Annotated in this window: 50 protein-coding genes (1 of these 50 running past the window's edge); 18 read left to right on the top strand and 32 right to left on the bottom strand. The window is 43.5% G+C overall.

Annotated features, from left to right (window positions below; translation table 11 throughout):
- The 9 genes in view from MTF70_RS16675 to MTF70_RS16635 are tightly spaced (at most 17 nt apart) and all read right to left on the bottom strand, a layout consistent with a single transcriptional unit that may run on beyond the window.
- Window positions 1-524: the 5' portion of a hypothetical protein gene (locus tag MTF70_RS16675; protein WP_239938586.1), read on the bottom strand. The gene continues 235 nt to the left of window position 1, outside the view; 524 of the gene's 759 nt are visible here — the first part of the coding sequence; its start codon is at window positions 522-524; its stop codon lies beyond the left edge, outside the window.
- A complete protein-coding gene (locus MTF70_RS16670) occupies window positions 496-951 on the bottom strand; it encodes a hypothetical protein (RefSeq protein ID WP_017634759.1) in 456 nt (151 codons plus the stop codon). Before MTF70_RS16670 ends, MTF70_RS16675 begins: the two co-directional genes overlap by 29 nt.
- Window positions 941-1,486: a hypothetical protein gene (locus MTF70_RS16665; protein WP_025998627.1), complete on the bottom strand. Its 546-nt coding sequence runs from the start codon at window positions 1,484-1,486 to the stop codon at window positions 941-943. The genes MTF70_RS16670 and MTF70_RS16665 overlap by 11 nt, the downstream gene beginning before the upstream one ends.
- Window positions 1,479-1,790 carry a hypothetical protein gene (locus MTF70_RS16660; RefSeq protein WP_248394095.1) on the bottom strand — a complete coding sequence of 104 codons (312 nt, stop codon included), beginning with the start codon at window positions 1,788-1,790 and terminating at the stop codon, window positions 1,479-1,481. Before MTF70_RS16660 ends, MTF70_RS16665 begins: the two co-directional genes overlap by 8 nt.
- A 3-nt stretch (window positions 1,791-1,793) precedes the next feature.
- Window positions 1,794-1,988 carry a hypothetical protein gene (locus tag MTF70_RS16655; RefSeq protein WP_176281229.1) on the bottom strand — a complete coding sequence of 65 codons (195 nt, stop codon included), beginning with the start codon at window positions 1,986-1,988 and terminating at the stop codon, window positions 1,794-1,796.
- A gap of 17 nt (window positions 1,989-2,005) precedes the next feature.
- A complete protein-coding gene (locus MTF70_RS16650) occupies window positions 2,006-3,823 on the bottom strand; it encodes a replication endonuclease (RefSeq protein WP_248394093.1) in 1,818 nt (605 codons plus the stop codon).
- 12 nt (window positions 3,824-3,835) lie between these two features.
- The gene (locus MTF70_RS16645; protein WP_025627687.1) at window positions 3,836-4,189 is read right to left on the bottom strand and encodes a hypothetical protein; all 354 of its coding nucleotides are present in this window, start codon (window positions 4,187-4,189) and stop codon (window positions 3,836-3,838) included.
- A gap of 2 nt (window positions 4,190-4,191) precedes the next feature.
- Window positions 4,192-4,452, bottom strand: a complete 261-nt coding sequence (locus MTF70_RS16640; protein ID WP_248394091.1) for a hypothetical protein — start codon at window positions 4,450-4,452, stop codon at window positions 4,192-4,194.
- Window positions 4,449-4,640: a hypothetical protein gene (locus MTF70_RS16635; RefSeq protein ID WP_005455288.1), complete on the bottom strand. Its 192-nt coding sequence runs from the start codon at window positions 4,638-4,640 to the stop codon at window positions 4,449-4,451. The genes MTF70_RS16640 and MTF70_RS16635 overlap by 4 nt, the downstream gene beginning before the upstream one ends.
- A gap of 147 nt (window positions 4,641-4,787) precedes the next feature.
- Here MTF70_RS16635 and MTF70_RS16630 point away from each other — a divergent pair, with 147 nt between their 5' ends.
- On the top strand, window positions 4,788-5,051 hold the full coding sequence (locus MTF70_RS16630; protein ID WP_005390085.1) for a helix-turn-helix transcriptional regulator: 264 nt from the start codon (window positions 4,788-4,790) through the stop codon (window positions 5,049-5,051).
- Window positions 5,052-5,505: 454 nt separating this feature from the next.
- On the opposite strand, the gene MTF70_RS16625 is transcribed toward MTF70_RS16630, so the two are convergent.
- The 3 genes from MTF70_RS16625 to matP all read right to left on the bottom strand — a co-directional run bounded on the left by MTF70_RS16625 (window position 5,506) and on the right by matP (window position 6,720).
- Window positions 5,506-5,829, bottom strand: a complete 324-nt coding sequence (locus tag MTF70_RS16625) for a hypothetical protein (protein WP_025766620.1) — start codon at window positions 5,827-5,829, stop codon at window positions 5,506-5,508.
- A gap of 114 nt (window positions 5,830-5,943) precedes the next feature.
- Window positions 5,944-6,255, bottom strand: coding sequence for a DUF3634 family protein (locus MTF70_RS16620; protein ID WP_005377468.1), 312 nt, complete (start codon window positions 6,253-6,255; stop codon window positions 5,944-5,946).
- 15 nt (window positions 6,256-6,270) lie between these two features.
- Entirely contained in the window at window positions 6,271-6,720 is a 450-nt protein-coding gene (matP, locus tag MTF70_RS16615; RefSeq protein ID WP_005396497.1) for a macrodomain Ter protein MatP, read from the bottom strand.
- 210 nt (window positions 6,721-6,930) lie between these two features.
- Between matP and MTF70_RS16610 the strand changes: the two genes are divergently transcribed.
- Together MTF70_RS16610 and fabA are read left to right on the top strand one after the other, a co-directional pair.
- Entirely contained in the window at window positions 6,931-8,571 is a 1,641-nt protein-coding gene (locus tag MTF70_RS16610; protein WP_005377458.1) for a Lon protease family protein, read from the top strand.
- A gap of 70 nt (window positions 8,572-8,641) precedes the next feature.
- The gene (gene fabA / locus MTF70_RS16605) at window positions 8,642-9,160 is read left to right on the top strand and encodes a bifunctional 3-hydroxydecanoyl-ACP dehydratase/trans-2-decenoyl-ACP isomerase (RefSeq protein ID WP_205460959.1); all 519 of its coding nucleotides are present in this window, start codon (window positions 8,642-8,644) and stop codon (window positions 9,158-9,160) included.
- A gap of 140 nt (window positions 9,161-9,300) precedes the next feature.
- On the opposite strand, the gene rmf is transcribed toward fabA, so the two are convergent.
- The 14 genes from rmf to MTF70_RS16535 form a co-directional block, all read right to left on the bottom strand.
- Window positions 9,301-9,474 (bottom strand): ribosome modulation factor, encoded by a 174-nt coding sequence (gene rmf / locus MTF70_RS16600; protein ID WP_005377453.1) that lies wholly within the window; start codon window positions 9,472-9,474, stop codon window positions 9,301-9,303.
- Between the two features lie 181 nt (window positions 9,475-9,655).
- Complete coding sequence (locus tag MTF70_RS16595) at window positions 9,656-11,389, bottom strand: DUF3466 family protein (protein WP_025766617.1); 1,734 nt, start codon at window positions 11,387-11,389, stop codon at window positions 9,656-9,658.
- Window positions 11,390-11,396: 7 nt separating this feature from the next.
- A complete protein-coding gene (locus tag MTF70_RS16590) occupies window positions 11,397-13,316 on the bottom strand; it encodes an ABC transporter ATP-binding protein (RefSeq protein WP_005377449.1) in 1,920 nt (639 codons plus the stop codon).
- Window positions 13,294-13,536 (bottom strand): glutaredoxin family protein, encoded by a 243-nt coding sequence (locus MTF70_RS16585; protein ID WP_017821808.1) that lies wholly within the window; start codon window positions 13,534-13,536, stop codon window positions 13,294-13,296. Before MTF70_RS16585 ends, MTF70_RS16590 begins: the two co-directional genes overlap by 23 nt.
- A 21-nt stretch (window positions 13,537-13,557) precedes the next feature.
- Window positions 13,558-15,678 carry a bifunctional 23S rRNA (guanine(2069)-N(7))-methyltransferase RlmK/23S rRNA (guanine(2445)-N(2))-methyltransferase RlmL gene (gene rlmKL, locus MTF70_RS16580; RefSeq protein WP_053350765.1) on the bottom strand — a complete coding sequence of 707 codons (2,121 nt, stop codon included), beginning with the start codon at window positions 15,676-15,678 and terminating at the stop codon, window positions 13,558-13,560.
- 486 nt (window positions 15,679-16,164) lie between these two features.
- Window positions 16,165-16,707: a cell division protein ZapC gene (locus MTF70_RS16575; protein WP_005377444.1), complete on the bottom strand. Its 543-nt coding sequence runs from the start codon at window positions 16,705-16,707 to the stop codon at window positions 16,165-16,167.
- A 168-nt stretch (window positions 16,708-16,875) separates the two neighbouring features.
- Window positions 16,876-17,886, bottom strand: coding sequence for a quinone-dependent dihydroorotate dehydrogenase (pyrD, locus tag MTF70_RS16570; protein ID WP_017634281.1), 1,011 nt, complete (start codon window positions 17,884-17,886; stop codon window positions 16,876-16,878).
- Window positions 17,887-18,197: 311 nt separating this feature from the next.
- Window positions 18,198-23,039 (bottom strand): NAD-glutamate dehydrogenase, encoded by a 4,842-nt coding sequence (locus MTF70_RS16565; RefSeq protein ID WP_042522994.1) that lies wholly within the window; start codon window positions 23,037-23,039, stop codon window positions 18,198-18,200.
- Between the two features lie 201 nt (window positions 23,040-23,240).
- The gene (locus tag MTF70_RS16560) at window positions 23,241-23,459 is read right to left on the bottom strand and encodes a DUF2835 domain-containing protein (protein WP_005377440.1); all 219 of its coding nucleotides are present in this window, start codon (window positions 23,457-23,459) and stop codon (window positions 23,241-23,243) included.
- A gap of 65 nt (window positions 23,460-23,524) precedes the next feature.
- Window positions 23,525-26,131, bottom strand: a complete 2,607-nt coding sequence (gene pepN, locus MTF70_RS16555) for an aminopeptidase N (RefSeq protein WP_025766613.1) — start codon at window positions 26,129-26,131, stop codon at window positions 23,525-23,527.
- Window positions 26,132-26,357: 226 nt separating this feature from the next.
- Complete coding sequence (locus MTF70_RS16550; RefSeq protein ID WP_005377438.1) at window positions 26,358-27,023, bottom strand: hypothetical protein; 666 nt, start codon at window positions 27,021-27,023, stop codon at window positions 26,358-26,360.
- 194 nt (window positions 27,024-27,217) lie between these two features.
- A complete protein-coding gene (gene prc, locus MTF70_RS16545) occupies window positions 27,218-29,224 on the bottom strand; it encodes a carboxy terminal-processing peptidase (protein ID WP_017634279.1) in 2,007 nt (668 codons plus the stop codon).
- 17 nt (window positions 29,225-29,241) lie between these two features.
- Entirely contained in the window at window positions 29,242-29,868 is a 627-nt protein-coding gene (gene proQ / locus MTF70_RS16540; RefSeq protein WP_005377435.1) for an RNA chaperone ProQ, read from the bottom strand.
- Window positions 29,869-29,965: 97 nt separating this feature from the next.
- Window positions 29,966-30,439: a GAF domain-containing protein gene (locus tag MTF70_RS16535; RefSeq protein WP_017634278.1), complete on the bottom strand. Its 474-nt coding sequence runs from the start codon at window positions 30,437-30,439 to the stop codon at window positions 29,966-29,968.
- A gap of 92 nt (window positions 30,440-30,531) precedes the next feature.
- On the opposite strand from MTF70_RS16535, the gene MTF70_RS16530 reads away from it, so the two are divergent.
- From MTF70_RS16530 to rsmF, 4 genes are all read left to right on the top strand, one after another.
- Complete coding sequence (locus MTF70_RS16530; protein ID WP_033905326.1) at window positions 30,532-32,328, top strand: ABC transporter ATP-binding protein; 1,797 nt, start codon at window positions 30,532-30,534, stop codon at window positions 32,326-32,328.
- Window positions 32,329-32,352: 24 nt separating this feature from the next.
- Window positions 32,353-33,603, top strand: a complete 1,251-nt coding sequence (locus MTF70_RS16525) for a paraquat-inducible protein A (RefSeq protein ID WP_005377429.1) — start codon at window positions 32,353-32,355, stop codon at window positions 33,601-33,603.
- Window positions 33,596-36,244: an MlaD family protein gene (locus tag MTF70_RS16520; protein WP_017634276.1), complete on the top strand. Its 2,649-nt coding sequence runs from the start codon at window positions 33,596-33,598 to the stop codon at window positions 36,242-36,244. The genes MTF70_RS16525 and MTF70_RS16520 overlap by 8 nt, the downstream gene beginning before the upstream one ends.
- Window positions 36,245-36,394: 150 nt before the next feature.
- Window positions 36,395-37,831, top strand: coding sequence for a 16S rRNA (cytosine(1407)-C(5))-methyltransferase RsmF (gene rsmF / locus MTF70_RS16515; protein WP_170890642.1), 1,437 nt, complete (start codon window positions 36,395-36,397; stop codon window positions 37,829-37,831).
- 285 nt (window positions 37,832-38,116) lie between these two features.
- Here the strand turns inward: rsmF and MTF70_RS16510 are convergent, their stop codons facing one another.
- On the bottom strand, window positions 38,117-38,950 hold the full coding sequence (locus MTF70_RS16510) for a S1-like domain-containing RNA-binding protein (RefSeq protein WP_205460960.1): 834 nt from the start codon (window positions 38,948-38,950) through the stop codon (window positions 38,117-38,119).
- A gap of 192 nt (window positions 38,951-39,142) precedes the next feature.
- Here MTF70_RS16510 and MTF70_RS16505 point away from each other — a divergent pair, with 192 nt between their 5' ends.
- Window positions 39,143-40,495 (top strand): hypothetical protein, encoded by a 1,353-nt coding sequence (locus MTF70_RS16505; RefSeq protein ID WP_005377421.1) that lies wholly within the window; start codon window positions 39,143-39,145, stop codon window positions 40,493-40,495.
- Window positions 40,496-40,528: 33 nt separating this feature from the next.
- On the opposite strand, the gene MTF70_RS16500 is transcribed toward MTF70_RS16505, so the two are convergent.
- Complete coding sequence (locus MTF70_RS16500; RefSeq protein ID WP_005377418.1) at window positions 40,529-41,026, bottom strand: DUF4442 domain-containing protein; 498 nt, start codon at window positions 41,024-41,026, stop codon at window positions 40,529-40,531.
- Between the two features lie 372 nt (window positions 41,027-41,398).
- Here MTF70_RS16500 and MTF70_RS16495 point away from each other — a divergent pair, with 372 nt between their 5' ends.
- Both MTF70_RS16495 and MTF70_RS16490 read left to right on the top strand, forming a co-directional pair.
- The gene (locus MTF70_RS16495; protein ID WP_005390197.1) at window positions 41,399-42,457 is read left to right on the top strand and encodes a 3-deoxy-7-phosphoheptulonate synthase; all 1,059 of its coding nucleotides are present in this window, start codon (window positions 41,399-41,401) and stop codon (window positions 42,455-42,457) included.
- Between the two features lie 21 nt (window positions 42,458-42,478).
- Window positions 42,479-42,961 (top strand): YajQ family cyclic di-GMP-binding protein, encoded by a 483-nt coding sequence (locus MTF70_RS16490; protein ID WP_005377415.1) that lies wholly within the window; start codon window positions 42,479-42,481, stop codon window positions 42,959-42,961.
- A 102-nt stretch (window positions 42,962-43,063) separates the two neighbouring features.
- Here the strand turns inward: MTF70_RS16490 and MTF70_RS16485 are convergent, their stop codons facing one another.
- On the bottom strand, window positions 43,064-43,984 hold the full coding sequence (locus MTF70_RS16485) for a bifunctional precorrin-2 dehydrogenase/sirohydrochlorin ferrochelatase (protein ID WP_033905330.1): 921 nt from the start codon (window positions 43,982-43,984) through the stop codon (window positions 43,064-43,066).
- A gap of 460 nt (window positions 43,985-44,444) precedes the next feature.
- Here MTF70_RS16485 and MTF70_RS16480 point away from each other — a divergent pair, with 460 nt between their 5' ends.
- From MTF70_RS16480 to MTF70_RS16460, 5 genes are all read left to right on the top strand, one after another.
- Window positions 44,445-45,473 carry an amino acid ABC transporter substrate-binding protein gene (locus MTF70_RS16480; RefSeq protein ID WP_005377403.1) on the top strand — a complete coding sequence of 343 codons (1,029 nt, stop codon included), beginning with the start codon at window positions 44,445-44,447 and terminating at the stop codon, window positions 45,471-45,473.
- A gap of 218 nt (window positions 45,474-45,691) precedes the next feature.
- Window positions 45,692-46,897, top strand: coding sequence for an amino acid ABC transporter permease (locus tag MTF70_RS16475; RefSeq protein ID WP_170890643.1), 1,206 nt, complete (start codon window positions 45,692-45,694; stop codon window positions 46,895-46,897).
- A gap of 1 nt (window position 46,898) precedes the next feature.
- Window positions 46,899-47,996 carry an amino acid ABC transporter permease gene (locus MTF70_RS16470; protein ID WP_005389988.1) on the top strand — a complete coding sequence of 366 codons (1,098 nt, stop codon included), beginning with the start codon at window positions 46,899-46,901 and terminating at the stop codon, window positions 47,994-47,996.
- Window positions 47,997-48,019: 23 nt separating this feature from the next.
- Window positions 48,020-48,769: an amino acid ABC transporter ATP-binding protein gene (locus MTF70_RS16465; RefSeq protein WP_005377400.1), complete on the top strand. Its 750-nt coding sequence runs from the start codon at window positions 48,020-48,022 to the stop codon at window positions 48,767-48,769.
- A 249-nt stretch (window positions 48,770-49,018) separates the two neighbouring features.
- Window positions 49,019-49,681 carry a Bax inhibitor-1/YccA family protein gene (locus MTF70_RS16460; RefSeq protein ID WP_025766607.1) on the top strand — a complete coding sequence of 221 codons (663 nt, stop codon included), beginning with the start codon at window positions 49,019-49,021 and terminating at the stop codon, window positions 49,679-49,681.
- A 76-nt stretch (window positions 49,682-49,757) separates the two neighbouring features.
- Here the strand turns inward: MTF70_RS16460 and MTF70_RS16455 are convergent, their stop codons facing one another.
- Window positions 49,758-50,132, bottom strand: coding sequence for a chromosome partitioning protein ParB (locus tag MTF70_RS16455; protein ID WP_042523006.1), 375 nt, complete (start codon window positions 50,130-50,132; stop codon window positions 49,758-49,760).
- Between the two features lie 408 nt (window positions 50,133-50,540).
- Here MTF70_RS16455 and MTF70_RS16450 point away from each other — a divergent pair, with 408 nt between their 5' ends.
- Complete coding sequence (locus tag MTF70_RS16450) at window positions 50,541-50,870, top strand: TusE/DsrC/DsvC family sulfur relay protein (RefSeq protein ID WP_005377396.1); 330 nt, start codon at window positions 50,541-50,543, stop codon at window positions 50,868-50,870.
- A gap of 2 nt (window positions 50,871-50,872) precedes the next feature.
- Here the strand turns inward: MTF70_RS16450 and yccX are convergent, their stop codons facing one another.
- Window positions 50,873-51,145, bottom strand: coding sequence for an acylphosphatase (yccX, locus tag MTF70_RS16445; protein ID WP_033905335.1), 273 nt, complete (start codon window positions 51,143-51,145; stop codon window positions 50,873-50,875).
- A 90-nt stretch (window positions 51,146-51,235) separates the two neighbouring features.
- Between yccX and MTF70_RS16440 the strand changes: the two genes are divergently transcribed.
- Together MTF70_RS16440 and MTF70_RS16435 are read left to right on the top strand one after the other, a co-directional pair.
- The gene (locus tag MTF70_RS16440; protein ID WP_053304484.1) at window positions 51,236-52,639 is read left to right on the top strand and encodes a methyl-accepting chemotaxis protein; all 1,404 of its coding nucleotides are present in this window, start codon (window positions 51,236-51,238) and stop codon (window positions 52,637-52,639) included.
- A 161-nt stretch (window positions 52,640-52,800) separates the two neighbouring features.
- Window positions 52,801-53,994 carry a class I SAM-dependent methyltransferase gene (locus tag MTF70_RS16435; protein WP_025766603.1) on the top strand — a complete coding sequence of 398 codons (1,194 nt, stop codon included), beginning with the start codon at window positions 52,801-52,803 and terminating at the stop codon, window positions 53,992-53,994.
- Window positions 53,995-54,047: 53 nt separating this feature from the next.
- Here MTF70_RS16435 and MTF70_RS16430 read toward each other — a convergent pair.
- Window positions 54,048-57,671: VWA domain-containing protein (locus MTF70_RS16430; protein ID WP_248394089.1), on the bottom strand; the 3,624-nt coding region annotated here is incomplete at its 5' end.

The raw sequence follows: 57,671 nt of genomic DNA, 5'->3' as shown, positions 1-57,671 counted from the left end.
GTCTTAGGCACTTCTTGCCCGCGTTGGAAAATCGAATGCAGCACAAGCCCATATTGACGCCCACCGCGCCATAATTCGCCCGCCTTGCCTTTGAGTTTGCCGGACGTCTCCACGCAGCTTGCAAGCTCTTCGATGATCACATGCAGTTGTTTGGCGTCGCCATTACCCACCGCCCACACTGCCGCGCTGAAGAACTCTAATTCTTCCGAGCAAGCCCCATCTTGGGGGATGTACGCCAACTTGAACGACTTGCCGCGTTTACGTGCCATCACCAAAGCTTTGACGAACGCCACGCGGGAACTGGTTTCAAGGCATTGTTGGCCGCGGAATTTCGCCCCCGCGTAGTTGCGATATGGGTCAAAAAAAACCGCTTGCGCGGCTTTTGGCACTAACCCCAAGTGCTTAACGGCGGAGGTTTTACCCCCGCCCGTGCCCGCCACATAGATGACATGCTCGGCATCGTGTGACGGATTGGAGTTGACCGGATTGGGGAATTTAAGCGGCGTCTTTTTCTTTTTGCTCACGCTGTTTTTCCTCCTCTATCGCTAACAACTCTTTTTGGTATGCCATGGTTTTCTTGGCACTGTAGACCAGCGACAACACCGCCAAGCCTAAAACGGCCTCTTGCATGTAGTCACCAAACAGCGACGACACGCTATCACTGTGTTTTTCCAACACGGGCAACGCGGCATCAATCACCGCCGCTTTGCCTTTTTCATCAAACTCAAAATCGACACCGGAAATAATCGACGTGGCTTGTTCGGCAATGGTGAACAGTACCGACAATGCGCCCTCAAACATTTCACCCGCGGGTTGGTGGTTGTCATCGTTGGCCGCTTCGGTTGGTAAGTCGGTTAACTCGCTGACTTCGGTTTGTTCCAGTCCACTGATAACCGCGGAAAAGTCGCCCCAATCATCTAACTCTGGTTGGTTTTCCATTTCATCCTGCATTGATTGGCTCCCCTTGTTCGGTATCTGGTTCGGTTGGTTTCTTGGTTGGCATCAGTTGACGAATTGCCCAAATCAGCAAGGCGACAAAGGCTATCCCCGCTAAGACTTTTTTAACCGGAAACGGCGGCTTTTTAACGGGCGTTGGTGCGGGCTCCGGTTCGGTTACTTGCTCGCTTTCAACGCTTGGCGCTTCAACTTGTTCAATTACTTCAACGCTAGGCGTATCAGTGCTTGCAACGGTTTCGGGTACTGGTTCAACCGTTGGCGATTCAGCCTCAATTGTGACAGCGTCACTCACTTCTAACTGTTCAACCGAGTCAACCATGTTGGTTTCCACAAACGCGTTAATGCTCTTGCTCATTGGACTGTTGCCACAGCTCGGACACTTGTAGTACAGCAGTCCTAAATTGCGCCCGTTTTTGGTTGGCTCGCCCTCGGCAATGAGCTTGCCCTCACCGACGCGATGCACGGTTGAGGGACTTTGGCAAACGGGGCACGATACGTGCCCGCGAATTGGGTTTGGGTGTTTACTCATCGGCGGCCGCCTCGACTGTTTCCAATTGCTGCATGTTGCCTTTGACACAACCGCGATACTTTTCACGCACCTTGTTGTTGAGCTTGGTAAGCTGCTCGATTTGGTCGAACAGCGTCGGATTCAAACCAAACGCTTCAAGCGAAAAATTACCCGTCATGAGCATCTTGCTTGCGCGCTTGATAATCGCGTTGGTGTCCATGTTTTTAAAATGGCTCAACTCCTTTTCGACACTGGCGTTGAGTTTGTCGGCCGCATCAAGCGCGGCCATTGCTTGCTGACATTCTTTAAGAGATAGCATTTCCATTGTTTAAGCCTCGGCTAGTTCTTCATCGGTGTTCGGTTTATTCTGAATCTGTTTGTTGACTTCCTTCATCCAGACCAGCAATAGACGCCAAAACACGCCGCCTTTGCTGCGCTTCACTTCGGCTTCCATTTCTTGGGTGATTTTGTCGATGTTGCTCATTGGGTTGTCCTTACCTAGTTGCTGAAATCGTTGTCGCAAGCAATATCCCAAACGGGTTAAATCAGTCGTAATGTGTTGTTTTGTAATTTGATTGAACAATATTGGTCGATGGAAACCGTCGCCCCATTCGCCAACGGCTCTAATAGGCATTTCACTCCCTCAAAGCTCCATCCGGTGAGCTTCTTCAACTCTGTAATGAGTGGGGAGTTACAGTTATTTTCAGTGCTCCAAGACGTCGCTCCGCGACTTTTTAAAAGACGCTTTACGTCTTTCGTTTGCACGAGCGAATAGCACTCGCTAGCGGTTTCGATGACTTGACCACACCATTCAAAACCAATGATTTTTTTGATTGGCTCGCCGTAGTCGTTTTTGTTTTCTTTGTAAGCCAACTTCGCGCCCTTAGCTAACTGACAAAACAGCGCCCATTTGGATGAGTCTGCCGCTTGTCTCAGTTCTTCTAGCTGATCATCTTTTTGGGTTTGTTCGGCTGTCGCTCGGCGTAAACTGCGCCACAAGGAAACAGGCTCACCACCAAATTGCTGAAACTGGCGAATGCGATGCACTGACGCCCAAGCGCGCACTTTAAATGCGCTTTCTTCGGCTTCGGTGTCTGGCATGTGTTTACCGTTGATGTTCTTCGAGACGTACTTGGCAATGTATGCCGTTGCGCCGCCCTTACTTGGGTCGGCCTCTTTTACGTCAAAGCGTGGCGTGATGTCGTCGCCCAATTCCTCACGGTCTGGTGCAATCGCCTCACCGCGTAGAATACGAATGATGTTGGCTTTGTCTTTGTGAGAACAAAACAAGAAATAGTGCGCGTGACTGGTTGCGTCTTTGTGTGGCTCGGCCACACGAAAGCCAAAGTATTCAATCTCTAACTTTGCCAACTTAGCGCGAGCAAGTGACCATTGGCGCATTAACTCGGCGTGTCCGTCTTTGACGCTTGAACCGTCCCACTTCGGTGAATTGCGGTGATAACGGCTCGGTAGTGTCCACGTAATGAAAAGCGCGGTGTATTCCAGTTCGTCGGCCAGTTCTTCAAAGCCACGTGAACGAACCATCATTTCAATGCGGCGGTTCTCAGGGTTAGCAATGGTGCGCTTTGCCACTTCCTCTAATGGAAAGTGTTCGCCTGTTTCCTCGTTGTACACGCTCATCGACTTCATGTATTTCTCAGATTCACGTTGCTTGCGCTTCCAGTTACTAAAGGAAATCTCTGACACGTATTTGCTTTGATGGCCTTTGTCACCCACACGGCTCATGGTGATTTGGGCGTACTCGATGTAGTCACCACGCAGACGCAGCAAACGACGTTCGACCCACTTTTCCGACTGCATTTTGAGTACCGCGGCTGTTAGCATTTGCTCTAACACTTCAACGTCTTTCACTTTGAAATTCACGTATGGCGGCTTGATGTGAATGGTCTTAAGTAGCGATTTTTGCTCAGAATAAACCGCGGCCAACGCCTCAACAAAAGAGGCGTAACCCTCGGCATTTAGGCTTGATAAAGTCTCGGCGCATTGGTCGGCGTACTTCTCCGCGAACTTGGTCAGCGCGTCGTCACGCATCAAGATATTGTGCGTCAATGGCTCGCTATGCGCGCCCTTTCGACTATCAACAAACGAGTAACGATTCTCGATATGGTGTGCGCACTTCAGGCCAAATTTCACCGCGTCTTTGGCTGTTTTAATCACGTTTTCACGTGTGGCGTTTTTGCGCTGTGTGCGCGCCTCTACTTTACGGCGCACATCGTTGCGAACTATCGCGGGTAAGCGTGGGAAGAATCGGCGTGAAAAGGCACTTTGATGAATAGCATCATTGGCGAACGTCTTGCCCGCCATTTTGATTTCTATGGCTTTGGTGTCGAAATCCATGCATCCCCCTGATTAAAGGGAAGAATCCGCGCCCACTTGGGGCGCTTCATCTTGCTTGCGGATACGGTCAGCAACGCGCTCATTGTTGCGCTTAATTGCCTGATATAATTTATATACCCTTGCACTCGTTGACGCGGTGGTATTGAATTCAAAATTGCATAGACTGTTTGTATTCACTTCACTATAACGGCGCAAATTGAACGAATAAAACTCAAGGCTATCAATATAAAGCGCAAGTTCGGTGGCTTCTGGTGCGCCTAATGTTTCGACCAAACGACCAAAGGCATAGTGAATAGCAGGAGTGCTATTAGAGCGACGTGCGCCCCACATGTAAGAAAAGGCTTCACGAGCGGTTAACTTTTTCATGATTACGCCCCCTCAACTTGAGCCAATGACCCACCGTTATTTTGCGCGCCAAGCGTCGCCATACGTTGAGCCGTGGTAGTGATGTCAGTTAAGGTGTTGTTTTGTGCTTTGATGCAAGCGACAAGCGTCATCCCTTGGTAAAGCCAAAGAGAGGCTTCAACGGTTTCAAGTTCGAAACTGTCGAAGTAGATATGAGTTCCATTGTCTTGTGATGCAACAAGTTGGCGCTGATTGCGGCGCGATTTCCAGATACTAAGATTCATGCTACAACCCCCTGACGAAACCGTGTAGGAATGTACGTCTGTTTCTTTTTAGGGAATTGCTCGGCGAACTTCTCGCGCAATTCTGCGATTTTACGCAGTGATTTAGCCGTTTTAATTGGGTCTGGATTTGCACACCCTGCCATATCAGGGCAAGGTAAGTGAATTGGGTTTGAGATTATACGTTCCATGTTCATAGCCTCCGCAAGCTGTCTCTTTTTTGAACATGGCAACCGTAAACGAATTATTTTAAACGTACAAACGAGTTAAACTACTGAAATAGCACGTAAGATGCTCTACAATTTAACAATCTTGTTTCTTTTTTAAACAGTTACTAAATGAACTACACAAACATACTTTTAGACAGAGTAAAAGCTAAGTACGAACTGGGCTCAGACTACAAACTAGCTCAGAAACTTGGCGTTGGTCGTAGTCGCGTAGCCCACTGGCGCGCAGGTAGCTGTTCTATGGATTGGGAAATAGCCTTTAAAATCGCTGACTTACTGGAACTAGACGATCAAAATTTGGTGTTCGGTTTGATAGATGATAAGTACAATAATCCCCGCTTAATCAATGCCTTACAAGCAGGTGCCCCCGTCTAACCTATATTAACCCTTTCACATATAATGCGCATCAAGGAGTGAGATCTCAAAGCAATAATGTCCGGTTTTAGCTACTTTAAAATGTCCTCCTAAGATTAACAACATTGTTTGCTTTTGAGGCTTTAACCGAGGCTCCTGTGAACTTGCAATCGCTAGTTTGGTTTGTGGTTATGCTTACGAAGCAAATCAAATCTCTTATTGAAAATTGATGCGCGCTTAGTCCCCGACTTACTGGCGTGTCCTTCCGTAAGCACCTGAATCAATCTATGTATGGTGATGATGGCCAACTCACTGAATTTGCCATTCAATGGCATCACGATTACTAACTTAAGCGCTACCAAACAAAAAAGCCTTTCATACTCGCCTCGTACAACAGCAAAAATCAGCTAAACGCTCTAATCGCTCCGCAACGAAATCTGCCAAAAATCACGAGCTCAGTTGCGTTCTGAAACATTTATAAGCCTGTGGTTATATGGAGGCGAATGTACTTTTCGGGGTATTTGTAACGATAGCGTTTTCCTTTCTTCAAGTTGGACTTAACGTACCTACACACTTTTTGGTCACCACTGCTGGTTACTCTTTTTATTACTGCGTTTTTACTTTTGTGCTCCATTTCTATCATGACGTCACAATAACCTTGATAGCCATCAAACTTATTGTCTACTTTCTTTTGAAGCTTAGTCTTAATCTTTTTAGCCAACAGGTTCGTTTCTGAATCGTCAGCAAAAACTGAATTACTTGCAAAGATCAATACCATTAAAGTTACAACGTATCTCATCGTTTTGGTCCGTTTATGTTGTTGATTGTTCGATGATAAGTAATTTTTCTGTAGATACGAAAATGGGACGCCACATTGCGTCCCATTTAACATGATGAAGTAACTGATATGTAATTAAGCGCGCTTCTTGCCTTTGTTTGCTTTGAAGCCCTGGTGCGGAAAAACGTTACGAATCCTCTGTTGAACTTTTTTGGGAATGCCTTTGGAAAAGCTTAAGCGCATTCCTGTTCGTTGGCTATACACCTTCATTTCACCAGTAAACGGGTTATGCTCACTAATATCCTGTAAGTTGTGTTTGAAAGAAGGAGGTAGATGCCCTTTTACGTTACTAATATGGCCATTATCGAACTTTACTTTTAACACCGGCCTATCGACTGCGATCAACCAAAAGATCACGATGGCTGCAATTAAGATTACATATAACATTTGGCACTCCCTATCCTAGCTTGATAGCAATTTACTCAAATCCTCTTTAATTGAGGTAACTTTTTGACTCGCTTTTTCACTTCTCGACGCTTCGGAAAGCAAATATTCAATTGCGTCAGATAACGTACAACCAAGTTCATTCGCTCTACTAGAAAGCTTTTCCCAAACTCGGTAATCTAAATCAATGGATTTCTTCTTTGTATGGACTTGCTCTGCATTGAAGTGACGTTTCCGTTTCGCTCGGATAGCCTGCTTGAGTTTATTATCTAACTCTTCTGACATGTGGTTTTCTATCCAAGCTAAGACAAGTGTAGGCTCGTGTTCAAGGCGTTTTAGTTCTGCGACCGCTGCATCTGCTTCGCTTGTATCAATATGTCGGGTAATCGCTTCACCATCTTTCCATTTTTTGATGAGATACTTCCATTTCCACCCACATTCTAGATTCTCAAGCTGCTGATATTTCATTTGTTCCGACCCATAAACATAACCTAGTGACAGCGTAACCCAGATGGTTTACTTGGGCAAATAAAACTCTTAGAAGTATCGATGTTGATCACTCATTTGTCTAAGTATTGTTCATTGAGAGATGAATGCCGAGAGCAAACCAAATTGGTGCTAGGGTGTTATAGTCCGTTTCGTTATAATGTCGGCAAGATTGAATTACGATGAATTTTAATGAACCAACTTAATTGGCAAGACGTAACACCTTCACTTGAGCAGTACGAAGCACTTTTAAAGTCTGCACCTTCGTTACCAAAGAAGTCTTTTACTGATCTCCAACCGAGAATGTCGGCAACGATATCTCGTTTTTCAAAAATTTCCGGATTGACGCGAGTACTACTCATTAACTGCGTAGATAATTCTGTATATAGAGAGTTCATCAGTAAAGCTCTTCAGAGCCAGTCTAACGCTGCGATAGTTTTTTCGGAATCACTTGATGCCAAACGTTTATTTGACCGTTACAGTGTTGATGTAAGTGGTGATATTGCCTTCCAACCTGGTTTAATTTCACAGGCAGATAACGGTTACTTAATTGTACCGGCTAATCTAATTTTGGCTAACCCAGGGCTTTGGCCAAATATAAAGTCTGCAATTCAACAAAACCTTATCGAGCCACTGAACCTAAGCCCTACTCGTTTACCTACTTCAGTACCGCAAGCTAAAGCTTATGATGTAAAACTGATTGTAACAGGAGAAAGAAGTCAGTTAGCAGAGCTAGAATACATCGATGAAGACTTCTGTTCTGGCTTTGCCATGTATACGGAAGTTGAAGAAGATATTCATCTGTCAGAGCAGAATTTGACAGATTACTTTGGTTTAGTGAACTGGATATGTTCTCAATATCAGCTGCCTCACTTAACTGAATGTGGTTTTAGAAGATTGTTGCTAGCCGGTATGAGATTTACTGAAGATCAACATTATCTGCCTTTAGGAGTAATGTGGCACTCTCAACTTCTAACGCTTGCCAGCCAGTTCAGTGATGGTCACGCATTAGATTACAAGTCGTTAGATAAAGCGATTGACGACAAGTATTACCGAGAATCTTACCTTCCTCAGCGTGCCGTGTACGATATTTTAGATGGACAAGTCATCATTGAGACAACTGGGGAACAAGTTGGTCAAATCAATGGCCTAACCGTTATTGATATGGCTGGGCACCCTGTCAGCTATGGTGAGCCTGCACGAATATCTTGTGTAATTCATTTTGGTGATGGCGATGTTTCCGATGTTGAGCGCAAAGCTGAGCTTGGAGGCAATCTACATGCAAAAGGCATGATGATTATGCAAGCTTTCTTGAGCTCTGCTCTGAAACTGGATGAACCACTGCCTTACTCTGCCTCCATCGTATTTGAACAGTCTTATAGTGAAGTTGATGGTGACAGCGCATCTCTTGCAGAACTTTGTTGCTTGGTGAGTGCTTTATCTGAATCTCCAATTAATCAACAAGTTGCTGTTACAGGAGCTGTTGATCAGTTTGGTCGAGTGCAAGCCGTCGGTGGCTTGAACGAAAAAATTGAAGGCTTTTATCAGGTTTGTAAACATCAAGGTTTTACAGGAAATCAAGGTGTTGTGATGCCAAAATCAAACCTTAAACACCTTGCATTACATAAAGATGTAATAGAAAGCATTAAAAATGGTGAGTTCCATATTTGGTCCGTTTCTACCGTAGATGAAGCTATTCCGATTGTAATGAATAAACCTTTTAGAGGTGAAGACGATAGCATTATTGGCAAAATAGCGGAACGTATTGAAAACTTTGAAAGACATGAGCATCCAGAAGGAATTGTGCAGCGCATCAAAAACTGGTTTGTCTAGTACTGATCGGAGTTGTTTAGCGTACACGTGTTCACTAAGATGCAGCTATCAAAAATTGGAGTAATTGATAATGCAAAACAAACGTGATTCTTATAACCGTGACGATCTACTTGCTTCTAGCCAAGGCGAACTGTTTGGGCCTGGTTACCCTCAGCTTCCTGCGCCAAACATGCTAATGATGGATCGTGTTACTAAAATGTCTGAGACTGAAGGCGATTTTGGTAAAGGTTTGATCTTGGCGGAATTGGATATTACTCCAGATTTGTGGTTCTTTGACTGCCACTTCCCTGGCGACCCAGTAATGCCGGGTTGTCTTGGCCTTGATGCGATGTGGCAACTTGTTGGTTTCTTCCTTGGCTGGGGTGGTGGCAAAGGAAAAGGTCGTGCTCTGGGTGTTGGCGAAGTGAAGTTTACAGGTCAGATCCTGCCAACAGCGAAAAAAGTGACGTACGAAATCCACATGAAACGCGTTGTAAACCGTAAACTTGTGATGGGTTTGGCCGACGGTCGTGTATGTGTGGACGGCAAAGAAATCTACGTAGCAAAAGATTTGAAAGTTGGCTTGTTCCAAGACACTTCAAGCTTCTAATCACGATTTTAATCGATTTATTAAGGCTCCTATTTAGGAGCCTTTTTGTTGTCGAGTGTTAACCTACTTCCCTATGTCCCTATAATGTAGAAAAGGCTCCGTAGAGCCCTTTCGAATCCTTCTTTTTGTATGTGGAGAGTTTATTTGTAGAGACCAGATTGTCTTTCATCTCTGGCATCACGCCAACCACCTAACCAATACGACCGAGCATCAACTTGTTGATATGGGCAAGCCTCTTGAGACCTTCCATTCAACCCAGCTTTGTAGCCTTGAGATTGAGCTCGTTCTAGGCGATCACGCTTTTGTCTCTTCATAGTTAATTCCTCATACAGGTCCATTTACTAACGTACAGCTGTTATTGTGAAACTTTGATGGAGTTTTTATGACTCCACTTATAAGAATCGATCAAAGTAGGCAATTTCTCAAGGCATAAAAAAAGCAGAGACTCAAATGTGTGAGCATCTGCTTGATTTAAAAATTACTGACGATTTTTAACTATTTTCTACGGAACCCAAACAATCCAAGCATGGTCAAAGCTAACCAACCAAGGCCTGCACCTTGACGCTCTGTCGTCGTTGAGTCAATGCTTCGAGATACGATGTCGTCCTTAGTTGCGTCAGCAATAGGTACTAGTTTGACTGCTACAATTTGCTCTTCAGAGCTACATGTCGCATTGTTTGCTGTTGTGCTATAACCACCTGCACATTTCATAGCTGTACCAGAGATCACACCTGCATCATTGATATCAGTTGCGTCGATAATACGGAACTGATTGTTTTGTTCAGAGTAATCACCGCCATTAGTCAAACTGTCTAGGAACCAAGCTTTTCCATTAAACAATGTTGCAGCACGTTCACTAGTCTCGCCACCTAGGCTATATGGATAGATAAAACCGCGCTTACGACGTGGCTTGCCATCGTCTTCACGAGTCGTTTCTGCATCAAGTTGCCCGACGATTTCATTGTAAGAGTTGATACCGCCCATCTTACCGCCCGCACCGCTAAAGAAAATGCCAGTAGTTGGGTAAAAAGCGCTAATAGAATCCTTACGAACATCATCTACGATAAAGAGACGATTCGGAGCAGAGCCCGTTGGCATTAAGTATCCGCCCGAACGTTTTGCTTCACCAATAGCAACAAAATTAGAGTTAACGTCGGTTAATCGTGAGTTTGTATGAACCGTATCATCACCCTCGCGCTGTCTAGCTCCTACAACAACTTTGTTTTTCCAAGTTGCGTTTTCAACGCTACCTTCGGCTTCTAGAGTTCCGACAAAAACAGTCGCATTCAGGTAGTTATCATCACTGTAAGTGTTGTAACCTACGCCATAGACCGTAGTTCCATCAGTGACAAGGTCACGCATGCTCCCTTGAGCTAACCTTTCTCCATCTTTAGATGTGCCACTTGGCCAAGCCAATTCACTGACGGTTCCGCTTTGATCCCAAATCGCTGCTTTTGATGTGTGGTGAGATCCATTGGTATTGCTTGCTGTTCGAGAAACACTGCCAACAGTAAAATTGCCGTCTGTGCTCCAAGCATGGCTTTGCACAACACTTGCGTCACCATCGCCAGTAAGAATATTTGGCTCTACTGGTGCAACTACGGTATTTCGTGTTTCTAATGTAGAAGTATTTTCTGTGCTAACTTTACTCTGATTACCGACAGCTGCACCATCCTCGGTAAGCTGGTTGATAACATTGTTATATTCATTTTTATAAGCAGCAGAATCTTCTTCTATGAACGCTAACGCATTAGAAGTAAAGTCTTTACTACGTTCTTTATTCCACGGCGTCCAGTTTACTGAAGCCCATGAGTCACAGGTGGAATAGCGAAGCTGGTTGTAACAGTAACGCTCAAAGTCTTTGAGTTCTTGGATGTAATAAAAGCCAGCGTCTAATCCGAATGGGATTTCTTCACGATAGCTGTTCCCATCCACGGCTTGTGTCGCTGAAATCGGTGTAGTGCGAGTTTCCATTGCAAGTTTAAACTGCTCTGGCGTGCAGTTTGCTGCTGCATCAAAGCAGCCTAGAGCGAAAGGTGAACCTGTTGAAGGATCTGTACCTGCATTGCCCTGTTGAATTGCAACCCCGTAAGCCGTTTGGTAGTCACCGTTTGAACCATGATCCTGAGGTGAAACCTCAACAACTTGATACAATGCCGCCTGTGCGTTCATTGTGGTACCAACCATCATTGCAATGGCGGTCAATTTGAATTTATTACTACAATTCATTGAATTCTTAACTATCCTGTTGCATTGCTTCGAGTTCTTCCCATCTCTCGAATGCGATTTCCAACTCCTGCTCTAATGCAGCAAGCTGTTCCAATACCGGCTGAGTTTGCTCTACAGGTTTAGCAAAGAACTCTGGATCGTTCACTTGCTCCTGAAGGCTCTCGATATCCGACTCTAATTGTTCAAGTTTAGCTGGTAGAGCCTCTAATTCTCTTTGCAGCTTATACGATAACTTCTTCGAATTGTTCTTAGGTTGCGTAGTTTTGGGAGTTTCCTCAACCACTTTCTCTTTCTTTGTTGGTTTTTCAACCTGACTGCGCGAAGCAAGAACTTGGTCACGCTGCTGTTTAGCATCATGATAACCACCAACGAACTCTTCGATTATACCGTTACCCTCAAAAATCCAGCTGGTTGTTACTGTGTTGTCTACGAACTCACGGTCGTGACTCACTAACAATAATGTACCCTGATAATTGGCAAGCATTTCTTCTAAAAGTTCCAACGTTTCGATATCCAAATCGTTAGTTGGTTCATCAAGAATAAGTAAGTTGTTTGGTTTCAACAAGATACGGGCTAGCAATAATCGGTTTTTCTCACCACCAGAAAGTGCCTTAACCGGGGTTCTGGCGCGCTTAGGTGCAAATAAGAAGTCTTGAAGATAACTCAGCGCATGACGCTGACGTCCCCCAACCATTACTTCTTGTTTCCCATCCGCTAAGTTATCGATCACTGTCTTTTCTGGATCCAAAATCTCTCGGTACTGATCAAAGTACGCGACTTCTAATTTTGTTCCGCAGTGTAAACGACCAGACTGCGCTTCCAATTGCCCTAGTAGCAATTTAAGTACCGTACTCTTACCGCAGCCATTTGGTCCGATAAGTGCAATACGGTCACCACGCATGATGTTAAAGCTAAAGTCGTCGACAATTGTCTTGCCTTCGTAAGCAAAAGATACATTTTCTGCTTCAAATACAATCTTACCTGAACGAGAAGCATCATCGATGTTTAGGTTAACTTTACCTTGAACTTCACGACGGTCACGACGCTCTTCACGAAGTTTTTTAAGGGCTCGAACACGGCCTTCATTACGAGTACGACGTGCTTTAATGCCTTGACGAATCCACACTTCTTCCTGCGCTAGTTTCTTATCGAACTCAGCATTTTGCATTTCTTCGACGCGAAGCATTTCTTCTTTGTCATTCAAATACTGTTCGTAATTACCAGGGAAAGAAGCTAATTGACCGCGATCTAAGTCAACGATGCGTGTCGCCATCGACTTGATGAATGCACGGTCGTGAGAAATAAAGATGATCGAGCCTTTGAAGTCTTTTAAGAAGTTCTCTAACCATTCGATCGTTGTCACATCGAGATGGTTTGTTGGTTCATCAAGAAGCAATACATCAGGATCACAAACCAGCGCACGAGCTAAAGCAGCTTTACGTTGCCAGCCACCGGATAGATCGGTCAGTTTGGTTTCTGGGCTTAGTTTTAAAGCGCCAAGTACGTTCTTAACACGGTCATCAAAGCGCCAAGCGTTAGAATGATCAAGTTGCTCTTGAACTTTCGCCAAACGGTTAATGTTCTTCTCACTTGGGTCTTGAGCAACAAGATCGAGAAGATCGTGATAGATCTTCAATTGTTCGCCGATTTCAGCCAAACCGCCAGATACGTATTCGTAAACCGTACCCTCTTGATTGCGCGGTGGATCTTGTTCAAGCCGAGAAACTACTACGTCTTGAGTTATTTGAATCTTGCCATCATCCAACAAAATGTCGCCGGCAAGCACTTTCATTAACGTGGACTTACCTGCTCCGTTACGACCAACTAAACAAACGCGTTCGTTTTCTTGAAGAGCGAACTCCGCTTTGTCTAGCAATGGGTGGTCACCAAATGCAAGTTGTGCGTTATGAATGGTAAGTAATGCCATTATTATCCAACCAATGTGTGAGTTGTTCTAAGTCAAACGGCCAGTTCAACTCAGAATCTTGATATTTTAATACGGGTATTGTGACGCCGTAACGAGAAAATAGTACATCATCGAACGCAATATCGATGATATCTGTTTGCTCGGCCAAACCGACTTGGTCTACTAGAGCAAATGCCATCTCACAAAGATGGCATCCCTCCGTGCTATACAATATCAGCACGTATTAATCCTTTTGTTTATACTACGCGTGCGTTACTAGCCAACAGTTATGAATCTGTTTATTACGCGCAAAATCTAATGGTAACGTTTGAGAAGAAATATTCTGAGCCTTCAAACCCAATTCAGCGAGTGATTCTTCATCCATCTTGAAATGACGTTTGTTATTTGAAAATACGATTGTGCCTTCACTTCTCAGTAAACGTTTGAGGTTCTTCATTAGCTTAATGTGGTCACGTTGTACATCGAATGATGTTTCCATACGCTTAGAGTTAGAGAACGTAGGTGGGTCAATAAAGATCAAGTCGTACTCACCTTTTGCGTTTTCTAGCCATTGCAAACAGTCCGCTTGTTCATATTTATGTTGGCGTCCTACACAGCCATTAAGCTGCATATTGTCTTTCGCCCAATTCAAGTAGGTGTTTGACATATCGACAGTTGTAGTGGAACGCGCACCACCAACTGCAGCGTGCACTGTTGCACTACCAGTGTAAGCAAACAAGTTAAGGAAATCTTTACCCTGTGCCATTTCGCCAAGACGACGACGAGTGATCTTATGATCCAAGAACAGGCCTGTGTCTAGGTAGTCATGAAGGTTCACGATCAGCTTCACACCGTACTCGTTTACTTCGAGCGTCTCTGATACCTGACCTAATTTTTGGTACTGGCTTCGACCTTTCTGCTTCTCACGAACTTTCAGTACAACTTTGTTCGCTTCGACACCGGTCACCTGAATCGTCGCACGGATAATGTCCGTTAGACGACGCTTGGCTTTTTCTTCAGGGATGTTCTTAGGTGCTGCGTACTCTTGAATCACAATTTGATCGCCGTACACGTCGATCGCTACGTTGTATTCTGGAAGGTCTGCATCGTAGATACGATAGCAGTCTAGTTTCTCTTTACGAGCCCACTTGCCAATCTTGCCAATGTTTTTCTTCAAACGGTTTGAGAAGTCTGGTGCGATTTGAACGTTAGTATCTGCACCTTTAACTTCATCAGCGCTGCGCTCGGCAATGCTGTAGTTCTTTTGGTGACACGGTAACGCACCGTTGTTCAATTTAAACTGTTTATCAGCGCGCATGCGAAGGCAACTCAAGAGCTCGTCTGAGCTAGAGAAGATAGATGCTTTACATCCGCCAAACTCAGATTTTAGCTGTCCACCGAATGCGGTATAGAGCGCAATCAGCCCCGGCTCAGTTCCTAGACGCTCACCGTAAGGTGGGTTTGAAACGATAACACCGTGTTCAAATCCTGCGGGACGAGTAATAGTTGCAGCATCACCTTGCGCAAACTCAATCAACTCTTCAACACCTGCTCTGCGGGCGTTTTCTTGAGCGACTTTTAATACTTTGGGGTCGTTATCGAATCCAAAAAACTTAGCGTCAACTTTCTTGACACCTCGTCTAGCTTGAACATTAGCCTCTGATTTAATCTCAGCCCAGGTCTCCGGTTCAAAGTCTTCCAAAACTTCGAAGCCCCATTGTTTGCGCTTAACGCCAGGTGCCATGTTGGCTGCCATCATTGCTGCTTCAATAAGCAAAGTACCAGAACCACACATTGGATCGAGTAATGGTTGATGCCCATCCCAGCCACAACGCATGATAATCGCAGAAGCAAGCGTTTCACGTAATGGCGCACGACCCGATTCTGGTCGATAACCACGCTGATGAAGACCACTACCTACCATGTCTACCCCAAGCAACGCTTTATCTTTATGCAAACGAACGTGAATACGAATATCTGGGCGTTCTTTGCTGATATTAGGACGTGGCAAGCCTTTGTTCTCAAAGCAATCTACGATGCCATCTTTGACCTTCATAGCCCCGTATTGGCTATTTCTAATCTCACGGTTTGTGCCGTTAAAGTCCACAACAAAGCGTTTAGAGCTATGAAATTGGTTAACCCAGTTAATAGTGGAAGTGGATAGATACAAGTCCATGTCGTTGTTACACGTGAACTCAGATAAAACACGTACAAATCGAGACGCTAAACGGCTCCACAAACAACAGCGATAAACCTGTTCGTTTGTCGCTTTAAATTTTACGCCTGCCTGTACTGGTTTCGCATTTTCAATGCCTAGTTTAGTCAGTTCTTCAACAAGCAAATTTTCCATGCCATTTGAAGTTACCGCGAGATATTGATTCATAGTGTTCTTTCGCTGATAAAAAATGGCTTCAATTATACCTGACTTTACGATCAATGCCTCGTTTTTAAAGGTATTTTCCCACCCGTTAGTTCAAATCATCATCACTCAAATGATCTAAAACTTTCAACATCTTTAGTTTGAATGTTTTTCATTCATGAACGTATTTTGTTTCCTTTAGAAGAAGTGAATACTTATTTACGCTCATTTTGGTATATACCAGTGTGGATTGATTGATGTAAATTACTTACAAATACCCTTTATAGGGGAATAAATAGGGTTGTTTTAGGCTCTAGGTTGCCTAGTTAAAGGGGTAATCAAATTGAAATAAGTAAAATAAAAGTGACCAGCTTCATGTTTGCATGCATAGAAAACAAACAGTTTCATGGTATTTCGGATTGGAGTGTCAGAGGAAAGGACAAAAAAAATCGACCCACTAAGGTCGATTAAGGCAAACAAAGGAACGAAATAAAGAAAAATTAAACAGCTTTAACCCACCATTGCCATAGGGGTCATTGCAAAGAGGTGGTTTGCACAAGCCATGCGATCATGCATTACTTTAATCGGCTGCCCAAATTGAAGCGCCTTATTGCCATCAAGAACAAAGGCTTCTTGGTTAACATAAGCACATAAGCTCGATGTTTCGCCTGGTTCTAGAACGATGAACATACCATCAGAATATTGATTTGTGAGAAAGACCATGTCCCCTTCTTGAGGTTCATAATCAGAGGACTGTGCATCGAAGAACCAGCTCTTAGGCTGTACAGGTTTATGAAAACGCTTTGCAGCAACACAATACAGTGTTAATTCAGCTTGGCGATATTCACTGATATCGAGACAGCGAATGCGCTCATTAAACGTTTGAAATGCGCTGGCGTCATCAACGGTAAATTCACTGTTTGAGAAGGCACAGTTAACCAACAATTTTCGGGATAGATTGGTTTGGAAAATCATTTCCTCCCCCAGATCCAGCATTAAGCAAGCTTTTTGCTCGTCAAAATACCAATTCCATTTGTCGCTGGGTTTAAGCATTATTCCGTTCTCTCTTGACTAGTTAAATCAGTGGTAAAGAGGTAAGACGCTTAATTACCTACTCGTGATTTTTAAATTCTACAAACGAACGGATAAAAAAAAAGAGGAAACAAAGTCCTCTTTTTTATGTAACAGGTACTGATTTTTCAGTAGTTTTTGATGTATATGTTAAAGATTCTTAACAATATCACGTACGAGACCTGGGCCGTGGTAAATAAAGCCAGTGTAGACTTGAACAAGTTTAGCGCCTGCCATGATCTTTTCTTTGGCTGCAACATAGGAATCTACACCACCAACACCGATAATTGGAAGTTTGTCTCCAAGCTCTTCATGAAGCTTACGTACGACCTCCGTAGAGCGTGATTGCACAGGGCGACCACTCAAGCCACCTGCCTCATTGGCGTGTTTCATCCCTTCTACGATCGTGCGATCCAAAGTTGTGTTAGTCGCGATCACACCATCTATATTGTTTTTCAATAAAGAATCGCAGATTTGGCAGATTTCATCGTCACTTAAATCTGGCGCAATCTTTAATGCTAACGGGACATACTTGTTGTACTTCTCTGATAACTCCGCTTGTTTCGCTTTTAATTCGGAAAGCAGTTCATCAAGCGCTTCACCATATTGAAGTGAACGAAGACCTGGAGTGTTTGGCGATGAGATGTTTACTGCAATATAACCAGCATACTCATACACTTTTTCCATACAAATCAGGTAGTCCTCTGCCCCTTTTTCAATTGGCGTATCTTTATTTTTACCGATATTAATTCCGAGAACACAATTGAATTTTGCTCGTTTAACATTCTCGATCAAATTATCAACGCCTAGGTTATTAAAGCCCATGCGGTTGATGATCCCCTCTGCTTCCACTAAACGGAATAAGCGTGGTTTATCATTACCTGGTTGTGGTCGTGGCGTTACAGTGCCGACTTCGACAAAGCCAAAGCCCATGGCATCAAATGCTTCAATACATTCGCCGTTTTTATCTAAACCAGCCGCAAGACCAACAGGGTTACGGAATGTTAGACCCATACACTCAACTGGACGAGTTGGTAACTGTTGGCGGTAAAAGAGATCAAGTGGTGTGCCGTTAAAGCGTTGGAAGTTCTTGATTGCAAGATCATGTGCCTTCTCGGCATCGAGTTGGAAAAAGCCAGTTCTGGCTAGACGGTAAAGCATTGTGCCTCCGAAAGAAAAAAGCCCCGTATAAACGGGACAATATTATTTACCGTTTTTCATCGTAATTCAATGAAAATGAACGTAATAAGTAAAAACCTATATCTTTATAAGATTTTCAAATATAAAACAAACAATTACAATCAAGTTTCTGCGATAAAAATCGTAACTAACCGCTTAAAAGCAATCGATTTCACTCTGTTTTAATTTCAACTCAATGTGACAATGTAACTATTTTCGTTCCAAATGTGAATAATAGATAATAAAAAGCCCCGTTAAATAACGAGGCTTTTACTTATGACTTGATTATTCCACTACTCTTTCGATGAGCAGTTGAGGTTTAAAAGTACTAGCTCTCGAAGTGCTACAGAGAACTTAGCAAATTCGTGTACTGAGCCAACTTTGAACTCGTTTAAGATACTCTCCCAGCGGTGCAACGATTGCTCGTTAGTTTCAATCCAATCTTCTAACGCAGCCATCACGTCAAGCTCTTCGGTTGAGCAGCCACAAGTCAGTACCTGAGCGGTAAGTTGACGTTGTTGCCAGTCCAGATCTTCACGGAATGCCGCTCTTGCAAGTGCTTGCCAGTTGTTATCAACGGCTTGGCTATTAATTTGCTTCAAGAACCAATGCAACGATAAACGGTCACCCAAGTTAAAGTAGAGTTTCGATGCTTGCTCAACCGTTTTACCTGTTTCACTTGCTACTGATGAAATATCCAGTGCAGATTGTAAGCTTGATAAGCGGGCAACTTGGTGAGCGAGTTTCTCTTCAACCCCTTTCTCTATCCAACCTTGAGCCAACTCATTGTGTTCTTCAACTTCAGACTCAACTAACATAGTGTCTAGGGTTTCAGTGATAACATTGACATCTTGCTTGTAGATAGCAATCAACTCACCGACCGTGCATTTGCCGCTACGGTTACGAAGCAACCAGCGTGCAATTCGACGCAGTGCTCGGCGCACGTAAAACATAATTTCGTATTGAGCTTGCGCTGTCGCAACGTTATCAAGTTTGCGAGTTTGCTTGAGGATTTCTTCTAAATCAAAGATTTCTCTAGCCGCACTGTAAGCGTTGGCAATATCGACAACACTTGCACCAGTTTCTTCTTGCAAACGAGTAACGAAGTTACAGCCCATTTCATTAACCATCTGGTTAGCCAATGCTGTAGCGATAATTTCAGCTCGCAGTGGGTGATTAACCATTTGATCTTTATAGTTACGTCGTAACGCACTTGGGAAATATTCAACAAGTTGTTTTGCATGGAATTCATCATTTGCGATTTCATCCGTAACAAGTTGCTGTTTAAGTACCATTTTACCGTAGGCAACTAACACTGATAGCTCAGGGCGAGTCAGACCTAGTCCCTGTTTTTCACGCTCGATTAGCGTTTCATCATCAGGAATGTATTCGAGAGCACGGTCCAAGTACCCTGCTTTCTCCATAGTGTGGATGAATCGAATTTGCTCCTTAACAATGCCAACACCTTGCTGTTCAGTAACAGAGATCGACTCCGACTGACGGTAAGCATCATCCAAGACAATTTCACCCACTTCGTCTTCCATAGACTCTAGAATTTGGTTACGTTGCTTAACCGTAAGATCGCCATTTGAAACCAGTCCATTGAGGAAGATCTTGATGTTGACTTCATTATCCGAACAGTCAACGCCACCTACGTTATCAACGAAGTCCGTGTTCACTCGACCGCCAGTTAGTGCGTATTCGATACGACCAAGCTGAGTCATACCCAAGTTACCACCTTCGCCAACCACTTTGGCTCTTAAGTCACGGCCGTCAATGCGCAGCATGTCGTTAGCACGGTCACCAACATCTGTATGAGTTTCTGTCGATGATTTAACGTAAGTGCCGATACCACCGTTCCAAAGAAGATCGACTTTCATTTTCAAGATCATCTTTATCAGATCGTTAGGCGCTAAAGATGCTTTCTTCGTACCTAACATTTTCTGAATTTCTGGCGTCAACTGGATCGATTTTGATCGACGAGAGAAGATGCCACCACCTTGAGAGATCAAGTCTTTGTTGTAATCTTCCCAGCTTGATCTTGGCAAATTAAACAAGCGGTTACGCTCTTCCCAGCTGCTGGCTGAATCTGGATTTGGATCAATAAAGATGTGCATGTGGTTAAACGCAGCTTGCAATCGAATATGCTTCGATAACAGCATACCGTTACCGAACACGTCACCTGCCATATCACCTACACCGATTGCAGTAAAATCAGTGGTCTGACAGTTGATGCCCATTTCACGGAAGTGACGTTTAACAGATTCCCAACCACCTTTTGCGGTGATTCCCATTGCTTTGTGATCGTAACCGTTTGAACCACCTGAAGCGAATGCGTCACCTAGCCAGAAGTTGTATTCTGCAGAAACAGAGTTTGCCAAATCTGAGAAGGTTGCTGTGCCTTTATCGGCAGCCACTACTAGATATGGGTCATCTTCATCGTGACGAACAACGTTTTGTGGTGGTACCACCTCTCCTTCAATGATGTTATCTGACACATCAAGCAGTGCACGGATAAAGCGTTTGTAACAACGCTGACCTTCCGCAAAAATTTCATCACGACTGGTGAGAGATGGCTGGCGTTTACAAACGAAGCCGCCTTTTGCACCCACTGGTACAATTACAGTGTTCTTAACCTGTTGCGCTTTCACTAAGCCAAGAATCTCCGTACGGAAGTCTTCTTGACGATCTGACCAACGCAAACCACCACGAGCCACTTTTCCACCACGAAGGTGAACACCTTCAATATCTGGTGCGTAAACAAAGATCTCGAATGCAGGTACAGGCTGCGGAATCTCAGGAATATCGCTTGGCTTCATTTTCAAAGATAACCAAGGCTTAGGCTGCTTATTCTCGTCTACTTGGTAGTAGTTGGTACGAAGCGTCGCCATGATCATTTCGATATAACGACGAATAATACGATCATCATCCAAGCTCTCTACACGATCCAACTGCTCTGTTAGCTTTTTAATTAGATCGTTTTGGCCTTTCTCGCTGCCTTTGTGTTTCGGATCAAATCGCTTGGTGAACAGCTTGACTAGACCTGTCGCTAAGTCTGGGTAGTGGCTTAGCGTGTCTTCGATGTACTGCTGACTGAATGGGAAGCCGACTTGGCGCATGTATCGTGCGTAAGCGCGAAGAATGGAAATCTCACGGCCAGATAAAGACGCACCTAATAACAATCGGTTGAAACCATCACTTTCAAGATTACCCGCCCAAATGGCAGCAAATGCTTGTTGGAAACGATCACGAGCTTCACGAAGGTCAACGGTTTTCTCGCTCTTATGCAGCATAGAGAAGTCAAGGATCCAGAAGGTCTGACCGTTGTTTTTCTCGATCTCATATGGCGATTCGCCAATCACACGCAAACCAAGGTTTTCCAACATCGGCATTACGTCAGAAAGATGAATTGGTTCATCGCGATGATATAACTTTAAGCGGACAGCTTTGGAATCTGCTCCCTCTTCTTGAGGTCGGTAGAACAACATACCAAGTTTATTATCATCACTTAACGCTTCTAAGCGCTCGATATCTGCAACCGCAGAACCTGGCATCATGTCCTCTTTGTATGAGCGAGGGAACGCACTCATATATTCTTTTGAAAGAGGAAGGCCTTTACTTTCACCAAAGTTAGCAATGATGGATTCTTTTAGTCTGTCATCCCAAGAGGTAGAAACTTCCATTAGATTTTGCTCGATCTTTTTCACGTCTACGTCAATGTTGTTATTGTCTACACGAACAATGTAATGTGTTCTCGCTAGTGGGCTTTCTGAGAAGTACGTTGTAAATTCAACCTCTTGCTCGCAACCAAAGTACTGCTTAAGAATGCGTTGAGTTTGACGACGCAATTCTGTGTTGTAACGATCTTTAGTGACATAAACCATGCAACTGAAGAAACGACCAAATGGGTCTTTACGAACAAACAAACGCAGCAAGTCACGATCTTGCATTTGTACAACACCCATTCCCACCTCAAGCAGCTCTTCTTCATTAGCTTGAAGCAACTCGTCGCGTGGGTAGTTTTCTAAGATATTGTGCAATGCTTTGTATGAGTATGATCCGTGGCGGTATCCACTTGCTTCAAGGATACGGTCAACTTTTTCACGGATCAGAGGAATACTTTGTACCGCTTGGTTGTAAACGGCGGAGGTATATAAACCAGTAAAGCGATGCTCACCTATTACTTTACCGTTTTCATCAAACTTTTTAATACCGATGTAATCAGTATAAGCCGGACGGTGGATACGAGATGCTTTGTTACCTTTGGTGATGATCAGAGCGTATGGTTTTTTCGCTTCTAATCGCGCTGAATCTGATAATTCAGAGAGCTTGACGCTACGCACGCGCTTGTCATCAGCAAACAGACCTAGTCCTTTTTCTTTAGCAGGAACAAGTTCGGTATCACCATTGACCTCTTTTAAGTCATAATCTTTATAACCCATAAAGGTAAAGTTATGATCTTCTAGCCAACGAAGAAATGCGATCGTTTCATCCATACGATCAGTTTGGATAGAAACACGATCTTTATTTTTCTCAAGTTCATCAGTAACAAACTTAAGCTTATCAACCATCTGCTTCCAGTCATCAACGACTAAGCGAGTATCAGATAGAATTCTTAACAGCTCTTCTTTAAGCGCTTGCATCTCGTCTTTACTAGTAAGGCGGTCTACCTCTATGTGGAAAAGTGATTGAAGAACACCACCCTCACCGTTTACGTCTGTAACTTGGCCTTTTTTATCACGCTGAATCTGTGTTGGGTTATTCAACATTAGGTGACAAACAAGATCCAAACGTGCTAAAGCCATTTTGACTGAGTCCACTAAGAATGGACTATCTGGAACAACAATTTCTACGATTGTGTGTGTGGATTGCCAGCCTTGACGACTTACGGTCGGGTTAAATACTCGAACCGAAATCTCTTCTGGTTTTTTTTCATTGATATGGTGCCAAAGGCTAACGACAGCACCATAAAGGTCGGATTCGTTTCGCTGAATTAGATCATCATCAGCAATGTTACTGAATAAGTGTTGAGCAAGTTTAGTTACAAGCGTTTGGTGAGAAAGCTCGAGTTTGTCTTGAATCAGTTGGTAAACCTTTTCAAGCAGAACCGGCACTACATTTTCACGCGCGGTCATATTCACACTCCACATTAGAATTGTTGTTTTGTAGGGGGACTTAGTAGCTAGGTTGTTACCTTAGAAACTAAGCATAGGTAATGCATGTGCCCATTGTAAAAGCATAATTACAAATGTTTAACAACTAATCGTAGTGGTAAGAGGTGAAATGTCCGATTCTGTGACTAAGATTCCTATTTAACTCTCTGCAAATACAATACATCACAGAGTTTCTAACTTAAGAAACTTATTATTTTGGTCAGTTGTTAGTCTAAACTGGCCTCTAACGCCCAATTGACTAAGAAATGGTCTAAATCTCGCGGCGGGTAACTGCAAACGCAAACCGTTGTGTGTGACAACTTGAACAACACTTGCCGCACCAGAATAATGAGATAAAAACGTTTGATATGAAATGTTGAGATTGAAGTAGTAATAGTTCATGAAGTGAAAACTAAGTGACATAAACAAATAAGGTGGTCTTAATGACCACCCTATTGTGTTGTTTACTATTCGTCTAGTGCTTTAGTCACTTTTTCGAATAGATCTTTAGCAAGATTATCCATTGCTTTGAGCTTTTCAAGTTCTGCACGAATCATTGCTTGGCGAGCTTCATCGTATTTACGGAACTTAAGCAAAGGATCAATCATTCGAGAAGCTACTTGTGGGTTCGAATCATTTAGTTGGCGAAGAATTTCACCGGCAAATTGGTAACCTACACCGGATTTATCATGGAAACGTACAGGGTTCGCACTTAAGAACGAGCCAATTAAGCTGCGCGTACGGTTCGGATTTTTCAAACTAAATGCTTCGTGGTTCATGGTTGCTTTTACTTTTTCAAGAGCATCCTCTGCAGGATTGCTACCTTGCAGTGCAAACCACTTATCCATAACCAAACCATCGTGCTTCCATTTATCGCTATAATCAGCCATAAGTGCTTCACGACACTCGAGCTGAGCGTTATTTGCGGCACTCATCGCAGCAATCGTATCTGTCATGTTATTTGCAGATGCGTACTGCGCGTTGACTAAATCATTACCTTTTTCCGTATATGCTAGGTACTGAAGGCAACGGTTACGTAAAGCACGCTTACCAATAGCAGCATGGTCGATCGTATACTCTGTTTGCTTAAGCGTGTGATAAGTCGCACTTAGCTCATCTTCTAATTCCTTAGAAAGTGACACTGTAATGCTGTTTAGCACTTTGTCTACGGCATCGATATCAATTTGCTGGTACCAACCAGTAATCTCATTGATTGAAGGCATAGAGAAAACTTGAGCAATGAAAGCAGGCTCAAGCGTTTCATCCAACAGCACACCGCGGAAAGCATCTATCACACCTTCAGAAAGCGATACTTCTTGTCCCGCTTGAACGTTTTTCACATTCTGACGAATGTATTTAGCCAATAGCATTTGGCTAGCGTCCCATCGAGCAAAATCGTTCGTTGCGTGCTTCATCAAGAAGACTAACTCGTCATCGCTGTAATCGTATTCTAATTTGACTGGTGCCGAGAATTCACGCAACAAAGATGGCACTGGCTGTTCTTCGACATTTTCAAATACGAACGTTTGCTTATCTTGTTTAATATCCAGCACGTTATTAACTGATTCACCGTTAATCACCAGTGGGATAACTCGACCTTTCGAATCATACAACTCGATATCGAACGGAATATGCAGCGCTTGTTTTTCTGCTTGGTCTTGCGTCGGCTCCGTAAATTGCTCTACCGTTAGTGCGTAAGTTTTTGCATCAGCGTTGTATTCGCTATTTACGCGCAGCGTTGGTGTACCCGATTGGCTGTACCACAGACGGAACTGTTTTAAATCAACACCGGTGGCATCTTCCATTGCAGAAACAAAGTCTTCACACGTCGCGGCGGTACCATCGTGACGTTCAAAATAAAGTTTCATTCCTTTTTGGAAGCCCTCTTCGCCAAGGAGTGTATGGTACATACGAATAACTTCGCTGCCCTTTTCATACACCGTTAGCGTGTAGAAGTTATTCATCTCAATGACTTTGTCAGGACGAATCGGGTGAGACATTGGGCTTGCATCTTCCGCAAATTGAGGACCACGAATAATACGTACGTTATCAATACGGTTATCAGCACGAGAGCCTAAGTCAGAAGAGAATTCTTGGTCTCGGAATACGGTTAAGCCTTCTTTTAGACTTAGTTGGAACCAGTCACGACAAGTGACACGGTTGCCAGTCCAGTTGTGGAAGTACTCATGACCGATCACAGCTTCGATGCCTAAATAATCACGATCTGTCGCAGTTTGATCGTTCGCCAGCACATATTTTGAGTTAAAAATGTTCAAGCCTTTGTTTTCCATTGCACCCATGTTGAAGAAATCAACAGCAACGATCATGTAAATATCCAGATCGTATTCTAGGCCAAAGCGTTCCTCATCCCACTTCATCGAGTTGATCAGCGATGTCATCGCATGGCCTGCACGATCTAAGTTACCTTTATCAACAAAGATTTCTAAATCAACACTGCGACCTGACATCGTTGTATATTTGTCACGCAATACATCAAAGTCGCCTGCAACAAGGGCGAACAAGTAAGCTGGTTTTGGATGCGGATCCTGCCATTGAACCCAGTGACGACCGTTCTCTGCATCGCCTTCTGCAATTCGGTTACCATTGCTCAGCAAATATGGATAAACCGCTTTATCTGCGATCACTTTTGTTGTGTATTTTGCTAGAACATCCGGACGGTCTAGATAGTACGTGATACGGCGGAAGCCCTCAGCCTCACACTGAGTACAAAATGCGCCGCCTGATTTGTACAAACCTTCGAGTGCTGTATTCGCTTCAGGATCAATTTTGGTGACGATTTCAAGTTCAAACTCGGATGGAAGATCGGTCAGTACCAGCGATGACTCCTTCACCTCGTGATGAGCCCAATCCTCACCATTTACTTTTACAGCGCGTAGCTCAAGCCCTTCGCCATCGAGTTCTAGCGTTGTTGTATCGCCTTTTTGAGCAACTTTTGATACCGCCGTAACGATTGTGTCATTGTCATATAGATCAAAAGTAAGATCGATATCAGTAATCGCATGAGATGGCTCTTTATAATCTTTACGATATTTGGCCAGGGGAGCTTGAGACATGAGCATAAATCCTTGTATGTCGAACAACAAAAATACCAGACTGCATGATCAAAAATGCAGTTCTGGTATCACTATATAAGCTATTTGTAGGGGTTGTGGTATCAGAATACAAGTCTTTCCATCAAAAAACGGAGCTTTTAGTGCTCTAGCTCCGTTTTTTGATTAACATTTAAACAACATTAATGACTTACCGTACGCACGCGTAATTTGGCGCATGTTAAAGGCATCATGGCGTAACTCTATTGAGTACGGCGTACATATCACCATTGGAATCTTCGATCGTTAGCTCATTCTTGTTGAGCTTATACGTGGTTCCATGCTCGCCATTTTCATACAACAGAACCAAAAACTCATCTTCTGTGTAAAACACACCTTGTTTGATGGACTCATCCCCTTCTTCGTTCGAAACCCTAAACATGAACACGAAATCAGGTTGAAGTATCAAATCCATCTGATTAATGTTGTTGGCCACAAGACCGTCGCCAGATACGTGAGAGCTAGACCAAATACCTGCAAGTGAATTGGATAATCCCTTAGTGAAGGTTACACCATTAAGATCAAGCGTATTATGGTTGTTGCGATAGGCATAAATTTGAGGCTCGTCGGTGTTTAAACCAAGAACGATGGTGTCTTCATTTGCGTTATACAGCCCTTCCCAATGGTCAACGGAATAGTCTTTCTTTTGAATATCAATAGAAAAGCTGTAGTCAGAACCTAATGAGAGTTTGATCGCACGAAAGTTTTCAGCCGACTCTTCGGGGTTTGGGTTCATCAAATACCAGTCTCCGATGAGAAACGGCGTGTCAAAGTGACTTAATTCATCTTCTCTGGTGTTTTCTCCACCAAACACACTAAAGCAGCAAAAGCTAAGTAAAATAAAGAACCACTTCATATCGGCATCCTTATCGTTTTCTTTTAGCTTAGCCAGTAGTCCTCACTTTCGCGAAATTTTAGATGTAGATCACGTAAATTATTGGGGGAAAATAAGCGAATATCTTGCTCGATATCGAGACAGCGGAAGGCAAAAAGGCATAAAAAAAGAGTGAATCTGAAAGACTCACTCTTTTTATTCTAAATTGCCAGTTATTATGACTGATTTTCCTGCTTAAGTAGATCGACCATAATCGCGACAGACTCATCTAAATAAACATCAGGAGCCTCGTAGTCTTTTGGTATGTCATCCAATGTTTTGAATGCTTTTTTACCCAAAGCAACTTGACGTTCATTTATGCGTTGTAATCGAAGGGCTTCCGCTTTATCCGATTCAGCTTTACGAACTTTTTCGTTCAAAGACAAAGTATTATCGTCTTTTTCTTTACGATATTTCTCGATGTCTTCATTGATAAAGCGGAACTCCATCTCATCAGAAATACGCTTGTTATGAAGAGCAGTAAGTTTTTCAACTAAGGCGTCGTTACTTGGAAACGTTTGATATTGTGCTTTATCAATCTGATCCCAAGGTAAAGCATTGTCTTCAACACTTTCACCTGTTTCAGAAGCCTCAATTGGCGTTGGGTACGAAATATCTGGTGCAACACCACGATTTTGCGTACTTCCACCGTCAATACGATAAAATTTCTGAATCGTGTACTGAACATAACCTAGCTCTTTATCGAACAGATCATAAATATGATTCAGTGAACGATGTTGCTGAACTGTACCTTTACCGAAAGAGTTTTCACCTAAGATGATTGCACGATTATAATCTTGCATTGCCGCTGCAAAAATTTCAGATGCTGAAGCACTGTAGCGGTTAATCAATACCGTCAATGGGCCATCATAACTCACTTTTCCATCGGTATCGGCATTCACTTTGATGCGGCCATAGCTGTCACGGACTTGAACTACAGGGCCTTCTTTAATGAATAGACCTGTCAATGCCGTTGCTTCTGTTAGCGCACCACCGCCATTGTTGCGTAGATCAACGATTACGCCGTCAACGTTTTTGGTTTTCAACTCAGCTAGTAATTTATCGGTGTCTTTCGATAAGCCGACGTAGAAACTTGGTACTTCTAAAATACCAATCTTCTTACCGTCTTTTTCGATGATTTCTGACTTAACCGCACGATCTTCTAAGCGAACTTTGTCACGAACAATTGTGACAATGTAACTCTTCGCATCGTTACCTTCTGGCAAGATCTGTAGATTAACCTTTGTGCCTTTAGGGCCTTTGATTAACTGAACAACATCATCCAGACGCCAACCGATCACGTCGACAATTTCTTCACCGTCTTGTCCAACACCAGTGATTCGGTCCCCTTCACCAAGTTGCTTACTCTTTGATGCCGGACCGCCAACAACAAGTGAACGAATTACTGTGTAATCGTCTGTCATTTGCAAAACGGCGCCGATGCCTTCTAGAGAAAGGTTCATTTCCGATTGGAATTGCTCGGCATTACGTGGAGAAAGGTAGCTTGTATGAGGGTCAACCTGTCGCGCGAAGGCATTCATATACAACTGAAATGCGTCTTCATTGTTGGTCTGTGTGATGCGCTTCATCGCGTTGTTATAACGCTTCTCTAAAACTTCTTTAATCTCTGGCCACTCTTTGCCAGTCAGTTTCAGATTTAACGCGTCATATTTCACACGCTTGCGCCACAACTCGTTGAGCTCTGCTTCGTCTTTTGGCCATGCGGCCTCAGAGCGGTCTAACTCTATCTCGTCATCGGTATCAAACTTGATCTCTTCATCGAGTAGAGTTAACGCATAAGCAAAACGATCGAAACGCTTCTGCATTGAGAGGTTGTAAACATCAAAAGCAATTTGGTTGTTGCCCGATTTAAGCTGATCATCAAGCTCGACTGACCAATTTTTAAATGAATCGATGTCTGCTTGAGTGAAAATATTTCTATTGTAATCAAGCAACTCTACATAGCGTTCAAATATCGCTTTAGAGAAATCATCATTGAGGCTGAAGTGCTTATAATGAGAGCGGGTAAATCGCGAGGTGACTCGTTTGCTAGCTGTTTCATGCTGAACTTCAGGAGAAAGAACCGGCAGGTCATCTTTATGTAGTTTGGCTTCAAGAGCCTGAGCTGATGCTGCTAGCCATAAGCTAGCAGCAATCAGGGTCACTTTTGAACGGCAATTCATGCGTAGGAGTATCTCCTTTATGCGCGCAAGTGCTCCGCTTTCACAACCATTTGTAGGCCGTTAGCAAGTTGAACACGTACATCATCCTTATTGATTTCAACAATGGTCGCTGCCATGTTTCCTTTGCCCATGTTCACGTTAACTGCGTTACCTACTGTGATTTCATCAGCATTTAGAGCGCGCGTTTCTACAGGCTTAGTTGGTTTTTGTACTTTTGGTTTATTAGTACGACGAGGCTGTTGAGGCTTTTTAGCCGCAGGTTTCGCTTTCGCCTTACCCTCTTCACGAGCTTTTTGTGCTTGTTCTTTACGACGAGCCTGAACTTTCGCCTTGCTTTCTGCAAGTGTCGCTTTCGCGTGTTCAACGTGCTCTTCTTCTAGCTCACCACAAGGGTTGCCATCTAGGTCTACACGTACTGCACCTGGTTTTACACCGTGTAGGTAACGCCATGATGAAGTGTACTGTCTTAACGCTGCACGAAGCTGTGTTTTGCTTACTTTTTCGTCTTCATTTAGACGTTCCGCAAGATCTTGAAAAATACCAATTTTCAGAGGTTTTGCTTCACCTTCTAAAGTAAAGCACTTAGGGAAACATTCAGCAATATATGCAATAACTTCTTTGCTGTTTTTTAACTTTTCAGTCATGAGGGGTCCTGATTTGAGCGGATTTCCGCGAGCATTAAGAAAAAATATTCTCGTATTATAGTGACATGCCAAGGAAAAACCACACTCGAAGGCTAATTTATGCGTCGTTCGCGTGTGAATTAAGCAGCTTTTCTACTTCAACCATGAAATGAGTGAGACCTTCTTCGTCTGTTTCATTAAATCGGCCAATACTTGGACTATCAATATCAAGTACACCAACCACCTTTCCATTAATAGAAAATGGAATCACAATTTCTGAATTGCTCGCTGCATCGCACGCAATATGCCCCTCAAATTCGTGAACGTCGTATACTCTTTGTATAGTATTAGTTTGTGCAGCAGTACCGCAGACGCCTCGACCCATTGGGATACGAACACAAGCTGGTTTTCCTTGGAACGGACCAAGAATAAGCTCTTCACCTTTTGTTAGGTAAAAGCCTGCCCAGTTAAGATCGTCAAGTTCCATGAAAAGCAATGAGCTCAAGTTTGCTAGGTTCGCAATAAAGTCTGGTTCAGACTCAATTAGAGCAACAGCTTGTTTGGTTAGTCTTTGGTATTGTTCTAAGTTCATATTAACTTCCTACTTACTATAAAAGCTTCCATTCTCAATGTATGGCGCTAAAATGCAGCCCTACTTTATAATAGGACTTATTCTCAATTACAATGCTTCTGAAAAATGACACTATTAGCCGTTCTTGGTTGATAACACAAGTAAAAAAGCACAAGTCCAAGCTGATCATAGCGAACTTGATAGCGGTGCTTGCAACCTTGATTAGTGTTCCAATTCCCCTCCTCATGCCTTTGATGGTTGATGAGGTCTTATTGGACCAACCTGCAAAAGGTTTAGATGCCATGAATGCCATTCTCCCTGAAGCGTGGCACACTCCGACAGGCTATATTTTCTTCACCCTGTTCTTGGTTGTTCTTATGCGAGCTGCGAGCCAAGGATTAAATATCCTTCAAAGCCGACAATTTACGCTTGTTTCAAAAACCATCACGTTTGAGATGCGCAGTAAAATGATCGACAAACTCGGCCGTATCAGCATCCGACAATACGAAACCAAAGGTAGCGGAGGAATCAACGCACACCTTATCACTGACATTGAGACCATTGATAAATTTATTGGTTCTACGTTAGCAAAATTCGTTATCAGTTTTCTGACTGTTATTGGTACTGCTATCGTTCTACTTTGGCTCGATTGGCGACTTGGTCTGTTTATCCTGTTAGTTAACCCTATTGTCATTTACTTCTCACGTAAACTAGGCAGTATGGTTAAACATCTGAAACGGAAGGAAAATCATTCTTTTGAAATTTTCCAAAACCGTTTAGTTGAAACATTAGATGGAATCTACCAACTACGCGCGGCCAATAAAGAACGAGAATTTCTCCAGCAACTCAAAGACAGTGCGAACCAAGTTCGCGTTGATGCAGACAAGTATGCTTGGCAATCTGAAGCTGCTGGTCGCGTATCTTTCCTTCTCTTTTTGATCGGCTTTGAATTATTCAGAGCTGTAGCAATGTTAATGGTCATGTTCAGTGACCTTACTATTGGCCAAATATTTGCCGTTTTTGGTTACCTATGGTTCATGCTGTCTCCTGTTCAAGAGTTGCTTGGGATTCAGTTTTCTTGGTATAGCGCTAAAGCGGCATTAAAACGCATCAACGACTTATTAGAGTTAGAAGAAGAGCAGAGACCGGTTTCTAAGGTAAATCCTTTCAAAGAAGGTAGAGAAGTTGATGTTAAAGTAGAAAACATTAATTTCTCTTACAATAATGAAAACAAAGTCCTAGATAATCTTTCTTTACATATGCCGGCAGGAAAGAAAGTGGCGTTAGTTGGTGCAAGCGGCGGTGGTAAGTCAACCTTGATACAATTACTTATTGGGGTTTACCGTCAAAACTCCGGTAGCATTCGCTTTAATGATGAATTAACAGAAGATATTGGTTTTGAAGTAATTCGCGACAAAATTGCCGTGGTATTACAGCAACCTATACTATTTAACGACACCTTGAGGCATAATCTAACGCTTGGTGGGGATTTTGACGAAATGTCACTTTGGCGTGCGCTTGAAGTGGCTCAGCTGCAAGATGTTATTTCTCAACTGAACCACGGCTTGGATACTCAAGTTGGTCGTAATGGCATTCGTTTGTCAGGAGGTCAACGACAACGGCTGGCCATTGCTAGAATGGTGCTGAGTAATCCTCAATTTGTTATTTTAGACGAAGCCACGTCTGCGCTAGATACCGCTACTGAAGCGGCTTTACACAAAGCACTGACCGAGTTCTTACGTGGTAGAACAACATTAATCGTTGCGCACCGACTGTCCGCTGTTAAACAAGCCGATTTGATCTACGTGCTTGAAGATGGGAAAGTGACGCAAACAGGTACTCATGGTGAGTTAGTTGAGCAAGAAGGCTTATATCAAACCTTATATGGGGGCATACAGTCCCACGCTTAAATCGTTCAAGCTAGAGAGGTCGTTATGACCTCTCTGTCTAAGCACGCCATGCAACCCAATAACGTACGTTTGTGCCAAGGTTGTGAATTGCCTGTCGACATCGTCGACTTACCCCATGGCAAAAATGCACACTGCCCTCGTTGTGGTACACAATTATATCGCGGAGGTAGCCCTAGCCTCTCTGGTAATCTAGCCGTCGCGATAACCTGCATCCTACTATTTATTCCATCGCACTTTTTTAACTTTATTAGCATCCGACTCTTTGGTGTGATGATTCCGGCAACCCTACCTTCAGGGATGATCACATTGATGGAAGAAGGATTTGTTCTTCTTTCATTGCTCATTCTATTTTGTAGCTCTCTTGCGCCACTGACGGTTTGTGTTTCAGTGGTAACGGCACATATTTCTTTACATCAACGATGGTTCCGTGGGCTTCGTATCTCACTGTGGCTAATTCAACATTTGAAGCATTGGGTTATGTTGGATGTGTTCTTAGTTAGCATCGCCATTTCCTGTTTTAAACTCCAAGATTATTCCGACATTTTCGTCGGTCCAGGGTTAATTGGTCTGGTTCTTTTGCAGATATTTACCGTTTTGTTAGTTTCAAGAATCAGCGTCCGTCGTTATTGGGAAGCTTGGAAGCCAGAAAGTTTATATGCTTTTGAGCATAAAGATGTGCATTGCCATGAATGCCACTTGTCCCAACCTGAAGGTGACCATTGCCAGCGTTGTCATCACGAGTTATATCATCGCAAGCCAAACTCCATTCAGAAAACATGGGCTTACCTCATCGCAGCAACGGTCGCCATCTTCCCTGCTAACCTGATCCCTATTTCCATCTTGCTTACCAATGGTAAGCGTTTGGAGGACACTATTTTTTCAGGCGTGGCTGGTTTGGTAAAAAGCGGCATGTATGGAATCGCTGCGATCATTTTTGTTGCCAGTATCGTTGTCCCGGTGATTAAAATACTTGGGCTCGCCTACATCATGCTTTGCATCCAATTCAAACGTTCGGTGTTTAAGAGACAACGAATGATGGTTTACTTTGTTGTTAAATGGATCGGTAAATGGTCTGTGATGGATTTGTTTGTTATTTCTATCATGATGACTTTAGTCGATCGTGGTCAGATACTGGATTTCACACCAGGATATGGCGCCGTAGCATTTGGTGTTGTCGTAGTGTTGACCATGCTTGCAGCAGAAAGTATTGATCCAAGGCTAATCTGGGACCAAACAAGCCCAAAACAATCAGAAAAAGAGTCAATGAATGAGTGATCAGAACAGTTCTCAAACGTCATACGTACCAGATGTAAAGCGGAGTAAAGGCATATCTCCTCTTTGGCTGTTGCCAATTTTGACCATGGTCTTAGCTGGCTGGCTTGTAGTGAAGTCGATACACGATGCAGGACAACGAGTGCAAATCTATTTTTCTGATGCCGCTGGTCTTGTCGCCGGCCGAACCACTATCCGTTACCAAGGATTAGAAGTCGGCATGGTAAGAGACATTAACCTCACCGAAGATCTCGGCAGTATTTATGTCGATGCTGATATCTATCCTGAAGCTGCAAAGTTACTGAACGATAAAACACGCTTTTGGTTAGTAAAACCAACAGCTAGCCTAACGGGAGTTTCCGGACTGGATGCGCTCGTCTCAGGTAACTACATCTCGATTCAACCCGGAGATGGTCAAGAGTTTGAGACAACATTCCATGCGTTAGACTCTGCCCCAACAGATTTACGTGTTTCTCAAGGTTTGAATATTAAGCTCAAAAGCCGTGATTTAGGTGGTGTATCGGTTGGCTCTCAAATTGTTTATAAGAAAATCCCAATCGGTGAAGTGTACAGTTACCAGCTAGATGAAGATGCAAAATCTATCACTATTCAAGCCAACATTCAGGATCAATACCGACATATCATTAACAACCGCAGTCGATTCTGGAACGTCAGTGGAATTGGTGCCAGCATCGGTTTTGAAGGTGTCGATGTAAGACTAGAAAGCATGAGTGCCTTACTAGGTGGCGCCATCGCAGTCGACTCTCCGGATGATGGTGAGCCTGTAGAAGAGAACACCGAGTTCCGTTTGTATAAAGATTTGAAAACTGCTGGTCGAGGCATCGCGGTTAAAATCGTCCTACCTGATGACAGCAAGATCAGCGGAGAAGGCGCTCCAATTATGTATCGCGGAATTGAAATTGGCCAAGTTACGGACTTGAGCCTTTCCGAAGGTCGAGAAGTGATATTGGCGTCAGCGGCAATTCAACCCGCTTTTAGTGACATGCTGACGACAGGTACTCGATTTGTCTTAGAAGAAGCAAAGGTGTCCCTTTCTGGTGTTGAAAACATTGCTAATTTAGTGCGAGGAAACTTCTTAACGATCGTGCCGGGCGCGGGTGAACGCTCTCGCCGCTTTACTGCGATTCGTAAAAACGTGTTTAACCAACAGCAAGAAAAGTCTATCGCGATTCGGTTGGTGTCCGACAATTCGTTTGGCCTAGATAGCGGTGCCAATGTACTTTATAAAGGCATCGTTGTTGGTTCAATCATCAAAGTGGGCCTAGTTAAGGAAGATAAAAAATCACAACACGAAGTATTTATGGATGTATTGATTGACCATGAATACAAACATCTGATCAAATCAAACAATCGTTTTTATGTAACCGGCAGTGCATCAGCAGAGTTAACTGAATCGGGGCTCAGCGTTACCGTTCCTCCAGCAAAGCAGTTGTTAACCGGGTCAATTAGTTTTGTGAGCGAAGGCAAGCAGGATATTCAAAAAGAGTATCAACTGTTCCAAAATGAATCATTGGCTGAATTGGCGCAGTACAATCAAAGTGGCTCTAGGGCGCTAACACTATTTGCTTCTGAATTGCCGCCGATTTCCAAAGGCAGCCCTCTACTCTATCGTAATCTTCCAGTTGGTAACGTCTCCGATTTCCAACTAGTTGATGGCGGAGTACTAATTAAGGCTACTATCGAAAACCGCTTCGCTTATCTTGTAACGCCACAAACCGTTTTTTGGAATCGTTCAGGGATTGAGATAGATGCATCATTAGCTGGCGTCAGTGTGAAAGCGCACCCTTTGAAGTCGTTAATCGAAGGTGGCATCGCTTTTGACTCCGTACCAGGCGTTGAAAACAAAATCGGAGAAAACTGGAAGCTGTATTCTGATCAAAAAACCGCTCGCAAGTTTGGGCGCGTCATTGCTTTAGAAACCGACGGTTCGCAAGAGATTGCTAAAGGAATGCCGATTGAATATCAAGGTGTTAAAGTTGGTGAAATCACTCTGGTTGTACCGAATTTTCGTCGTAACATGGTTGAAGTCACTGCAAGGATCCTACCTGAATACGTAGAAAACATTGCAGTTGAAGGCTCACATTTTTGGCTAACTGAACCAGAAATTGGTTTAGGTGGCGTTAAAAACCTCGGGGCGTTGGTGTCGAAATCCATCAGTGTTGAACCAGGTAAAGGTAAAGCTAAATTTGATTTTCAATTAGAAAATAGTTCAGAACGCGTGCATGGAATCATGTTTACGTTACAAAGTGAACAGAGAGGCTCAGTACAAGTCGGTACCCCTATTCTTTACCGCCAGATGGAAGTTGGCCAAGTGACCGACGTAAGCCTAGGAGAATTTGCTGATCGCATCGTCACGACTATCAAAATACAGCCTGAATATGCTTACCTCGTTCGTCAAAACAGTGTGTTCTGGAATGTTTCAGGAGTAGATGTTTCCATCGGGCTTACCGGCGCTAACATCAAAGCGGGAACCTTTGATAGTTTAGTTCGCGGAGGAATTGCGTTTTCAACGCCAGAGCAATCGACTATTCCACCAGCGGCAAAGAGTGGGCAATCTTTCTTTTTGTATCCACAAGCTGAAGAAGGTTGGACTCAATGGCGTACAGCAATTCCGAAGCCGTAGAATAAAGCTCAATTCACGTACAATTGAAGTTTGATCATTTTAAAAGAGCAGCAATCGCTGCTCTTTTTTATTGCTCGGCCCTTGTCACTATTCGTTTCTGCTTCGCTTTCGTATATTATTTGCCACAAATTCTGCAAACGAGATCCCACATTGCATCCTAATGTTTACATCCCAGACGCGTTTCTGGAAAAAATCCAAACTATTCTTCCTGCTCACCTCAACATGGAAGACTTTATCGCGTCGTGCCAAAAGCCACTACGCAAAAGTATTCGAGTTAATACGTTGAAGATCAGTGTTGAAGCGTTTCTAGAACGAACAGAAGCAAAAGGCTGGAAGCTTTCTCCCGTGCCTTGGTGTGACACAGGTTTTTGGATTGAAGCGGACGAGTCAGTTGTACCATTAGGCAACACAGCAGAACACATGTCTGGCTTATTCTACATTCAAGAAGCCAGTTCGATGATGCCGGTATCTGCTCTGTTTATGAATGATGAATCTTACGATGCCGTGTTAGATACCGCAGCCGCTCCAGGCTCAAAAACCACTCAAATTGCAGCTTTAATGAACAACGAAGGTGTGCTTGTGGCCAATGAATACGCCGCAAGTCGTGTAAAAGTACTGCACGCTAATGTGGAACGTTGTGGAGTACGTAACGCCGCACTAAGTAACTTCGATGGGCGCGTTTTTGGCGGTTGGCTACCAGAACAATTTGATGCGGTTTTGCTCGACGCGCCTTGCTCTGGAGAAGGCACCGTTCGCAAAGACGAAGATGCGATGAAAAACTGGACGCAAGCTTCCGTACTCGACATCGCTGACACACAGAAAGATCTTATTGAAAGCGCCTTCCATGCATTAAAGCCCGGTGGTGTGATGGTTTACTCAACATGTACGCTCAGTACAGAAGAAAACCAACAAGTTTGTCAACACTTGAAAGAAACCTTTGGGGATGCTGTAGAGTTTGAAAGCCTTGAGAACTTGTTTGAAAACGCAGAGGCAGCTCTAACTGAAGAAGGCTTTTTGCATATTTTCCCGCAGGTCTACGACTGTGAAGGGTTCTTTGTTGCAAGAATTCGCAAACAGGCTGCTGTTGAGGCGCCAGAAGTCAAAAAGCGCATGGGGAAATTCCCCTTTGCTAAAACTTCAAAAAAAGAATCGACAGAAATTGCTCAACAACTCCAAAGCGCGTTAGGTATTAAACTTCCAAATGACAGTTCTGTATGGCTTCGCGATAAAGATGTCTGGTTATTCCCTAATGCTTTAGAAGCGATGATCGGCGAATTACGCTTCTCCCGTATGGGTATAAAGATCGCGGAAGCACATAAAAATGGCTACCGTTGGCAACACCAAGTCGCGACTGCCCTGGCGACAGGTTCTGAAAGCAACGCCATTGAACTCAGTATTGAAGAAGCGCGCGAATGGTACATGGGGCGTGATGTTCGCCCACAAACCATTCCTGAGGGAATGAAAACAGGTAAAGGCGAAGTGCTTGTCACCTATCAAGGCGCAGTTATTGGCCTTGGCAAGTGGGTAAGCAACCGAATAAAGAATGGTCTCCCTCGCGAATTAGTACGAGATAAGAACTTATTTTAAAAGACGTAAAACGAACCATAAATAAATGAAAAGCCATCGTATTTGCGATGGCTTTTTAATTCGTAAGTATGAAAGCAAGTGGGCTCGCTAGCGATCCGGACACGCTGTACTAAACTAGTTGTATCAAAGTAATGCTTTGATGTGGCATTTCTCTCTATGTTCACCAACAAAATTATTGTTGGACAAGTTTAGCGCAGGCTCTGCGGAGCCGTTTCCCCTAGGCCCAAAAAAAGGAAAAGTTTGGGCCGTTTTTTTGGCTGTAGATCCGCTATACGTGAGTTTGGACTACGCTAGACGAATACCGTCTTTCTCAATGACAATTTTACCCTGCTTGTATAAGCCACCGATGGTCTTTTTATAAGTCCCTTTACTTGTGCGGAAAGCATCAAAAATCGCTTCAGGAGACGACTTGTCATTCAAAGGCAAAAATCCGCCTTTCTTCTCTAGCAGGTCAAGGATCTTACTAGAAAGATCGTCCATTTTCGCCACACCTACTTTTTGTAGAGCAAGGTCGGTTTTACCATCTTCACGAATGTGCTTAATAAAGCCTTTCAGCTTTTTACCGATGTAAAGCTTACCAAAAACATCCGATGGGAAAATCATGCCCCAATGCTTACCGTTAACGATAGCTTTATAACCAAGTTGACTACGCTCTGCGATGATCAAATCAACTTGTTCGTTAACTTCATAATTCGCTGGAGTTTTATCTAACCATTTATTGAACTTAGTCGTACCAACAATGCGACCTGACGCTTTGTCGGTATAAACATACACTAAAATGGTTTGTCCGGCAGAGAAGCGAGTGCGTTGCTCACTAAAAGGAATCAGTAAGTCCTTTTCTTTGATGCCCCAATTTACAAAAGCACCTGTCGCATTCACACCCTCAATCTTCATTAAACCCCACTCACCCACTTGGGCAATTGGTCTTTCAATGGTCGCAGCAAGTTGGCTTTCTGAATCGAAGTACAGAAATACGTCTACATACTCACCAATTTCAGTACCCTCTGGTACATACTTACTAGGTAGTAGAACAGAACCGTAATCATCGCCATCCAGAAATACGCCAAAATCAGCCTTTTTAATGACTTCTAAGCTGTTAATTTGACCAATTTTAATCATTGATTTTGTCTCTTTTTAAATTTACGTGGAATTATACCTAAACTAACAAGAAAATCAGAGAGAAAAGCATAGTGCTCTGTTATGCTGTTGTCGTTCAGCTATATGCCCCAGTCACTCTTTTAGCACTCTTATACTTACCTGCTCAACGGAACGCATAAGTTAAGAATGCTTTAGCAAAGTCAGGAGCTTTCTTTGGTCACCGTCGATAAACAAGACTCAATAACATTAAAAATCAGTCATGCACTCGCAAAGAGCAAAAGTGTCGACCTAGATATTTACTTTTTTATACCTGGTGAGCTTGGTTTAAACGCCGATATCATCAGTGAATCCGAATTTTATTACACCTCAATCACACAGCAACGATCTTATTACAGTACTGAAATCCTTCTTCCGCTAGTACACAGTCGACTTGCCAAACGTGGACGCCTGTCGAATCAGCAATACCGAGTAAGTTTGAGTTTGTTCGCTTACCAATACGTTATCGCGCTAGACAAAGCGGTAGCAAGTTTAAACAAGCATGAGAACAACTCCGTAACGGAAGATGAAGTGGACGAAGTTATCGAGCTCACGCTTGAGATCTTAAAGCGCTTGCGGCGTTCTATTCCTTATGAAGAGAACTTAAAACGCTACTACGTTAACATCGATAACTATCTGTCTTGGTATACCGAGCAAAAGTTCCTGTCACTGGTGGCCCATCTACCACGTGAAGGCGACTATGGCACGATCAAAAAGCGTCTGATCACGCTATGTGAGAAAGAGCAAGCCCATCGTAAACTCAACAAATACAACTCATCAAGAGTCGTTGAAGACGTTACTCGCCTATCTAACAAAATGCGCTTGCTAAGGCGATTGATTGAACACCCTATCGTGCTTCGTGAAGAAACCATATCGATGGGTAACAACATTAAGCGCGCTATCAAAGGTATTGCAACCGGTTTAGTGATGGTTGTCGTGACCTCGACAGTGATTCTCGCTCGCGATTATCTGGGGGAAATTTCTGCCTCATTCATTATCGCGATGTCTTTTATTTACGCTTTACGAGAAATCTTTAAAGATGATTTACGCGATGCCATGTGGCGATGGATCCGTAAAGGCAAGCCAAAATGGCGTAAGAAGTATGTTGATCCAACGACGAAAAAAGTGGTTGGCAAAAAATTGGAGTGGCTCGATTATCGTACCTTAAGTAGCTTGCCGGATAAGATTCAAAGAATACGTAAAAAACGCGTCGTGCAACGTGAAGAGCAGATTCTTCATTATCACGAGAAAACCGAAATGGCGACCTCTCTTTTCTTGAGTGGTTACGAACAAACGAGAGAAACATTGAACATCAGTTTGCGCCCTATCATCCGCTTGATGGATAAAAGCTCAAACCGAGTTTACCGTTTAAATGAAGGTCAAGTAACCAAAGAGTCAGTAGAGAAACGTCATTTGCTCAATGTGATTGTCAAAGAGGACAACCACACCGATGAGCCTGTTTATTACCGCTGGAAAGTGGTCTTAAATCGCTCCAAAATCGTCTCTATCGAGAAGATTGAACTCAATTAAGCCACCACCTTTAAACAAGCGAGCCACAAACCACTAGGCAGCCTCTTTTCTTTGTTGGGCTGCTTTTTTTATCGAAAGAGTAAGCGAGAATTCAGCCATTGGCTCGTCACCATGTAAGTTAGGACACAGCGCGACAATTTTTACGTCACGATTTACTCGTTCACCCGTTGCCAAGGTGTGCTCGAGCATCTCATCAATGACATGACCATCGTTACAAACAAAGTGCACATCGGCTTCCGGGCGCTTTAAAAACTCGGCTTTCACACCTTTAAATGCCAGCGAGATCGCTTCTCCCTTTTCTTGCGCTTTACTCATAGCAAGAAAACCACCAGCAACATCAGCGCCAACGGCTAAAGCACCGAAATACATGCTATTCAGGTGGTTCTTCGTCCTTCTGCGCAATGGGATACGAACCTCAACATGCTTGCTATCTATCGCAATGATTTTAGGGTGGCAAAGCCAAATCAGCGGCACTTTTGAAAAGCCAAACAGATTTAGATACAAATTCGCACGACGTAGAGCTGATAACATTTTGGTCTCCTTACCAATCTAGTCAGACCAGTTAATCAACGAAAGAAATAGATGTCAAAGAAATGTTAACAAAAGCTCGATCTCACGAGTTATTTAACCTTCAGGAAGTGACGGCGTCACCCGCGAGGTATGAAGTTTATCGCAGTTACTTAGATTACCTTACAGCGAGATAGATAAAATGGTTATAAATTCAAATGTATATATATTGATTTAATGATCAAGTTTTGTCATTTATACATAAGTCATTTAAATGAATACCTACACCTTTGTATACAATTCGGTATTTCCTGGCGAAGATTCCCGTGAAACGGTTTATTCCTGCCTGTAATTCCGTTATCTTTACCCCTTCGCAATAGAGAATAAAGCTATAACATGCCTATAAAAACAGATGAATTGAGAACCCAACCTTTGGGTCCAATGCCTACCCCAGCAGAGCTAGGTAGTGTACATCCTATTACGGATGACGTTGCAGACCGTATCGCTCAATCTCGTCGTCAGATTGAAAACATTTTATCGGGTGAAGACGATCGCCTTCTTGCGATTGTAGGTCCGTGTTCTGTTCACGACACTGAAGCTGCCATTGATTACGCCACTCGCCTGAGTGAAATCCAAGACAAGTACAAAGACGAACTGTTTATCGTGATGCGTACTTACTTTGAAAAGCCTCGTACAGTAGTTGGTTGGAAAGGTTTGATTACGGACCCTAACCTAGATGGTTCTTACGCACTTGAAGCTGGTCTTCATAAAGCTCGTAAACTACTACTGGATATCAACAAGCTTGGTCTTGCGACTGCTACTGAGTTTCTTGATATGATCACTGGCCAATACATCGCGGATTTGATCACTTGGGGCGCGATTGGTGCTCGCACAACGGAATCACAAATTCACCGTGAAATGGCGTCGGCACTATCTTGCCCAGTTGGTTTCAAAAATGGCACAAATGGCAACGTAAAAATTGCAATTGATGCAATTCGCGCATCGAAAGCATCGCATTACTTCTACTCGCCAGATAAGAACGGTCGAATGACGGTTTACCGCACAAGTGGCAACCCTTACGGTCATATTATTCTGCGCGGTGGAGAAAAAGGCCCTAACTTTGATGAAGCATCAGTCAAACAAGCATGTGATGCTTTAGCTGAGTTTGGATTGCCACAACGTTTGGTTGTGGATTTCAGCCATGCAAACTGTCAGAAGCAACACAGAAAACAAATCGACGTAGCTCAAGACATTTGTAACCAAATTAAGTCAGGCAGCACTCGTATTGCGGGTATCATGGCTGAAAGCTTTATTCTTGAAGGCAATCAGCCAATGACTGACATCAATAACCTAACGTATGGTCAGTCTATTACAGATCCATGCCTAGGTTGGGAAGACACTGCTACAATGCTAGATATGCTGGCAAGCGCTGTTAAGTCCCGAAAGTCCCTATAACAAAATAATCAAGGAATCTTCATGCCATCGTTTGATATTGTTTCTGAAATCGATACGGTTGAACTACGTAACGCCGTTGATAACGCTAACCGTGAATTGTCTACTCGTTTCGATTTCCGCAACGTAAATGCGAGCTTTGAGCTAGTAGAAGAAAACGTAAAAATGTCTGCGGAAGGTGACTTCCAACTTAAGCAAATGCGCGACATTTTACGCGGCCACTTAGCGAAGCGTAACATTGACGCGAACGCAATGGATGCACAAGACCCAGACGTTACTGGTAAAAACTGGCACCAAACTCTGCTTTTCCGTCAAGGTATTGATACTCCAACGGCGAAAAAAGTAGTGAAACTTATCAAAGACGCAAAGTTAAAAGTACAAGCTTCTATTCAAGGCGACAAAGTACGTGTTACTGGTAAGAAACGCGACGACCTGCAAGCGACAATGGCAGCGATTCGTGAAGCAGAGATGGGTATCCCATTCCAGTTTAACAACTTCCGTGATTAATCAATCTGAGAAGTAAGTAAAAACGCCAGCGCATAATCCGCTGGCGTTTTTTATTGGCTTTTGTGTAACGAACTACGTATCCACTTTTAGCATTTGGCATTGCTAGATAACCAAGTCCTGCCCTTGCAGCAATACGAATTCGCTCGTTCCTTGTGGTATGAACACGCAAATTCGAAGCTTTTCAGCTTTAGCCTTGGCCAGCATATCCGAAAGCTCAGCAGCGCTCGAGAAAGCTTCTCTTTCTGCATCTCTGCGTATTAGTTCTAACACATTCGCTTCACATCGAGTTGAGTACAGAGCCAGCTCCGCTTGTTGCATATAGCGTACGGCTTTTATTGGCAACATCTCAACATCTTTCCCAACATGTATCCAAGTACAACTTCCCTTTTCATCTAAAGGTGTTGCCATGGTCGCTTGGTAAATTGCTTCTAACTCACGATTATCTCGCGCGTTTTCCACCTCGGGATTCGAGAAAAATTGCTCCCAAAACTTGCGGCGTAAATCGACGCTAGGCAGTGCCTCTTTAATTGAGTTTCGCTTTGAGTTAGCAAAATCCGCCATCAACCCCATGTTTTGTGGCAGTATCGATTCAAGCTTTTCACGGATGTTTCGAATTAAAACTGGCGAAGCTCCACCACTAGAGATAGCGATTTGGATGCGGCCACGATTAATCATTGACGGCGTGATGAAATCACAATAAGGCTTATCATCCACAACGTTAACCAAGATGCCTAGCTCTTTGGCATCTTTGTACACTTGGTGATTTAGCTCAGGATTGTCTGTCGTCGCCCACACTTGAACAAAGTTTTTAGTGACAATGTCACTCGAATAGAAACGTTGTACCCAGCGCAGTTGATGCTCAGAAGCAAGCTTAGACAGAAAATCAACCAACGTCGGAGAAACGATAGTCACATCCGCCCCAGCCTTTAGCAACGCTTCCACCTTTCGGCTTGCCACCTCACCGCCACCCACGACGAGAACGGGTTTATTAATTAAATCTAAGAACAGAGGAAAATATCGCATTTCAATCCATGATTACTCTAATTAGCTGTTGTAGACCATGCTACCAAAAATGGGGCAAGCTCATCACCCTGTTTCGGTATCACAAATAATTTTTGTTTGAATTTTTACTGAACTTCACCTTGCTCAGCTAATGACAGTTTTAATAACAACTTTTTATTCTTTTGTATTGTTCACTCTTCTATTGATTGTTCTGATGCACCAAATTGTCCATGAATTGCACTATTTACAAACAATTAACATTTCGTCATTCTAAATCTCAAGGCACTTTGTAAGTTCTCTCAAAACTTCATTTAAATTATATATTTGAGAATTAACAGATCCTTTCCTACGCTTATAACTGGTTGATCTATCGAATGCCGTTTCTTCGAAAATCAATCACGTAGGACGATAACTCTAACGAATTGGACACGTTATTTCAGGTCACTCCTGATTAAACATGGATCATACAGGAAGGATACAAATGGCAAATAAACTCACAGTTCTTGCTTCCGTCGTAGCGGCTTCTACTGCGATGATGGCAACATCAGCTCAAGCAGCAGACACTACTCTGGACAAAGTCACAAAACAAGGTTTTCTTACTTGTGGTGTAAGTACCGGTCTACCTGGTTTCTCTAACCCTAACTCAAAAGGCGAATGGGAAGGTATCGACGTAGAATATTGCCAAGCACTGGCTGCAGCCGTTCTTGGGGATAAAACGAAAGTTAAATATGTACCCCTAACCGCAAAAGAACGTTTCACTGCGCTTCAATCTGGTGAGATTGATGTGCTTTCCCGTAACACGACCTGGACTCTCCACCGTGACACTGCACTGGGCCTAAACTTCGTAGGTGTGAACTACTACGACGGTCAAGGTTTTATGGTGAAGAAGGAACTTGGTATATCAAGTGCTAAAGAGCTTGATGGTGCGTCGGTATGTGTTCAATCAGGTACAACAACCGAGCTAAACCTTGCAGATTATTTCCGCAACCAAGGCATGGCGTACAAACCTGTGGTATTCGACACAGCGGCGCAAACTTCGAAAGGTTTTGATGCGGGACGCTGTGACGTATTAACAACTGACCAATCTGGCCTTTATGCACTGCGTTTGAATTTGAAAGATCCGTCCTCTGCGGCCGTTCTTCCAGAAATCATCTCTAAAGAGCCACTAGGTCCAGTCGTTCGTCAAGGCGATGATCAATGGTTTAACATCGCTAAGTGGACATTGTCTGCGATGATTAACGCTGAAGAATACGGTATTAGTTCGAAGAATGCGGATGAAATGCTGAAGTCAACAGATCCAAACATCAAACGTATCCTTGGTGTTGATGGCCCTAAAGGCAAAGGGTTGGGTATCCGCGACGATTGGGGCTACCAGGTTATCAAACAAGTTGGTAACTATGGTGAAAGCTTCGAACGTACAGTCGGTACTGGTTCGCCGTTAGAAATCTCTCGTGGCGTTAATGCGCTATGGAATGCAGGCGGCTTTATGTACGCGCCACCAATCCGATAGAAAGAGTTAATCAGGGCGGTTCATGCCGCCCTTTTTCTTGATTATATCTCACTGTATGAGTAAGGATCGCTCATTGGATGGCGAAAAGCGCTCGCTTTGTGGAACGGCTTTAAAGGTTCGTAAGCCGCTAGACATGAGAGCGTTATTCTTTAGCCAGCAAGGACGAAACTTCGTTATACAGGCCGATATCTATAACTAAGGTTTGAGGTTATCGCTGTATGAAACCGACACAAGATGCATCGCCAAGTACGATGTCCAAACCAAGCGGAAGCAAGAGCCTGATTTATAATCCTGCCTTTCGTTCTGCTATTTTCCAGATCATTGCCATTGCTGCACTGGTATTTTTCTTTTACACGATTGTAAACAACGCTCTCAATAACTTAGATGCTCGTGGTATTGCAACGGGCTTCGGTTTTCTGAATCAAGAAGCCGGGTTTGGTATTGGGTTAACATTAATTGAATACGATGAAACGTACTCTTACGGTAGAACATTTATCATCGGCCTTCTTAATACGGCGTTAGTCTCTGTATTAGGTATTATTCTGGCTACTGTGATTGGCTTTACCATGGGGGTTGCCCGCCTTTCTTCTAACTGGTTAGTTAGTCGTTTAGCGGCAGTTTATATCGAAACTTTCCGAAATATCCCCCTTCTTCTGCAAATATTCTTCTGGTATTTCGCTGTTCTTCAAGCATTACCCTCACCACGCCAAAGCTTAAGTCTTGGTGAAGCTATTTTCCTGAACGTTCGTGGCTTATATTTCCCTGCACCGACTATGGAACCTGGCAGTAGCTACGTTATTGCGGCGTTAATCTTCGGGGTAATCGCAAGCTTATTAATTAATATATGGGCGAATAATAAGCAACGTCTCACTGGGCAACAAACCCCAATGGGAAGAATAGTTTTGGGTTTAGTTGTTGGCCTTCCATTGGTTGTGTACTTCCTTGCTGGTATGCCAATTTCACTGAATTATCCTGAACTAAAAGGGTTTAACTTCCGAGGTGGTATTAGCATTATTCCTGAATTGGCTGCGCTACTTTTGGCATTGAGTGTTTATACAGCTTCTTTCATTGCTGAGATTGTTCGCTCTGGTATTAATGCGGTTAGTCATGGTCAAACCGAAGCAGCGATGTCGCTAGGCTTACCACGCTCGAAAACTTTAAAGCTTGTTGTCATTCCTCAAGCGTTACGAATTATTATTCCACCTTTAACCAGTCAATATCTCAACCTCACCAAAAACTCATCGTTAGCGATGGCGATTGGTTACCCAGATCTTGTCTCTGTGTTTGCTGGTACTACCCTGAACCAAACGGGACAAGCGATTGAGATCATTGCGATGACGATGGGCGTGTACTTGACATTAAGTCTGATTACGTCTGCATTAATGAACTTGTATAACCGTAAAGTCGCGCTGGTGGAGAGATAATATGAGTACTCATCAATTTCAACCGGATCTCCCACCACCCGCCAATACTGTAGGCTTCGTTGGTTGGATGCGGAAAAATCTATTTAATGGCCCTATCAATTCCATTGTTACTGTCATTCTTGCGTATATTGTCGTAACTGCAATATGGTATATCGTGGATTGGGCGTTTATTAACGCAGACTGGATTGGCTCAACGCGTGACGACTGTAGCCGAGATGGTGCTTGCTGGGTATTTATCAGCGTGCGCTGGGAGCAGTTCATGTATGGTTTTTATCCAGAGTCCGAACTATGGCGCCCTCGCCTGTTCTATATCACATTAGCCATATTTACTGTTTTACTCGCGTATGAGAAGACACCGAAACGGATGTGGATTTGGCTTTTCTTCGTAAACATCTACCCATTCATCATCGCTGGACTTTTATACGGTGGTGTCTTTGGACTAGAAGTGGTCGATACACACAAATGGGGTGGACTACTCGTTACGCTCATTATTGCGTTAGTTGGTATCGTAGTTTCACTGCCAATAGGTGTGGTGCTTGCGCTTGGTAGACGTTCAGAGATGCCGATCATTCGCAGCATTTGTACCGTCTACATTGAAGTTTGGCGTGGCGTTCCGCTGATTACGGTTTTGTTCATGGCTTCGGTTATGCTTCCATTATTTATGTCTGAAGGTTCAGAGACAGATAAACTGATTCGCGCCCTTATCGGTGTGGTTATGTTTGCCTCAGCTTACATGGCAGAAGTGGTACGCGGTGGTCTACAAGCCATTCCGAAAGGTCAATATGAAGCCGCTGATGCGCTTGGGTTAAGTTACTGGAAAAAGACTGGGCTGATTATCTTGCCACAGGCGCTAAAGATTACTATTCCTTCTATCGTGAACACTTTCATCGGTTTGTTTAAAGACACCAGTTTGGTACTCATCATTGGTATGTTTGACGTACTCGGTATAGGGCAAGCAGCAAACACCGACCCTGAATGGTTAGGTTTTGCTACAGAAAGTTATGTATTTGTCGCGTTAGTGTTTTGGGTATTTTGTTTTGGCATGTCGCGCTATTCGATATGGCTTGAAAACAAACTTCATACCGGTCACAAACGATAACTCATCAAGATCAAGGACGTATTATGACGCAACAACAAGATTACATGATCCAATTGAAGGACATGAATAAATGGTATGGTGAGTTTCACGTACTAAAAAATATTAACCTCGACGTTAAGCGCGGCGAGAAAATCGTTATCTGTGGTCCATCAGGGTCGGGAAAATCAACGATGATTCGCTGTATTAACCGTCTTGAAGAGCACCAAGCAGGCAGCATTTACGTCTCTGGTACGGAATTAACTGAAGACTTAAAGAACATTGAAGCAGTGCGCCGAGAAGTGGGCATGTGCTTTCAACACTTTAATCTCTTCCCTCATTTAACCGTACTGGAAAACTGTACGCTCGCGCCTATCTGGGTGAAGAAGATGCCAAAAGATGAGGCAGAAGCAGTTGCGATGAAATATCTGGAACGTGTAAAAATTCCAGACCAAGCGGAGAAGTATCCCGGTCAGTTGTCTGGTGGTCAGCAACAACGTGTGGCGATTGCTCGCTCTTTGTGTATGAACCCTAAAGTCATGCTTTTTGATGAGCCAACATCTGCACTCGACCCGGAAATGGTTCGCGAAGTACTGGATGTAATGGTCGAACTCGCCGAGGAAGGCATGACTATGCTATGTGTGACACATGAAATGGGCTTTGCTAAAGAGGTTGCCGATCGCGTGATATTCATGGACGCAGGAGAGATCATCGAAGAAAACAACCCGGTCGACTTCTTTGAGAATCCTCAATCGGATAGGACCCAAAACTTCCTAGCGCAAATCTTACACCACTAAGATTTAGCCGAATCGACATAAAAAAGCACTGGTTTCTATGAAGCCAGTGCTTTTTGTTACTAAATTCAAAAATCTGTGTAAGAATCAACATAGCTATGCTAGGCAGTAATATTGTGTTACAAGTTGCCAAATACATAACATCTTATTTCTATTATTATTTTATCTAAGTTACGTATGGTTAGGGCTTGATTTTTTGAACTTTCAATCCCATAAATGTACTTAAAAGAAAGTCTCTTATCGAGGAAGATTATGAACAGTCCAATGTTTACCCGCACTTCAACTCAAGAAAGTGCTCTACAAACGAACAAAGTATTGCGTAATACTTACGCTCTACTTTCAATGACACTTTTATGGTCGGCAGTCGTTGCTGGCGTTGCAATGGCATTTAACCTTCCACATCCAGGTATCATCCTAATGCTGGTTGGTTTCTACGGCCTACTATTCTTAACAGAAAAAAACCGTAACAACAGTCTTGGCCTTGTGTTTACGTTCCTATTTACTGGCTTCTTAGGTTACACCGTTGGCCCTATTCTAAACATGTACATAGGTGCAGGCATGGGCGATATCGTATTAACCGCACTCGGTGGTACGGCACTATCTTTCATGGCAGCATCGGCATACGCACTAACAACGAAACGTGACCTATCGATGATGGGTGGCTTAATGCTATCACTATTTGTTGTGCTGGTTGTGGGCATGATTGCAAGCTTCTTTATTCAATCAACCCTTTTACACTTGGCGTTGAGCAGCTTGTTTATCATTTTCTCTACTATGGCGATCCTGATGACAACACAAAGCATTATTCGTGGCGGTGAAACAAACTACATCTCTGCGACAGTAACTTTGTATGTATCAATCTACAACATCTTCATCAGCCTACTAAGCATTCTAGGCATCATGAACGACGATTAATCGTTTCTCGTTAAGTAGAATCAAAAAGCCCGAAGGTAATTCCTTCGGGCTTTTTCTTTGCAAGTAATTCAGTTTGTTACGCTTGGTCTACCGCCAACTCGATAACTTCGTCAGCTTCTGGGTTTTCTCTAAAGCGTCTCACTTTAATCGTTTCCTCTCCTAACATGATTTGCTTGGCGATTCGGTGCATACCGTCAAAAACACGATAGTCACTGGTTAAGATTACCGGATACGACAAATCAGCATTGTTGATTCGTTGGCAATGTTTTGCAATTTCACGGCAGGTTGGCTGTGGCCCTTCATGACTAAACCAAGTCACTTCATTTGGGCCTTTTATATCAGCAATCGCAATTTCTTCTACAGGTAAGGATTCTGCAAGTTGCCAAATTCGCTCGATGGACCAAGTGGATTTTACATTGTCATTAATCTCAATGTAACGTTGTTTCGACATGACTAACTCCTTGTCATCATTGTTGTTTCTAACCTGAATACAGGCTTTCATTAATCCAATGAGAATATCGGTCTATGAAAACAAACACAACGTTGTCAGCTATTCATTCACCCATAAAATCCCATAATCAGACAAGTAGCCAAGAAAAAACCAAAACAAAAATGAATAAGCCTGGATATCCATGCAATTTCGTTGGTACTCATCCCGTAAAATTTCTAACAAACTGAATAGTTTCCTATTTATTTGAATAAAAGAGCATTTCTATCAAAGTGCCTAGCTCAGTCAAAAACACTCACCATTTTGTACGCTTTTGATTCGCTCGATACGACTTCGAGATTCTTTTGTTGAGAACATTCTCGGCTGTCGCTAATCTATAAACATCCATGTTTACTTAACGGATAAAACGTTATGTTCGTTTACAACGGCAAAGAAATTGAAACGGATGCTCAAGGCTACTTATTGGATCATACTCAATGGGAAGAAGGTATGATTGAGCTTTTAGCAAAAGAAGAAGACATCGAGCTTACGGATGCTCATTTGGAAGTTGTGCATTTTGTGCGAGACTTTTATGAAGAGTTTAATACCTCCCCTGCAGTGCGTATGCTTGTGAAAGCGATGGAAAAAGCGCACGGCCCAGAAAAAGGTAATAGTAAGTATCTATTCAAGCTGTTTAAAAAGGGGCCAGCCAAACAAGCAACCAAATTAGCCGGCCTACCAAAGCCAGCTAAATGCTTGTAGATTCATAAAATTTTAAAACCGCGTAACGGCTTATACGACGCAGGCTCCTGCATCACATGCTCTACTGTTGCCGTTCGCGGTCCTTCTTGTAACCATTTCGAAAACGCAACTATTTGCGCGTCTGTTCCACACGCCATCACTTCAACATCACCATTGTTTAGGTTCTTCGCATAACCTGTTAACCCTAGCTTCAATCCTTGATGGGAAGTATGGTAACGAAAGCCCACGCCTTGAACATGACCTTTTACTATAAATCTCTCACACTTTACGTTCATCTTTGTACCGCTTCTTTTTACTGAGTGATATATTCTTTTCGTCTATTCACCCCACTAAGGATAGTGGGTTTTTGCACGGTTATTATAATTATGAAAGAAATTCCATTCCGCTGGATTGATAAGTATCTCATTCACTTAAAGATTCAAGAAAAGTTCTATTTGCTCTTCGTTCTCCCTCTTCTTGCTTTAGTCATTCTCACTCTCGTCCTTAATAGCGCGGCTAATACACTGATCTCAAGTATGTACCAAGAAGAGCTCATGCTTATGAAAGGTCTGATAGAGGCAGGCAACCTTTCTCAATCTCAAGTAGCAAGCCTCATAGCGGGTTCAGAAACCGTTTCTATTGGCTCAGGGCCGCAATCCGTGTCAGTTTTAAATGGTGCGTACAGCTTGGTTGCAAACCATGAACTTTCTTTATGGACTGCCCTATCAACGACTCAAGTGAGCATCATCTGTGTGAGCTTGTTTATTCTCGCTCTTGGCGTTTACTACATCATGACGTTTATTGGCGGCGCGATGTTCACGATGAACAAAGCATTAAACACTCTTGCTGGTGGCGACCTAACTGCGAGAATGAACTTCTTCCCTGTTCGCGACGAGTTTAGTGAAATTGCTATTACGATAGACAAAGTTGCAGAACGAGAGCAACAAATGGTGCTGTCGATTCAAGAGTCTGTGGCTTTAATGCAACAAATTAGCTCAGATCTGAATCAATCGATTCATCACAGTTCAGATATTTCAGCGACTCAGCAGGAACACCTCAACTCTCTTGCGAGTGCAACTGAACAGATGGCATCAACGATTCGAGAAGTCGCGACACTAGCTCACGATTCAAGCACGCAAACCGATGATGCACGTAACGTGGCTCAGTCTGGACAAGTGAAAGTTGAGAATACGCTTCACTCGATTTCGAACCTTTCTAATGAGATTCAATCTGCGTCTCAAGCCGTTGCCGAGTTAGATGCCAATGCAGCACAAATTGATGAAGTAGTGACAACAATCAATGGGATCTCCGAGCAAACCAACCTACTTGCTCTGAACGCGGCTATTGAAGCTGCACGTGCTGGAGAACAAGGTCGTGGATTTGCGGTCGTTGCGGATGAGGTTCGCGCTCTTGCGGGACGCACTCAGCAAGCGACAGTTGAAATCCAAACGATGATTGAATCATTACAGCGTAACAGCCAGTCGCTTACTAAGCTGATGGAAGTGACAGTTAATAATGCAAATGAGGGACAAAACCTCATGACGGAAGTGAATCACGAAATCGGCTCTTTGGCAGATAAAAATCAAACTATCTCCGACAGTAGCATTCAAATTGCAACAGCAGCTGAAGAGCAAGGTGTAGTCGCGGACAATATCGCCTCAAGCGTTGAAGAAATTCGAGTTCAAGCAGATAACGTGTGCAATATGATAAGCACGACTTCACAAAACGTTGATCAACTGCGTAAGCAAAGCGACACAATGGAAGCACTACTTACTGGACTTAAAGCATAGCAACGGAATCTGTTACAGCAAATTCAAATAAAAGGGTCACTTTAGTGACCTTTTTTGTATTTAAAAGTCACTACAATGTACTGGATTGCCGAGGGATATTGCTTTTACCATTCACATCCCGGACAATACGCCCCTTTCAAAATTCAACAAGAGCTAATGAAATGACAGCTGCTATCTATTTGGTTAAAGGTCGTGAGAAATCGGTCAAGCGCAAGCACCCTTGGATCTTCTCTCGAGGCATCAACAAAGTTGAGGGCGAACCTGCTCTTGGCGAAACGGTTGATGTATTCACTCACGACGGTAAATGGCTAGCTAAAGCGGCATATTCGCCAGCTTCACAAATTCGTGCTCGTATTTGGAGTTTTGATAAAGAAGAAATCGACACCGCGTTTTTCGTTAAACGACTTAAAGACGCACAACTTCTTCGTGAAGACATTATCGAACGTGATGGCCTTACGGGTTATCGCCTTATCGCAGCAGAGTCTGACGGCTTACCAGGCGTTACGATCGACCGTTACCAAAATTTCTTTGTGTGCCAACTTCTCAGTGCTGGCGCAGAACACAATAAGCAGGCTATTGTTGACGCTCTGGTTGAGTGCTTCCCTGATTGTAATGTGTACGAGCGCTCTGACGTGGCCGTTCGTAAAAAAGAAGGTTTAAAAGAGAGCACGGGCGTCTTGCACGGCGAAGAGCCACCTAAATCAGTCGTCATCGAAGAAAATGGCGTAAAGATTAGTGTAGATATCGTTGGCGGACACAAAACAGGTTTCTACCTAGATCAACGTGATAGTCGCCAGCAAGCGATGAAATATATGAAAGGCAAAGAAGTTCTTAACTGCTTCTCTTACACAGGTGGCTTCGGACTTTACGCTCTAAAAGGTGATGCAAAGCGTGTGATTAACGCTGACGTGTCGCAACCTGCTTTAGATACCGCAAAATTCAACGCAGAGCTAAACGAGTTTGATATTTCGAAGAAGCGTGCCGTGTTCCTAAATGCAGACGTGTTTAAGCTGCTTCGTGAGTATCGTGATCAAGGAACTCAGTTCGATGTTGTGATCATGGACCCACCGAAGTTCGCAGAGAGCAAAGCACAACTAAACGGCGCATGTCGTGGTTACAAAGACATCAACATGCTAGCAATGCAAATTCTAAAACCGGGCGGCACGCTACTAACCTACTCGTGCTCTGGCTTGATGGATCAAGTTCTGTTCCAGAAAATCATCGCTGATGCAGCCGTAGATGCTAACCGCCAAGTAAAGTTTGTGGAGCGTTTTGAACAAGCCGCTGACCACCCAACCGATACCGCATATCCAGAAGGTTTCTACTTAAAAGGTTTTGCATGTAAAGTGCTTTAGGCTACGAATACGTAAGACAAAGCAGAAGAAAAGGGCCTACTGGCCCTTTTTCATTATGGCTCTAAGTTAACCTTAGTTAGTGCGGATAACACATCTCTCTCAAAGTCCGCATTTCCCACGATTAAATCACTAAACTCTGTCGCCCCGTTTTCTATTACGATAGTTTGAATTGAGTTTCCATCGTTATGGGTTATTTCTAGAGATAAGTCATCGCCATCAATGTTCAAGTCAATACTATTGAGAAGTTCTTCTATCGTATTGTGCCCTGCATCTTCAACGACTTCACTCAGATCTAAGGTGTCCAAATCTCTCTCAAAACCTCTAATTAGATCTGTTCCTGTATCCAAGGAGTCGTTGACCCATTTAAAGACATCTGCCTCGTTATCATTACCGATCAAGATGTCATGACTTACGTCCACTTCAGCTTCAATAATATTTGCAGAGCCATTACTTGAAGCATTTACTCCTCCGTTTTCATCAATAACGAATTGCAGGGTGTTCTCACTTTGATCACCATCGTTATCCGTCAATACATAATCGAAGTCTAACGTTTCAACTGTATCACCCACCGCACCATAAAATGCATACGCACCGTCGTTTAAGTCGATTTCCAGAGTATGTTTGCTGTCGATATAGATAGTAAGCTGCATCGTTGTGTCGTCAAATGCATGCGAAATACCATCGTTATTGTCAGTTACTATTAGGTCTGAACCATCAAACGAATAAGTGACACCGTCATGTTCTATTTCGCTAATATAACCACCATCTGCACCAATACCTGTATCTGGAGAAGTGGTATACATCAAGTTCCCCCCAACAGGTTGAATCACTGACTGCAACATAACCGGAGGTAATTGAGTTACGTCAGGAACCACAACACCATCAAGGTCTTGATTCAAAAAGCCATCATATGCTACGCGATCTAATTGCTCCGGCATAAGATTAACGCCCATACCATACGCTAGGGCTGTTATCTGATTATCAGGATCGGTTAGGTGATCAATCCAACTCTGCTCGCGAGCGTCGTTTATAAATGATGACGCAGGGTTTGGCTGACCATCTGACAAGAAGTAACTAACATTCGACGCACTGGTTAACTTACCTACATCATCCCATGACTGTTTTGCTTCATTTAGCGCGTTGTTATAGTTAGTCGCGCCACCCGCAGTTAGCGTCTCAATATACGCTTTGGCCTCCTCGACCGTCAGCCACGTCGCAGCACCTATAGCGTAAGTGGATGCTGTACTGCTATAAGTAATAATTTGAACTCGCGTTTGACCGATAGACTCATATTGATTCAATAACTGAGTTGCCGAATCTTTCATTATCTGCAAGCGATTATCCGTTCGCATAGAACCCGAGACATCCATTATGAGCTGAACGTTGGCACTTTCTTTAGTTTCTGCAACTACATCGTGAATAATAGATGCAGAATCTGGTGAGTCATCTTCCACAATAACGTTGACCGTTGTGGAGTTAGTAAGACCACGAGCATTCGAGACAAGCACAGGCACCTCAATATTTAAGGTGTCTTCTCCAGATGGGTTGGAGTGATCAATCGGACCAAGAAGCTCCGTAGATACCACTCCAGTATCATTGACTGATATTTTGATAACCTCTTCACCGTTCGCTGAACCGATAAGCATTTGGTCGTTATTTGATAACGTCCACGTTACAGAGATACCGTTACTAGTAAGAGCTGTAGATGGTTCACTGAGCGTAACAGAATCAACGGTTTGACCCAGCGTCAATTGTTCTACATCAGTACTCGAGTCAGTTGTGTCATCAAAGCCGTTTAGAGCAGAGTCATCAGCAATGGCGTTGCTTAAGCCTTCCTCAGAAACGTTTAGTGTTACACCTTCTACAATTGGTGGGGCGTAAGGGTTGACAGAAAAGTACCCCGTTTTACTGTCGCCATCATTATCAGTAATAGTGTAGTTAAAATCGATATCCCCATCGCCATAAGGTGAGGTCAAAGGCAAGTATTGGAAGAACTCCCATTTTCCAGTGCTAGGTGTAAGTTGAACTTCGAATGCAAGCTCTCCATCAGCCTCTGCAATCAGTCTATTAGAGTTTTGTGGATCGACGTATATCAACACGTCTTTACCATCTAGAGTCTCTAAACCAGCCTCACCTCCATTTAAGACTATAGAACCAGGGCCATCAGCTCCATATACAGCACCGAGGTTCCCATCCGCACTAGCAATTGGCACGCCAGAGTACGCACCTGTAAAGGTTATTGATTTAACGGTAAAGTCACTGTTGTCTTCAGTATCCGGGCCATTGCCATTACTGGTCGCCTCGAGGATGATTTTATCAAAGCCTCCCTGTTGAACATTGAAATTTGCCGCGTAATCACCACTGCTTGCGTCAGAGCTGAACGATTGCTGAGCAATTAATACACCATCTCTATAAAAAGATGCGATTCCTTTCTCAAGTTCACCACCAAACATTTTCTCAAATTCTATTTCTGCTCCGTAAGCAACTTTATTGCCTAAGTCTATGATTAACTGCTCTGATACACCCTCATTACTCGCGAATCGATAATCGACTTCGTTTTCTAATTGGAAGCCGTTGTTACCAGAACTTTTAACGCCAATCCCTTCTGATGATTGATTGATTTCAGCTGTTCCCAGCATCACAGATTCGTCAGACACAAAACCGTTTGCAGTCACAACAACGTCCCCAAATGTTCGACTGGTTGCATCTGCCTCACTTCCTGCAAAATCTATGCGCCCTGTCAGAACGTTAGGTGCACCAGTAAGCGACACATCGACGGGTTGAACAACAACAGGCACGTATGGGCAATCATCTTCAACGGCCACATTTAAGCTTTGAGATGTTGTTGTTTGTCCATCACTTACAGAAATCTGTAAATCAAAGTTGATGATGTCTTCCACATCATTAACAGGATGATCAAGTGGCTCAAACAGAGTAATAGTATAGTCCCAAGAGCCTTGACCTGAAGCTGAAGGCTCGCTCAGCACAACAGTAGCAACAACGCTCAGGTGAGCAGTTTTCGCAGTCAGCGTTTGAGTACTGTTGTCCCACGTCCACGATATAGGCTCCCCTCCTGATGTTAGGTTGTTAGGGCCTGCCAATACCACTGAAACATTCGCCGTGTCTGGATCGGCAACTGTGAATGTTCCTGAGAAACTTGCGGAGTTAGTGGTGTCTGAAGGTGCTCCTGTATTATCAGGGATACCATTAGCTAAACCTTCTTCCGAAACAACTGCATTCACAACATTTGAAATAGAAGGAGGAGCATCATTATCAATAATCGTTGCCGTACCGGTATCGCTGCCTTGCACTGCACCAATGCCGGTTACTGTCACGCTGAAATCTTCAGGGCCTTCATAAACAGCGTCATCAATGGAAGCAATACGCACATCAAACTCAGTTTGCCCCGCTGGCACCGTTACTACACCATCGTTTGGCACTGTCACCCAACCACTTCCCGTGTTGTATTCTAGGGTGCCCAAATCTCCAACTTCGGTGTCACCCAAGTTGAGGCCTAGCTCGATTTGAACTGTAGACTCGGAGGCATTCGATAGCGTCACTTTGAAGTTGGCTGTCTCACCCTCATTAATGGTGCCAGCATCTGAAATAGTCACGCTTGGACGGTCATCATCCGGATCGGGACCCGGGCCACTGCCGTCATCCACTATCGTTGCCGT

Source organism: Vibrio sp. 2CM40D (assembly GCF_023161825.1).
Lineage (GTDB): Bacteria > Pseudomonadota > Gammaproteobacteria > Enterobacterales > Vibrionaceae > Vibrio > Vibrio alginolyticus.
The sequence above is the reverse complement of the archived record's forward strand: the minus strand, read 5'-3'. Positions and strand labels throughout refer to the sequence as shown.

Coding starts and splice junctions, on each gene's coding strand:
- MTF70_RS16670 (WP_017634759.1), bottom strand. CDS start 951: ATGCAGGATGAAATGGAAAACCAACCAGAGTTAGATGATTGGGGCGAC.
- MTF70_RS16665 (WP_025998627.1), bottom strand. CDS start 1,486: ATGAGTAAACACCCAAACCCAATTCGCGGGCACGTATCGTGCCCCGTT.
- MTF70_RS16660 (WP_248394095.1), bottom strand. CDS start 1,790: ATGGAAATGCTATCTCTTAAAGAATGTCAGCAAGCAATGGCCGCGCTT.
- MTF70_RS16650 (WP_248394093.1), bottom strand. CDS start 3,823: ATGGATTTCGACACCAAAGCCATAGAAATCAAAATGGCGGGCAAGACG.
- MTF70_RS16645 (WP_025627687.1), bottom strand. CDS start 4,189: ATGAAAAAGTTAACCGCTCGTGAAGCCTTTTCTTACATGTGGGGCGCA.
- MTF70_RS16640 (WP_248394091.1), bottom strand. CDS start 4,452: ATGAATCTTAGTATCTGGAAATCGCGCCGCAATCAGCGCCAACTTGTT.
- MTF70_RS16635 (WP_005455288.1), bottom strand. CDS start 4,640: ATGGAACGTATAATCTCAAACCCAATTCACTTACCTTGCCCTGATATG.
- MTF70_RS16630 (WP_005390085.1), top strand. CDS start 4,788: ATGAACTACACAAACATACTTTTAGACAGAGTAAAAGCTAAGTACGAA.
- MTF70_RS16625 (WP_025766620.1), bottom strand. CDS start 5,829: ATGAGATACGTTGTAACTTTAATGGTATTGATCTTTGCAAGTAATTCA.
- MTF70_RS16620 (WP_005377468.1), bottom strand. CDS start 6,255: ATGTTATATGTAATCTTAATTGCAGCCATCGTGATCTTTTGGTTGATC.
- matP (WP_005396497.1), bottom strand. CDS start 6,720: ATGAAATATCAGCAGCTTGAGAATCTAGAATGTGGGTGGAAATGGAAG.
- MTF70_RS16610 (WP_005377458.1), top strand. CDS start 6,931: ATGAACCAACTTAATTGGCAAGACGTAACACCTTCACTTGAGCAGTAC.
- fabA (WP_205460959.1), top strand. CDS start 8,642: ATGCAAAACAAACGTGATTCTTATAACCGTGACGATCTACTTGCTTCT.
- rmf (WP_005377453.1), bottom strand. CDS start 9,474: ATGAAGAGACAAAAGCGTGATCGCCTAGAACGAGCTCAATCTCAAGGC.
- MTF70_RS16595 (WP_025766617.1), bottom strand. CDS start 11,389: ATGAATTGTAGTAATAAATTCAAATTGACCGCCATTGCAATGATGGTT.
- MTF70_RS16590 (WP_005377449.1), bottom strand. CDS start 13,316: ATGGCATTACTTACCATTCATAACGCACAACTTGCATTTGGTGACCAC.
- rlmKL (WP_053350765.1), bottom strand. CDS start 15,678: ATGAATCAATATCTCGCGGTAACTTCAAATGGCATGGAAAATTTGCTT.
- MTF70_RS16575 (WP_005377444.1), bottom strand. CDS start 16,707: ATGCTTAAACCCAGCGACAAATGGAATTGGTATTTTGACGAGCAAAAA.
- pyrD (WP_017634281.1), bottom strand. CDS start 17,886: ATGCTTTACCGTCTAGCCAGAACTGGCTTTTTCCAACTCGATGCCGAG.
- MTF70_RS16565 (WP_042522994.1), bottom strand. CDS start 23,039: ATGACCGCGCGTGAAAATGTAGTGCCGGTTCTGCTTGAAAAGGTTTAC.
- MTF70_RS16560 (WP_005377440.1), bottom strand. CDS start 23,459: ATGAACTATTACTACTTCAATCTCAACATTTCATATCAAACGTTTTTA.
- pepN (WP_025766613.1), bottom strand. CDS start 26,131: ATGTCTCAAGCTCCCCTGGCCAAATATCGTAAAGATTATAAAGAGCCA.
- MTF70_RS16550 (WP_005377438.1), bottom strand. CDS start 27,023: ATGAAGTGGTTCTTTATTTTACTTAGCTTTTGCTGCTTTAGTGTGTTT.
- prc (WP_017634279.1), bottom strand. CDS start 29,224: ATGAATTGCCGTTCAAAAGTGACCCTGATTGCTGCTAGCTTATGGCTA.
- proQ (WP_005377435.1), bottom strand. CDS start 29,868: ATGACTGAAAAGTTAAAAAACAGCAAAGAAGTTATTGCATATATTGCT.
- MTF70_RS16535 (WP_017634278.1), bottom strand. CDS start 30,439: ATGAACTTAGAACAATACCAAAGACTAACCAAACAAGCTGTTGCTCTA.
- MTF70_RS16530 (WP_033905326.1), top strand. CDS start 30,532: ATGCTTCTGAAAAATGACACTATTAGCCGTTCTTGGTTGATAACACAA.
- MTF70_RS16525 (WP_005377429.1), top strand. CDS start 32,353: ATGACCTCTCTGTCTAAGCACGCCATGCAACCCAATAACGTACGTTTG.
- MTF70_RS16520 (WP_017634276.1), top strand. CDS start 33,596: ATGAGTGATCAGAACAGTTCTCAAACGTCATACGTACCAGATGTAAAG.
- MTF70_RS16510 (WP_205460960.1), bottom strand. CDS start 38,950: ATGATTAAAATTGGTCAAATTAACAGCTTAGAAGTCATTAAAAAGGCT.
- MTF70_RS16500 (WP_005377418.1), bottom strand. CDS start 41,026: ATGTTATCAGCTCTACGTCGTGCGAATTTGTATCTAAATCTGTTTGGC.
- MTF70_RS16495 (WP_005390197.1), top strand. CDS start 41,399: ATGCCTATAAAAACAGATGAATTGAGAACCCAACCTTTGGGTCCAATG.
- MTF70_RS16490 (WP_005377415.1), top strand. CDS start 42,479: ATGCCATCGTTTGATATTGTTTCTGAAATCGATACGGTTGAACTACGT.
- MTF70_RS16485 (WP_033905330.1), bottom strand. CDS start 43,984: ATGCGATATTTTCCTCTGTTCTTAGATTTAATTAATAAACCCGTTCTC.
- MTF70_RS16480 (WP_005377403.1), top strand. CDS start 44,445: ATGGCAAATAAACTCACAGTTCTTGCTTCCGTCGTAGCGGCTTCTACT.
- MTF70_RS16475 (WP_170890643.1), top strand. CDS start 45,692: ATGAAACCGACACAAGATGCATCGCCAAGTACGATGTCCAAACCAAGC.
- MTF70_RS16470 (WP_005389988.1), top strand. CDS start 46,899: ATGAGTACTCATCAATTTCAACCGGATCTCCCACCACCCGCCAATACT.
- MTF70_RS16465 (WP_005377400.1), top strand. CDS start 48,020: ATGACGCAACAACAAGATTACATGATCCAATTGAAGGACATGAATAAA.
- MTF70_RS16460 (WP_025766607.1), top strand. CDS start 49,019: ATGAACAGTCCAATGTTTACCCGCACTTCAACTCAAGAAAGTGCTCTA.
- MTF70_RS16455 (WP_042523006.1), bottom strand. CDS start 50,132: ATGTCGAAACAACGTTACATTGAGATTAATGACAATGTAAAATCCACT.
- MTF70_RS16450 (WP_005377396.1), top strand. CDS start 50,541: ATGTTCGTTTACAACGGCAAAGAAATTGAAACGGATGCTCAAGGCTAC.
- yccX (WP_033905335.1), bottom strand. CDS start 51,145: ATGAACGTAAAGTGTGAGAGATTTATAGTAAAAGGTCATGTTCAAGGC.
- MTF70_RS16440 (WP_053304484.1), top strand. CDS start 51,236: ATGAAAGAAATTCCATTCCGCTGGATTGATAAGTATCTCATTCACTTA.
- MTF70_RS16435 (WP_025766603.1), top strand. CDS start 52,801: ATGACAGCTGCTATCTATTTGGTTAAAGGTCGTGAGAAATCGGTCAAG.